Raw genomic sequence first — 55,841 nt, 5'->3', positions numbered from 1 at the left:
CAGGGATCGAAGAGTTCTATCCCAAAGCCTTCGAAATCCCTGGTATTGCGTGTTGCCAAGGTGAGCTGCTGCGCGATCGCCGTGGCCGCGATCAGCCCGTCCATCGACGACAGGCCGCGACCGCTGCGCTTCGCAAGGCCCATCAGATCGCCCCAGGCCAAGGCAACCGGTTCGTCCACCGGCAAAACCCTCTGATCGAAGCGCTGTGGCAGGTCCCGAGCGAGCCATTCGGCGAGTGCCTCGCGCTTCCGACCTTCGTCCATGAGCGCGACGCCGCGCCGGATTTCGGCGATCGACACGACACTGATGAATGAGCGGTCCTCGTCAAGTCCCTCCAGCCAGTCCAGAACGCGTGCGTCCGGCGCAGGCCTGGTCACCTCGGACAGGACATTGGTATCGAGCAGTAGTCTCACAGGGGCAAGTCACGCGGTTCGTCGCGCTGACGCTCCAGGTCGAGGTCGGCGCCGCGCAGCGGCGACTCCAGCAGGAACTGCGCAAGCGTACCCTTGCGCATGGTCTTTCGCTGCCATTCCTCGGCCGAGACCACAACCACGCTTGGTTTGCCGTTTTTAGTGATTGTCTGCGGCGAAGACTGTGCGCGCTCGATAACTTCCGAGAGCCGTGCCTTTGCCCCAGCAACCGTCCAATCGGTATCCACTTTAGGTGCGGCCATCATCTCGCCCCATGACCAGTCTGACTATCTTGACTATATGGGAATGGCGATGCTGCCGCAACAGGGCTATGCAGAACTGTTTCCGAGGCTGCCGATTGAGACTATTCCGGTGACGACCCCGCAACACTCTGGTCGTAGTCGACCAGCGATCCGGTCATGACGCCCGATTGCGGGCTGACCATGTAGCTGATCAGCCGCGCGAGCTGGTCCGGCTTGACCAGCTGGCCCATCGGCTGCGCGGCCTCGGCTTTTGCAAGCCAGTCGTCCGGGGCGTCGTGCCATTTCTTCTGCACGATGTCCTCGCCCTCGGTGTCCATCCATCCCGGCAGCACGGCGTTGCAGCGGATGCGGTTGAAGCGATACGCATTGGCGACGTTCTTGGTCAGCGTCATCAGCGCGCCCTTGCTGGTCGAATAGGGCGTCAGGAAAGATTGGCCGGCATGGGCCGACATCGACAGCACGTTGACGATCGAGCCGGGGGCCTTCTTCTCCAGAAGATGCGCCACCACGCCCTGCATCAGGAAAAACGGGCCGCGCACATTGGTGTCGAAGATGGTGTCGAACAGCTCTTCCGACGTCTCGACCAGTGAACCGCGTGCCGAGGTGGCGGCGGCGTTGACCAGCGCATTGATGCTGCCGAAATGCGAGAGCGCGGTGGCGACGGCGCGCTTGCAGTCGGGCACCTTCGAGACGTCGGCGCTGATGAAGATGGCGTCGACGCCGGCCCTCTTGAAGTGGGCGACCGCCTTGTCGCCCTTCTCCTGTGAGCGGCCGATGAGCGCCAGCGCCCTGCAACCCTCGTCGGCCAGCGCCTCGGCGACGGCAAAGCCGATGCCTTGCGCGCCACCGGTGACGATGGCGCGCGTTTTCGAATTGCGATCGGCGGATGTGCTCATCGCCCTGCTCCTGTCGTTGGGACCCGAATTCCGGTTCTTACTTGTCGAGACGGACGGTCTTGCCGGTCGTTGCCGACTTCAGCGCCGCATCCGCCAGCTTCAGCGCCACAAGGCCGTCTTCACCGCTCGGCGCCGCCTTTTTGCCGGATGTCGCGGCGGCGATGAACGAGGCGATCTCGATGGCATAGGCGTCGAGATAGCGGGTCATGAAGAAGTCGTGCAGCGGCGGGCGCGTATAGCCCTTCTCATTGGCCAGTTCGATCGACACCGGCCGCTGGTTCTCGGCCGCGATCATGCCTTTCGAGCCATGCACTTCGATGCGCTGGTCGTAACCATAGGTGGCGCGCCGCGAATTGGAGATAACGGCCTGCTTGCCGGAAGCCGTCTCGAGGATGACGCTGACGCTATCGAAATCGCCGGCCTCGCCAATCTTCTTGTCGACCAGCACCGAAGCGTGCGCGGAGACCGCCACCGGCTCCTCGCCGAGCAGGAAGCGAGCCATGTCGAAATCATGGATGGTCATGTCGCGGAAAATGCCGCCCGAGCGCTTGATGTAGTCGATCGGCGGCGCGCCGGGATCGCGCGAGGTGATGGTGACCATCTCGACCGTGCCGATGGCGCCGTCGTCGATCGCCTTGCGCACGGCGGCGAAGTGGGGATCGAAACGCCTGTTGAAACCGACCATCAGCGTCGCCTTGGCCTTCTCGACCACGGCCAGGCACTTCTCCACCCGCTTGACGTTCAGATCGATTGGCTTCTCGCAGAAGATCGCCTTGCCGGCCTTGGCGAAACGCTCGATCAGATCGGCATGGGTATCGGTCGGCGTGCAGATGACGACGGCGTCGAGATCTCCGGCCTTTTCGATGGCGTCGATGGTGCGCACTTCGGCGCCATAGGCGCCCGCCAGCTCTTTTGCCGCCTTCTCGAAGGCATCGGCCACCGCCACCAGTTTTGCATCGGGGTTGGAGCCGACGGCGCGGGCGTGGACCTTGCCGATGCGGCCGGCACCGAGGAGGGCGAAACGAACAGTCATGGATATTTCCTCTGAGGGATGGGTTCGAGAGATTTGTGTCCGCACCTTCCTGTCAGGGAAAGGTGGCTGGGATATTTTCTGGGCGCGGCAGATCGTCCCGGAATGGACGACCACCCCGCCTCAAGCGGCCAGTTCCGCCTCTCCGGTCTTGGCGCCGGTGATGTAGGAGACGATGTCCTGGCCGTCGGTGTTCTCCTTGCGCAGATTGGCGACGATGCGGCCGCGCCGGAACACCACGATGCGGTCGCACAGGTCGAACACCTGACGCATATTGTGGCTGATCAGGATCAGCGGCTCGCCATTGTCCTTCAGCGTGCGGATGATGTTTTCGACCTGCGCCGTCTCCTGCACGCCGAGCGCAGCGGTCGGCTCGTCCATGATGATCAGCTTGGAGGCGAAGGTCGCCGTCCTGGCGATCGCCACGCACTGGCGCTGGCCGCCCGACATGTGGCGGATGGTGTTGGAGAGATTGGGGATTTTCACCGCCGTGCGCACCAGCGCGGCCTCGGTCGCCTTGCGCATGTATTTGCGGTCGAGGATCGAGAAGGGTCCCAGATTGAACAGCACCTTTTCGCGGCCGAGGAACAGGTTCGACGGCACGTCGAGATCGTCGGCCAGCGCCAGGTTCTGAAACACCGTCTCGATGCCCGCGGTGCGGGCCTCGATCGGCCCGGCAAAATTCACTTCCTTGCCGTCGAACCAGATCTGGCCGCTGGTGCGCTGTTCGACAGCGGTGATCTGGCGCACGAAGGTCGACTTGCCGGCGCCATTGTCGCCCATGATGGCGACGTGCTCACCCTTGCGCAGTTCGAAATTGGCGCCCTCCAGCGCATGCACGCCGCCATAGCGCTTGGTCAGGTTTTCGGTCTTCAGGACGATGTCTGACATGGTCAAGCCCTCAATGCCCGCAGGCGTTGACGCCACTGGTCGAGAACGACCGCGCCGACGATGATCACGCCCTTGACCATCTCCTGGTAGTAGGCGTCGAGGCGCAGGAAAGTGAAGCCGGAGATGATGACGCCGAAGATCAGCGAACCGATCACCGTGCCGATGATCGAACCGCGGCCGCCCGACAGCGAAACGCCGCCGATGACCGCCATGGCGATGGCGTCGAGTTCATACATCACCCCCATGCCGGCCTGGGCGGTGAGGTTCTTGGAGGACAGCACCACGGCGGCGAGCGAGGCGAGAATGCCGGCGATGACATAGACCAGGATCTTGTGGTTGGCGATCTTGATGCCGGACATGCGCGCGGCGTCCTCATTGGAGCCGATCGCGTAACAATGCTTACCGTAACGTGTGTAGGTCATGATGAGCTGGAACAGCACCGCCAACGACAGGAAGATGATGACGGGCATCAGGCCCTTGCCGATCGCGGCGAAACTGTCGGTCGGGAACGAGATCGGCTGGCCCTTCGACCACCATTTGGCGATGCCGCGCGCCGTCACCATCATGCCGAGCGTGGCGATGAAGGGCGGGATGCGCGTGTAGGCGATCAGGGAGCCATTGACCAGGCCGGCGAGCAGCCCGCAGCCGATCGCCACCAGCAGCGGCACGATGACGGGCAGGTCGGTCCAGCCTTGCGCCAGGAACATCGCCTTCGGGTTCGGGTTGCCGTTGACGGTCGCCACCTGGGCGAAACTCATTGCGACCATCGCGGTCGCGCCGACGATCGAACCGGAAGACAGGTCGATGCCGCCGCAAATGATCACCTGCGTCACGCCGATGGCGATGATGCCGACGATCGACACCTGCAGGATGATGATCTGCAGGCGGGCCTCGTTGAAGATCCCCGAGACGTCGCTGCGGGTGTTGAACAGGAAACTGTCGCCGAGAAAGATGCGGCCGATCGCTTCGAAGATGACGACGAGAATGACGAGTGCCAGGAAGACGTTGAATTCGGCCGGCCATGCGCGCTTCTTCGCATCGTAAGTCAGCCCTCCGACGCCATGAGATGTCTGTGCCAATCTTCTATCCTCCGTCAGCCGCGGTCGTCCCTCGATCGCCTTCAGGCGCCGAGGGAAAGGGGAGCGGCGCCGCCTTTTGCGCGACAGCGCCGCTCCCTATGTCCGTGGCTCAGTTCTTCTTCAGGAACTTGTCGATGTTTGCCGGCGTGACCAGCTGGAACGGCACGTAGACCTTGTGCTCGACCTTCTCGCCCTTGGACAGTTTCAGCGCTGCGTCCAGCGCGCCCGCGCCCTGGCCGGCCGCGTCCTGGAACACGGTTGCGTCGAGGTCGCCGGCCTGCATGGCGGCAAGCGCGTCCTGCGTGGCGTCGACGCCGCCGACGACAACCGACTTCATGTCGATATTGGCGGCCTTCATCGCCTGGATGGCGCCGATGGCGCTTTCGTCGTTGTTGGCGATGACGCCGTCGAACTTCTTGCCGGTCGACAGCCAGTTGGTCATCAGGTTCTGCGCCTCGTCGCGGTTCCAGTTCGAGGTCTGCTTGTCGATGATCTTGATGAAGCTGCAGTCCGGCGTGGCGATCACCTCTTCAATGTCCTTGGTGCGCTGCACGGCGGCCTGGTTGGAAAGCTCGCCCATGATCACATAGACATTGGCTTCCTTCTTGCCGGCTTCCTTGAACAGGCGGCAGACTTCCTTGGTCTCGAGCGTGCCGGAATCGGCCTCGTTCGAGGCGACGAAGGCCTGGTTGTCGGGTAGCGAGTTCACATTGACCGGCTCGCGGTTGACATAGACCAGCGGAATCTTGGCGGCGGCCGCGGCGTCCGACATGGCCTGCGTGGCCGAGGTGTCGACCGGGTTGACGATGATGGCGTCGACGCCCGAGGCGGCGAAGTTCTTGATCTGGTCGAGTTGCTTGGCGACGTCGTTCTGTGCGTCTTCGACCTGCAGCTCGACGCCGCTCATGCCCTTGGCCTGCTCGATCATGCCGTTGCGCAGCACGGTAAGGAAGTTGTCGTCGAACTTGGCCATCGACACGCCGATCTTGGCGGCGAAAGCCGATGAACTCATCAGCGCCGCGAAGGCGACGCCCAAAAGCAGTTTCTTCATTGTATCGCTCCTCCACTTTTGGTGTCCGGTTGCACCGATTTATCCGGAATCCCCGATCTCCCCGGGGAATCTCTCCCTGATATCGCTTCGCTCCGTGTGGCATTCCCTTTTTGGGTTGGAATGCCGAACCCTCTGTTTGAAACAGATGTTCCGGAACGAAAGAACCAAAATGTACAGTTGGTGAAATATTTATTCCATTTCAGCGGAACGTCAAGGGCGATTCCGCGGCCTGCCGCCGGATTTTCGGACCGCTCTGATGGATTCTATCATTCCCGGCGGCTGCTCTCGTCCGGGAGCGTTAGATATTCTCCGGCAGGTAGATGTCGAAGGGCAGGAAGGTCTGGCCAGGCGCGTTGGCCGCGCCGGCTTCGATGGCATGCACCATCCGATCGACCAGTTCGCGGCAGAGCGCGGCCAGCGGCGTCGATATCACCATGGTGAGGATGTTGTCGGCGAGTGCCGCGCGCGACTCGGCGTTGATCTCGTTGCAGACGACCACGGGCATATTTACGGGCTTTGCCGCCCGCAGCGCCGAGACCGCGCCTTCCATGCCGCCGCCCGCGACGTAGCAGCCGGCAAGGTCCGGATAGCGCGCCAGAAGATCGATCATCGCGTCATGGGTCACCTGGTTTGCCTCCAGATTGACCAGCGTTTCCAGCACGCTGAAGTCGGGTGCGTGCTCGCGAAAGAAGGAGCGGAAGCCGATCTCGCGCAGCTCGTGGCCATGGAAGCGGTGGCTGCCGACGAAGAGGGCGACCTTGCCGGGCTGCCGCGCCGCCGTCGCGATCATCCAGGCCGCGGTACGGCCGACCTTGCGGTTGTCGAGACCGACATAGCCCTCGCGGATACCGGCGGCGAAGTCGGACAACAGCGAGAAGACCGGTTGCCCCTTCGCCTTCAGCGCCTCGACCGTCGCCGTCAGGGTCGGATGGTCCGGGCCGACAACGGCGATGGCCCGCGATTTCGCCGCCAGCCTGCGCATCTGGGCGGCGATCTCGTCGGGGACAAGCGAACTGGCGAAATCGATGGTTGCGGCGCCACGAAACCGCTGCGATTGCGAGACCGCCAGTTCGAGCTCCGCTGCGAAATCGCCGTAGAAGACATCGTTGCCTCGCAAAAGCAGGAAGCCGAGCCGGTACTCCGGCAGTTCATGGCGCATCCGCTGCTTGATCAGGCCGGCCGCGTGATAGCCGATCTCGGTCGCGGTCTCATAGACGCGCCGCGCGGTGTCCTCACGCACCGGCAGGCGATTGTTGAGCACGCGGTCCACCGTCGCAACGCTGACGCCGGAGATGCGCGCCAGATCGGATATGGTCGGTCGTTTCGCCATGATCGCCCTCGTTCGATTGTTGAACACAGGATACATCATTATGATAGGAAATGATAGAAACTATCTTTGTGATGTTGAGTCTATCATGAGCAAGCGGTACTTTCAGGCTGGGGTAACCGGCAGTCGCCTGGGCGAGTGCCTTGCCGAGGAGGCAATCATGACCGCTGCGCCGTCCCGGCGTGACTACAGCCTGATCGGCCGCGACGCCAAACTCGCCGTGGAAAACGGCCTGTCGGCGGCCGAGTGGTATCACACCGACATTCCCCGCAAGCAGATGAAGGAGCTGATGCAGCGCTCCGATGGGCCGGCGATCCGCGACACCGCGATTTGGCTCGCCGCCTTGGTTGTCAGCGGCGCCGGCGGCGCCTGGTTCTGGGGCAGCTGGTGGTGCCTGCCGTTCTTCTTCGTCTACGGCGTCCTCTACGGTTCATCGACGGATTCACGCTGGCACGAATGCGGCCACGGCACGGCCTTCCGGACGCAATGGATGAATGATGCGGTATATCAGATCGCCTGCTTCATGATCATGCGCAATCCGGTGACCTGGCGCTGGAGCCACACGCGACATCACACCGACACCATCATCGTCGGCCGCGACCCGGAAATCTCGGTCATGCGGCCGCCGGATCTGGTGCGCGCGCTGCTTGGCTTTGTCGGCATACTCGATGCCTGGCACGCGATGTCGGACATGCTGCGCAACGCCGCCGGCAACATCAGCGCGGCTGAAAAGACCTTCATTCCCGAGCAGGAGCAGGGCAAGGCGATCCGCATCGCCCGCATCTGGACCGCGATCTATGCCGTAACCGTCGCACTGGCGCTGTATTCCGGCTCGTTCCTGCCCTTGATGCTGGTCGGCCTGCCTAGGCTCTACGGCGCCTGGCATCACGTCATGGTCGGCCTGCTGCAGCATGGCGGCTTGGCCGACAATGTCATCGACCATCGGCTGAACAGTCGCACCGTCTACATGAACCCGGTCAGCCGCTTCATCTACTGGAACATGAATTACCACGTCGAGCATCACATGTTCCCGATGGTGCCCTACCATGCGCTGCCCAGGCTGCATGCGCTGATCAAGCATGATCTGCCGGCGCCGACGCCGTCGATCCTGGCCGGCTATCGCGAGATGATCCCGGTCTTCCTGCGCCAGCTGCGAAACGAGGACTATTTCCTCAAGCGCGAACTGCCGCCGACCGCCCGGCCGTACCGCGAAGAGTTCCACAACGATGCCGTCGCAGCCGCGGCGGAATGATCGCGGCGAAAACCGCTACGCACTTTTCCTGAAATTGCTTTGGGGAGGACCGAATGAGCGACTGGGTCGAGGCCTGTGCTGCCGACGATATCGATGAAGAGGACGTGATGCGCTTCGATCATGGCGGGCGCACCTTCGCCATCTATCGCAGCCCCGACGACGAATATTTCGCCACCGACGGGCTTTGCACGCATGAGAAAGTGCATCTCGCCGATGGCCTGGTGATGGACGACATCATCGAATGCCCCAAGCACAATGGCCGCTTCAACTACAAGACCGGCGCGGCCAGGGGCGCCCCCGTCTGCGTCAACCTCAGGACATATCCGGTCAAGGTCGACGCCGGCAAAGTCCTCATACGGATCGGATGACGGACATGGCGGGCGGAATGGTCATCATCGGCGCCGGCGAATGCGGCGGGCGGGCAGCGCTCACGCTGCGCGATCTCGGCTATGACGGGCCGGTGACGCTGGTCGGCGACGAGCCGCATCCGCCCTACGAACGGCCGCCGCTGTCCAAGGAGGCGATGGCCAGCGACACGCCGGAAATCAAGGCGATCGCCAGCGACGAAATGCTGGCCGAGAAGTCGATCCGGCATATCCATTCTGTCCAGGCCGTGGCGATCGATCGTGCGGCACATGTGGTGCGCCTGGCGGACGGTTCGGCGCTGCCTTACGACAAGCTCCTGCTGGCGACCGGATCAATCCCGCGCAAGCTGCCGATGCCTGGCCTAGGCGCGCGCTGCGTGTATCTCAGAACCTTTGCCGATGCGCTGGCCATTCGCGCCCATCTCAGCGCCGGCAACCGCATCGCCATCATCGGTGGCGGCTTCATCGGTCTCGAACTCGCGGCTGCTTCCCGCAAGCGCGGCGTCTCTGTCACCGTCATCGAGGCGCAGCCGCGCATCCTGATGCGCGGCGTGCCGGCCGAAATCGCCGAAATCATCCATCAGGCGCACATCGCCGAAGGGGTCGACATCCTCTGTGGCGACAGCATCGCGTCCATCGCCGACGACGGCAAGGAGGTGCGCGTCACGCTCGCCGGTGGGCGCGAAATCACAGCCGATCTCGCCCTCATCGGCATCGGCGCGGTGCCGGTGACCGGGCTCGCGGCTGAAGCCGGCCTGGCGATCGACAATGGCATCGCCGTCGATACCGAGCTACGCAGCAGCGATCCCGATATCTTTGCCGCCGGCGACTGCTGTTCGTTTCCGCTTGCCGTCTATGGCGGCCGCCGCGTGCGGCTGGAGGCCTGGCGCAATGCGCAGGAACAGGGCGCGCTTGCCGCGAAAAACATGCTCGGTGCCGGCGAGGCGCATGCCGCGGTGCCGTGGTTCTGGTCGGATCAGTATGGGCTGACCCTGCAGATCGCGGGGCTTTCGGACGAAGGCAAAAGCACGGTTCGCCGCGATCTCGGTGACGGCGCCTTCATCCTCTTCCATCTGGCTGGGGATGGCACGCTGGTTGCGGCCAGCGGCATCGGCCCCGGCAACGCCGTCGCCCGCGACATCCGGCTGGCCGAAATGCTGATCGGCAAGCGGGCCAGGCCGGCGCCGGAAGCGCTGGGATCGCAGGCCGTCAAGCTGAAGTCGTTGCTGGCGGCGTGAAACGATCTAGAACAGCGCCTTCAGCTCGGGCAGCTTGTCGTTGACCAGCCAGCCGTAATAATTCTCCTCCGGCAGTTTTTCCGGCTCGCCGGCGGCGCTGCGCTTGTCGTTTTCCGCCTTCAGCGCATAGGCACGCTGCTCCGGATTGCCGACATTGTAGAGCGTGGCGGTCAGCCCCGGATTGCCCGAAATGTCGAAGCCGGCAATGCTCTTATAGGCATCGATCGATTTCCTGATCGTCGCCGCGACATAGGGCAGCGTCAGGTCCGGATCCATGATGGTCTTGTAAACCGAATTGGGGTCGTCGACATCAAGCTTCGGCAGGCCCGACACCTTGTGCACGAGATCGCTCATCTGCAGCGCGGTCAAAGGGTTGAGCTGGCCGAGCCCGAAAGTCTGGCCGGCATAGTAGGGCTGGAAGAAGGTGGCGCCGAACCGGTCGTCGGGAAAGCTTGTCCCGCCGACGGTCTTGCCGCGAAACGAGTGGTTCCACACCTGCTCGCGGCATTCCCAAAGGTCGTAGCTGTCCGACATCCCGGCGCATTTCTTGAATTCCGGCCGCTGCACGAAATCGGTGATGTCCTCGCCCTCATAGGCGAAGGACAGCTTGCTGGAGAGGTAGGAGATCGCCTTGACGTAGTAGGTCTGCAGCCGGTCATAGGCGTCGACATTGTAGGTGTGCTCGCCGACAATGGCGCCGACAATATGCATCGGATCGATGCCATAGGCGCTTGCTGCCTTTTTGATCTTGCCGCGCAGATCGGGGTCGTTCTGCAGCAAGGCATAGACCTTGCGGTACTTCGCCTGGAAGGTGGTGTTGGTCGCCTGTGTGCGCCGGCTCGAGGCGCCGGGAATGTCGGGCTGCTCGGCATTGCGGTTTCCCGGCGGCACCAATGTCGCCGCATCGGCGGCGAACAGCGTCACCGCCAGGGTCAAGCCGAGAATGACCGGCCTGAGAAGGATTGGGATGAGTTTTTTCATACGCCCGCCGCCTGCAATCTTGCGGGCAAACTAGGGTAGTGCTCTGGGTCGAGTCGAGAGCGCCCCTTCAGCCGGCAAGACGAAAGGTGGCCAGATGGTACCATCTGGCCACACATGGTTCTGTTCGCCGGAATATTGCCTAAGCCGGCGCCGGAATGACCCGCTACCGTCGTTTAAAGGATGAAACGCGACAAATCTGTGTTTCGCGAGAGGTCGCCGACATGCTTTTCCACATAGGCGGCGTCGATGGTGACCGACGTGCCGTTGCGGTCGGGCGCGTCATACGAAATCTCGTCCAGCACCCGCTCCATCACTGTCTGCAGCCGCCTGGCGCCGATATTCTCGACGCTGGCGTTGAGGTCGACCGCGATGCCGGCGAGCGAATCGATGGCGTCGTCTGTGAAGGTCAGGTCGACACCCTCGGTCTTCATCAGCGCGATATACTGCTTGATCAGGCTCGCTTCCGTCTCGGTCAGGATGCGGACGAAATCGTCCTTCTCCAGCGCGCGCAGTTCGACGCGTATCGGCAGGCGGCCCTGCAATTCCGGCAACAGGTCGGACGGCTTCGACACGTGGAACGCGCCGGACGCGATGAACAGGATGTGATCCGTCTTCAGCGGCCCGTATTTGGTCGCCACGGTGGTGCCTTCGACCAGCGGCAGCAGGTCGCGCTGCACGCCTTCGCGCGAAGGACCGCCGGAAATGTCGGATCTGGCGGCGATCTTGTCGATCTCGTCGAGGAAGACGATGCCGTCATTTTCCGCGGCGTCCAGCGCCCGGCGAACCACCTCGTCCTGGTCGAGCAGCTTGTCGGACTCATCGGCGACCAGCAGATCGTAGGATTCCTTCACCGTCGTCTTGCGCTGCTTGGTCTTCTTGCCGCCCATCGCCTTCGACAGCATGTCGTTGATGTTGAGCACGCCGATATTGGCGCCCGGCATGCCGGGAATCTCGAAGCCGGGCATGCCGCCATTGCCGGTGTCGGCCACCTCGATCTCGATCTCCTTGTCGTCGAGCTCGCCGTCGCGCAGCTTCTTGCGGAAACTGTCACGCGTCGCCGGGCTCGCGGTCTTGCCGACCAGCGCTTCCAGAACGCGTTCCTCGGCATTGACGTGCGCGCGCGCCTTCACATCCTCACGCATCTTTTCGCGCACCAGCCCGATGGCGATCTCGACCAGGTCGCGGATGATCTGTTCGACGTCACGGCCGACATAGCCGACTTCGGTGAATTTGGTGGCTTCGACCTTGACGAAAGGCGCGCCGGCCAGCCGCGCCAGGCGGCGCGAGATCTCGGTCTTGCCGACGCCGGTCGGCCCGATCATCAGGATGTTCTTCGGCATCACCTCTTCGCGCATCTGGCCTTCCAGCTGCTGGCGGCGCCAGCGGTTGCGCAAGGCGATGGCCACGGCGCGCTTGGCGTCCTTCTGGCCAATGATGAAGCGGTCGAGTTCGGAAACGATTTCGCGGGGAGAAAATGTCGTCATAGCTAAATTCCACTTTGCCACTGCTTGATGGCCTCGAACGGATGCAGCAGCATGATCACGTTGAGTGTCAGATTGTCCCGGATGAGATAGCCAGTGCCGAGTTCGAAAAGGATGGCGAGGCTGACGATCACCCATATAGGTAGCCTTCGCGCCATCACAAATCCCAGCACCATGGCCAGTGTGTCGGACACCGAATTGATGATGCTGTCGCCGTAATAATCGAGCGAGATGGTGCCGGCCCGGTAACGCTCGATGATGAACGGGCTGTTCTCCAGCAATTCCCAGCCACCCTCGATGAGGACGGCGAAGGCCAGCCGCAAACCGACCGGCGAACGCGGGAACAGGAACTTCGCCAAGGCATAGAACAGGAAGCCGTGGATGATGTGCGAGAAGGTGTACCAGTCGGTGATGTGCTGGGAGTTCTCCGAACTGTTCACCACGCCATGCCAGAGTTTCACATAGCCACAGGTGCAGATCGGCGTCCGGCCCATGCCATAGAGAGCCCCGGCCTGGAAGATGAGCAGGCCAAGGACGAGCAGAAGACCCATGCGCCAACTGTCTTCATAGGCCGAGTAGCCATCGTCCGCGCCTGTCTTGCTCATCCGGTTATTCCCCCTCATCATCGTCGGCGTCGATCGCCATCAGCACGACGTCGCCATAGACAGATTGCCTGCGGTCTATGGCCCGGAATCCGGCCTTTTCATAGGCGCGGATGGCCCTGAGATTGGCAGGATTGGGGTCGATGATGACGCGGGGCACACCTTCCTCGAACAGATCCTCGACGAACTGGCGCACGATCGCCGAGCCATGGCCGATGCCGACCAGCTCCGGCGGCCCGATCGACACATCGATGCCGAGCGTGCCGAACGGCTGGTCGGCATAGGGATGGTCGTCTTCCAGATGCGGGTCGTAGCTCTGCAGATAGGCGATCGGCTTGCCGTCGAGTTCGACGATCAGCGGCTCGACCGAGATCGAGCCGATATGATCGCGAATCTCGGCGATTTCCGTCTCCGGATCGTTCCACCACTCGGCCAGATGCGGCTCGGCGAGCCAGCCGGCGATCATCGGCAGGTCCTTTTCTGTGACCGGCCGAAAATCATAGAGCGCCACCTTCTCAGGCGGCATCGAGCGTTTCGACGACAAAATTGTTGTTGGTGTAGACGCAGATATCGGAGGCGATCTGCATCGCCTTGCGGGCGATCTCCTCGGCATCCTTGTCGGTGTCCATCAGCGCCCGCGCCGCGGCCAGCGCGTAATTGCCACCCGAACCGATAGCCATGACGCCAAATTCGGGCTCGAGCACGTCGCCGGTGCCGGTCAGCGCCAGCGAGACCGACTTGTCGGCAACCAGCATCATCGCCTCCAGCCGGCGCAGATAGCGGTCGGTGCGCCAGTCCTTGGCGAGCTCGACGCAGGCGCGCGTCAGCTGGTCGGGATATTGTTCGAGCTTGGCCTCCAGCCGCTCCAGCAGCGTGAAGGCGTCGGCGGTGGCGCCGGCGAACCCGGCGATCACATTGCCGCCCTTGCCGATGCGGCGCACCTTGCGGGCATTGCCCTTCATGATGGTCTGGCCAAGGCTGACCTGGCCGTCGCCGGCGATCACCACCTTGTTGCCCTTGCGCACCGTCACGATGGTCGTGGCGTGCATGGTCAGTTCATTTGACATTCCTGGCTCCGATTCGCGCGATCCCAAGGAGGCGATTGGCGCGGTACGAGTAACTTCGATCGGCCATATGTATGCACGGGACCAATGATTGCAAACCGCTCGATAGCGGCCGGGATGGCAACTGGCAATCGCCGGATCATGCTGCTAGAAGGCTTTCGTTTTCAAGCCGGTGAATGCTCGAAGCTCGTCTCTGGAGCTTTGAAACCCTGAGACAAGGACAAGGTCATGGCGCCCCGTTCCGCCGAAGCCAGCCGCAAGACCAAGGAAACCGACATCTCGGTGTCGGTCCATGTCGACGGCTCGGGCAAATCCGATATCGCCACGGGCGTCGGCTTCTTCGACCATATGCTGGACCAGCTGTCGCGCCATTCGCTGATCGACATGACGGTGAGCGCCAAGGGCGACCTGCACATAGACGACCACCACACGGTCGAGGACACCGGCATCGCGCTCGGCCAGGCCTTGACCAAGGCGCTCGGCGAGCGGCGCGGCATCATGCGCTATGCCTCGATCGATCTTGCCATGGACGAGACGCTGACGCGCGCGGCGATCGACGTGTCCGGCCGGCCGTTCCTGGTCTGGAACGTGTCTTTCTCGTCGCCCAAGATCGGCACTTTCGACACMGAACTGGTGCGGGAATTCTTCCAGGCATTGGCGCAGAATGCCGGCATCACACTGCATGTCACCAACCACTATGGCGCCAACAACCACCATATCGCCGAGACCTGCTTCAAGGCGGTGGCGCGCGCGCTGCGCGCCGCGCTCGAGCCCGACCCGCGCCAGCCGGACGCGGTTCCCTCCACCAAGGGATCGTTGAAGGGATAGGCCATGGCCACCTATGTCGTGATGGAACCGCCCGGCCGCCGCGAGAAGGTCGACACGTCCGTCTTTATCCGCGACGGCTTCGCCTGGCTCGGCCTTCTGGTGCCGCCGCTATGGCTGGCCTGGCACCGGCTGTGGATCGAAGCCGGGCTTGCCTTCGTCGTCATGAGCCTGCTTTCGATGGCTGGGGAAAGTCTTGGCCTTGGGCTGGCAAGTTCGCTGCTGTCGCTGCTGGTCTCGTTCTATGTCGGCCTGGAAGGGCAGGGCTTGCGCATCGCGGCCCTGCGTCGGCGCGGCTGGCATGAATGGGGCGTGGTTCAGGCCGGCCGGCTCGACGATGCCGACACCCGCTACGCGCTGGAGGTCGAGGAGCAGGCCGAGGAAGCCGTGCCCGCGCCGCGCATCGTTCCGGATGCCGCCCTGGCGCGCCCGGCGCAGCCGGGCATGGCGCTGGGCCTGACCCACATACCGGGACGGCGCTGACATGCGGGTAGCCATCATCGACTACGGCTCGGGCAATCTGCGCTCGGCCACCAAGGCCTTCGAGCGCGCCGCGCGCGAAGCCGGCATATCGGCTGAAATCGACCTGACGGCCGATGCCGACCGGGTGCGCAGCGCCGACCGCATCGTCCTGCCCGGCGTCGGCGCCTATGCCGACTGTGCGGCCGGCCTGCGCGCCGTCGACGGCATGTGGGAGGCGGTCGAGGACGTGGCTATCGCCAAGGCTCGCCCTTTCCTCGGCATCTGCGTCGGCATGCAGCTGATGTCGCAACGTGGCCTGGAAAAGACCGTCACCCATGGCTTTGGCTGGATATCGGGCGACGTCAAGGAGATCACGCCCACCGATCCCGCATTGAAGATCCCGCAGATCGGCTGGAACACGATCGAGCTTCGGCGCCAGCATCCGCTGTTTGCCGGCATCCCGACCGGTGCAGCGGGGCTGCACGCCTATTTCGTCCATTCCTACCATCTCGATGCGACGAAGCCGGACGAGGTTTTGGCTGAGGCCGACTATGGCGGCCCGGTGACGGCGACCGTCGCCCGCGACAATCTCGTCGGTACGCAGTTCCATCCGGAGAAGAGTCAGGCGCTGGGCCTGGCGCTGATCACCAATTTCCTCCGCTGGAGGCCCTAAAACATGAGCAAGAAGGGCGCCTGAATCGTGATCCTGTTTCCTGCCATCGACCTCAAGGACGGCCAATGCGTGCGCCTGAAGCACGGCGACATGGCGACCGCCACCATCTACAATGATGATCCCGCGGCGCAGGCGAAAGCCTTCGAGGACCAGGGCTTCGAATGGCTGCACGTTGTCGATCTCAACGGTGCCTTCAAAGGCCAGAGCGTCAACAGCGCCGCGGTCGGCGCCATCCTCAAGGCGACCAAGAATCCGGTGCAGCTTGGCGGCGGCATCCGCACGCTGGAACAGATCGAGGACTGGCTCGACCGGGGGCTGGCCCGCGTCATCCTCGGCACGGTGGCGGTGCGCGATCCCGACCTGGTCAGGCAGGCCTGCAAGGCTTTCCCGGGCAAGGTGGCCGTCGGCATCGACGCCAAGGGCGGTAAGGTGGCAGTCGAGGGCTGGGCCGAGGCGTCGAGCCTCGGCGTCGTCGAACTGGCGAAGAAATTCGAGGGCGCCGGCGTCGCGGCCATCATCTACACCGACATCGACCGCGACGGCGTGCTGACCGGCATCAATTGGGACGCCACAATCGACCTCGCCGAGGCCGTATCGATCCCGGTCATCGCTTCGGGCGGTCTGGCCTCGATCGCCGACATCGTGCGCATGACCATGCCCGACGCACGAAAGCTCGAAGGCGCCATCTCGGGCCGCGCGCTCTATGACGGCCGCATCGATCCGGCCGAGGCGCTGGCGATCCTGCAGGGTCGGCCGGTGGCGGAGGCGAAAACGTGAAGATCGCCATCATCCTGGCCTCCTATGACAGCGGCCACTATCACGGCGGCATGGGCCAAGGCCCGGATGCGCTGATTGCTGGCGGTCTGGTCGATGCCCTGACCATCGCCGGTCACGACGTGGCCGTCGAGGATATCGGCAGGGTCGGCGCCGAACAGGAGCGCGAGATCGCCACCGGGTTCGCCGTCTGCAACGCCGTCTCGGGCGAGGTCCGCATTGCCATCGACAGGGGGCGTTTTCCCATCGTGCTCGCCGGAAACTGCCTGACCTCAGCCGGCGCGGTCGCCGGCGAGGGTGCCGATGCGATCATCTGGGCCGACCAGCATGGCGATCTCAACACGCCCGAAACCTCCATCTACGGCTTTCTCGACGGCATGGCGCTGGCGACCGTGCTTGGTCTGTGCTGGCGCCCGATGGCATCGGCCATTCCCGGCTTCAAACCGATCGATCCGTCGCGCTGCGTGCTCGTCAACGCTCGCGATCTCGATCCGGCCGAGAAAGAACTCCTCGAGACCTTGCCGGTGATCCGCACGGAATGTCCAGGTGTTGGGCAAGCGACGCAAAAGCTGCACGCCGCCGGCGCCAAGAGCGTGCACATGCATCTCGATCTCGACGTGCACGACCCCAAGGCGCTCCAGGCCAACCGCTACACCACGTCAGGCGGGCCAAGTCCCGAACAGTTGCGCGACGCCGCCTGCGCCATGGCGCTTGCGGTGCCGGTCGTCGGCATCACCGTTTCCGCCTACGATCCGGCTTTCGACGCGCGGGCCGATGTTCCGCCGCTGGTCGGCCAGCTGCTCAACGATCTCATCGCCACGATAGAGGGCCGCTGATGCTGAAAGCCCGCGTCATCCCCTGCCTCGACGTCAAGGACGGCCGTGTCGTCAAAGGCGTCAACTTCGTCGATCTCATCGACGCCGGCGACCCGGTCGAGGCGGCCAAGGCCTATGACGCCGCCGGTGCCGACGAGCTTTGCTTTCTCGACATCACCGCTTCGTCCGACAACCGTGAAACCATCTTCGATGTCATCGCCCGCACCGCCGAACAGTGCTTCATGCCGCTGACCGTCGGCGGCGGCGTGCGCCAGGTCGCCGACATCAGGAAATTGCTGTTGGCCGGCGCCGACAAGGTGTCGATCAACACGGCGGCGGTGAAGAACCCGGATTTCGTCGCCGAAGCGGCCGACAAGTTCGGCAACCAGTGCATCGTCGTCGCCATCGACGCCAAGAAGGTCTCCGGCGCCAGCGAGGCCGACCGCTGGGAGATCTTCACCCATGGCGGGCGCGAGAAGACCGGCATCGATGCGGTCGAGTTCGCCCGCAAAATGGTCGATCGCGGCGCCGGCGAGATCCTGCTGACCTCGATGGACCGCGACGGCACCAAGGCCGGCTACGACATCGCGCTGACCCGCGCGATCGCGGACGCGGTGCGCGCCCCGGTCATTGCTTCGGGCGGCGTCGGCACGCTGGATCACCTGGTCGAAGGCATTCGCGACGGCCATGCCGGCGCGGTGCTGGCGGCCTCGATCTTCCATTTCGGCACCTACACGATCGCACAGGCCAAGGCGCATATGGCCGCCGCGGGGTTGCCGATGCGGCTGGACTCCTCGGTCGATCGGCCCTAGAGCCTTTCCGGCTAAGAAAAGGGCCCTAGCGCCATGGCTGAATTTTCGTTCTCCGACCTGGAGACAATCATCAGGGACCGCGCCCATTCCGGGGATCCGGAGTCCTGGACAGCGAAACTGTTCGCGCGCGGCATCGACAAGGCGGCCCAAAAACTCGGCGAGGAGGCGGTCGAGACGGTGATTGCCGCCGTCAAGGGCGACAGACAGGGCATCGTTTCCGAAAGCGCCGATCTTATATATCATTGGCTCGTCGTTCTCGGCCTCTCGGGTGTTCCGTTGAGCGACGTGCTCAAGGAGCTCGAAAGCCGCACCGGGCGTTCGGGCATCGCCGAGAAGGCGTCACGGCCCAAGGGCTGACCGCGAGGGAGGGCAGGTATCTCGATGGATCAGCTCGCGCCAACCGAGAAATATTCCCCCTTTCGTTTCTTTTCGGCCGAGCAATGGTCGCAATTCCGCGCCGACACGCCGCTGACGCTGAGCGAAGACGAGTTCCGCCGCCTGCGTTCGCTCAACGATCCGGTCGACCTCGAGGAGGTCAAGCGCATCTATCTGTCGCTGTCGCGGCTGCTGTCCGCCCATGTCGAGGCGAGCCAGCTTCTGTTCCGGCAGCGCCAGGCCTTCTTCAACGCCGTCGATATCGTCAAGACGCCGTTCATCATCGGCATCGCCGGCTCCGTCGCGGTCGGCAAATCGACCACCGCGCGCGTGCTGAAGGAGCTTCTGGCGCGCTGGCCGTCGAGCCCCAAGGTCGATCTCATCACCACCGACGGCTTCCTGCTGCCCAACGAGGTGCTGCGCCGCGAAAACCTGATGGAACGCAAGGGTTTTCCCGACAGTTATGATGTCGGCGCGCTGCTGCGCTTCCTCTCGGGCATCAAGTCGGCGCTGCCCGATGTCCGCGCGCCGGTCTATTCGCACCTCACCTATGACGTCATTCCCGGCGAGTTCGTCACCATCGACCGGCCGGACATCCTGATCTTCGAAGGCATCAATGTCCTGCAGCCGGGCAAGCTGCCGCAGGACGGCAAGATCGTGCCGTTCCTGTCCGACTTTTTCGACTTCGCCATCTATATCGATGCCGACGAGAAGCTGATCCACGAGTGGTACATTTCCCGCTTCATGCGGCTGCGCGAGACCGCCTTCCGCAATCCAGACTCCTTCTTCCACCGCTATTCGCAGCTCTCCGAGGATTCGGCGCGCGCCATCGCCGAAGGCCTGTGGACCAACATCAATCTGAAGAATCTGCGCGAGAACATCCTGCCGACGCGTGCCCGCGCCGACCTTATCCTGCGCAAGGGCGCCGACCACCTGATCGAGGAAGTGGCGCTGCGCAAACTGTAGCTGCATACGGATATGGCGGGCCGCCAAGCCCGCCATATCCGGCATTTCATCTCATCGGCATCGCATATCAGCCATTGGCGAACGGCACGGCGACATAGAGTTGGCCGCCGTCGCGTTCGACCAGCAGCAGCACCGACTTGCGGCCCGATCTGCTGGCCTGCGCGATCGCTTGCGTGACCTGCCGGGCGTTCTTCACCGGCGCCTGGTTGACGGCGACGATGATATCGCCCGGCTGGATGCCGGCAGCGGCCGCCGCCTTGTCGGGATTGACGCGCGCGACCACCGCGCCATGCTCGTTGCCGGCGAGGTTCATTTCCTGGCGAATGTCTGGTGTGATGTCCATCAGGCCGATGCCGATCGCCGGCGCGCGGGAGCCCTGCTCGACGCTCGGCGCACCGGAATCGTCCGCCGATGCCGTCTTCACATCGTCGCTGTTTTGCCCGACATCGACGGAAATCTGCATGGCCTTGCCCTTGCGCCAGACATCCAGCGTTTCCTTGGCGCCGGGGGCGACATCGGCGACGGCGCGCGACAGGTCCTTGGGGTCTTTCACGTCCTGTCCGGCGAAGCCGGTGATGACGTCGCCGGCTTCGACGCCGGCGCTGGCGGCGGGTGAGCTGTCGTTGACCTTGGACACCAGCGCGCCGCCGGCATGGTCGAGCCCGATGGCGCTCGCCACATCAGGCGTCACCGGCTGGATCTCGACGCCGAGATAGCCGTACTGGATGGAACCGTCCTTCATCAGCTTGGCGACGACCTTTTGCGCCTGGTCGGACGGGATGGCGAAGCCGACGCCGACGCTGCCGCCATTGGGCGAATAGATCGCCGTGTTGATGCCGACGACATTGCCGTTCACGTCCACCAGCGGGCCGCCGGAATTGCCATGGTTTATCGGCGCGTCGATCTGGATGAAGTCGTCGAACGGCCCGCTGTGCAGGTCGCGGCCGCGTGCCGAAACGATGCCGGCCGTGACCGTGGTGCCGATGCCGAACGGATTGCCGATCGCCAGCACCTGGTCGCCGGTCATCAGCCTGTCGGAATCGCCCCATTTGACCGTCGGCAAGGGCTTGTCGGATTTGATCTTGAGCACGGCAAGGTCGTTCTTGGCGTCGCGGCCGACAAGCTTGGCGGGAAGCTCGGTGCCGTCATCGAGCGTCACCTTGATCGAAGTGGCGCCGTCGACGACGTGATTGTTGGTGACGATGGTGCCGTCGGCACTGACGATGAAGCCCGAACCAAGCGCTTCGGCGCGTTGCGCCTGCTGCGGCTGCGTCTGCGGAGCCGGCATGCCCTGGTCGCCGAAGAACTGGCGGAAGTACTGGTCGAACGGCGAGTTGCCGAGAGGCATGCCGCCGTCGTCATTTGCGGGCTGCGCTTTCATGACGGTTGTGACCGTCACCACCGCGGGCTTGTCGGCCGCCACGATCGGCGCGAAGGAGCCGTTGGGGGCGGTGATGCCGGCGACAGGGGTCTGGGTCGTCGCGACGACGTTGCTCAGGCCGGAAGTGCCGGCACTTTGAGCGAATGAGACGACGAAGGGGGAGATGATGAGGGCGGCGCCCAGCAATGCGGCGACGCGATGTCTGCGAAGAATGTTGAGGGATGACATGGTCGTTGTCCGTGCGAGACATTGGGTTCGGCGCCGTGGCCCGTCTTGGGAGAGGGCGGCCCATTCGGCGCACCGGCCATCGCGGCCGCCTGTCTCGCTTCATGCGGCGGCCGTTCAGGTCGATGAAACCGGAATCTAGGACTCGGATGCGGGCGAATTAGGTTTTTTCGATTATATTACAAAGATTTAATTCTTTTTGACCGGATGAGTGTCCCACGTTCGCGTGACCGCTCCCGGCAGTGCGAAGGCTTGGCGACGTTCAGATTTCGCCGGTCTGCTGGATGTAAGTCTTTGCAATCTCACGCATACGCTTGCCGTCGAAGCTTGGTCCGTGGCCGCCATGGCCGACGCGGATCGGCAGGTCGAGCAGGCGTCGCATGGTGCTGGCATAGGCGGCCCGATCGGAATCCGGCAGGCTGTCGATCAGCGTGTCGTCGTAGATGGCGTCGCCGCTGAAGAACAGCCCGTCGGCCTCGTCGAGCAGCGCGATCGAATCCGGCGAATGCCCGGGCAGGTGCAGGACGCGGAACTGCCTGTCGCCGAGATCGATCACGTCGCCCTCGTCAAGCGTCCGCGTCAGCGGTGCTGGGGGGATCTTGTAGTCGGCGGCCCTCCAGCCCGGCGCCGGCAATTCCGACACGGCGCCTTCGAGATCGTGGAACATCCAGGCGTAGGTCGCCGCCTCATCCATGCTCTCGAACTGCGCGGCACTCATCCGCGGCCCCGCCCGCCACGCAAATTCATGCAGCGAGCCGACATGATCGAGATGGATGTGCGTGGCGACGACCAGCAGCGGCTTGTCCCGTGGCGTATCGATCTGCGGCGCCAGCGGACAGATGCCCATGCCGGTGTCGACCAGGAGGTCGGCGTCGCGGCCGCGCAGATGCCAGATGTTGGCGCGCACATAGTCATGCACGAACGGCTCGGTCAGCATCGTCGTTTGTTCGTCGACGGTGCTCTTGCTGAACCACTCCATTAGACGAAAGGCTTCCCGACCTTGTACTTTTCCGGCACCAGCCGCTTCAGATAGGCCATGCCGGCCTCGGACAGCTGGTTGACGTCGGGCTTCATGAAATCATCCGGCATGTGGCGGGTCTTGCCGGCAACGTTCTTCAGCGGCACCTTCTTCAGCACGGTCTTGCTGCCATCATATTGCAAAGCCACCGAGCCGCCGCCCTGTTCGGCGACGGAGACGGCGAAGGCGCCGGCATCGAAGGCCTCCTGCGCGTCGACGGCGCTGATGGCGCCGACATAGCCGCGCGGCATGTAACCGAGCGCGTCGACGCGAGCCCGCTTGCCCGGCAGGCCTTTGGCCAGTGCGCGTTCGAGCGCCGCCGGCAGGTCGCTGCCCGACAGCTTGACGTTGCCATGCGCGTCGCGCTCGAGCTTTTCCGGCGGCACCAGGCTTTCGACCAGCGCCTTGCCGTCGGCGGTGCTCACCCCTTCCGACACGGCGACGATGCAGCGCTTGTGGCGGTCGAGCGTGGCGCGCACGTCGTCGATGAAGCCGGCGGCCGAGAACGGCCGCTCCGGCACGTAGACCAGATGCGGGCCGCTGTCGGGATCGAGCTGCCAGGCCGCCGCCGCCGCGGTCAGGAAACCGGCATGCCGGCCCATGACGATGCCGACATAGATGCCGGGAAGCGCACGGAAATCGAGGTCGACGGAGAGGAAAGCGCCGGCGACGAACTCGGCCGCCGAGATGAAGCCCGGCGTGTGGTCGTTTTCCTCAAGATCATTGTCGATGGTTTTCGGCGCATGGACGAAGGCGATCGAGCCGCCGGCGGCATCGGTCAGGATCTGCTGCGTGCCCGACGTGTCGTTGCCGCCAATGTAGATGAAGGCGTCGGCGCCGGCTTTCTTCAGGCCGTTGAGGATGACATCGCAATAGGCAGCATCTGGCTTGTCGCGCGTCGAGCCGAGTGCCGCGCTCGGCGTTCCCGCGATCAGCCGCAGGCGGTCTTCCGGGATGGCGGACAGGTCGACATAGTTGCCGTCACGGATACCGCGCACGCCATGGATGGAGCCCAGCACCTTGGCGCCGGGATGCCGCTTGCGGATCTCCAGCGTGGCGCCGACCACCGTCTGGTTGATGACGGCGGTTGGGCCGCCGCCTTGCGCGATGACAAAAGTTCCGGCCATTCCTGACGTCTCCCGAGCGATGGTGTTCAAGGCACCTTGGCCTGTCTTTCGCTATCGCGCAACGGGAGAGTCTGGCGGCCGCGAACAGCGGCCGCGATCAGATGACGACGACCGGGTTTTTCTTCGAAACGCGGCTGTAGAGGTCGATAATGTCCTGGTTGATCAGGCGCACGCAGCCCGACGACATCGCCTGGCCGATGCTCCACCATTCGGGCGAGCCGTGGATGCGGTAGCCGGTGTCCTTGCCGTCCTGGTAGATGTAGAGCGCGCGCGCACCGAGCGGGTTGGTCAGGCCGCCGGGCTGGCCGCCCTGCCACTTCACCAGTTCGGGCTTGCGCTGGATCATCTCCGGCGGCGGCGTCCAGGTCGGCCATTCCCTGCCGTACTGGATGTTGGCGCGGCCGGACCAGCGGAAGCCGTCCTTGCCGATGCCGACGCCGTAGCGGATGGCGTCGCCGCCCGGCTGCACGAGATAGAGCATGCGCTCCTTGAGATGAACGACGATGGTGCCGGGCGCCTCGCCGGTCGTGTCGAGGACGATCTGGCGGCGGAATTCCGGCTTGACCTTGAGATACGGCACCTCGGGCACGTTGAAACCATTGTCCGTCAAGGCAGCATACATCACATCGGCGCTGGTGACGTTCTTGTCGACGCTGATCGCCGGCCGCATCGGCGGCACGGAACCGGTGACCGTATTGTCGAGCTGGAGCATCGGCATACCACCGTCGCCCGAGGTCGAGCAGCCGGCGGCGCTGAGCAGCGCCAGCGCGCCTGCCCCGGACAGGACGGCGCGGCGGGAAAGATGATGATCGGTATCGATTGCGTCGCCGTTTCGTGGCGGCGTTAGACCTTGCGGCAACTCACGCATGTACCCAAACCCTACGCTGTCGGCGGGAAGCACGGTCCGGCCGGATAGCGGGCATTTTCATCATTCATGGTTGATAAAGCGTGAATGCCTTGCGTCGCCTGGATTTGCGCCTTGCCTGGCGGCATCGGTCCGGCCCGAATGACGCGCCAACGGGACGCTCCTGCACAAAAAGACCTAGGTCGGGTCATAATCCCGGCACCGGCCTTTCCTACGCATCGGGCGATCAGCGAGGGGCCTCCATGTGCAAGACGTTAAAAACCGACATCACGCTTTTTGCCGCTGCCATTGTCGCGGCCGCATTGGTTCTCGGTGCCGATGTCAGCCTGGCCGATATCGTGAGCACGCTGGGCGGCGCGAACTGATGCCGACCTGCCTTTGGCGCAATTGATATCGTGGCAATTCCGGCACGGCGGTTGCCATCCGGAATTGCGCAAAAAACAGAAAACAGGCCTCTTTACATTCCCCCTGGGCTGAGGATTTATCCTTTTCCTTAACCCAAGGGAGACAGACATGTCCTTCGAGAACTGGGCCGCTTTCGCCGCCGCGTCGACCATCCTCCTCGTCATACCGGGACCAACCATCCTGCTGGTCGTGTCCTATGCGCTCGGCCAGGGCTGGCGCACCGCCTTGCCGATGGCGGTTGGCGTGGCGCTTGGCGACTTCACCGCCATGACCTTGTCGATGCTGGGCATCGGCGCGCTGCTCGCCGCGTCGGCAACCGTCTTCACCATCCTGAAGCTCATCGGCGCCGGCTATCTGATCTATCTCGGCGTAAAGCTGTTTCGCGCCGGCGGCGCGTTGAAGGCCGAACCGCGCACCGATGCGGTGTCCTCGGCCAAGATGATGGCGCATGCCTGGCTGGTCACCGCGCTCAACCCGAAAAGCATCACCTTCTTCGTCGCCTTCCTGCCGCAGTTCCTCGACCGGCATGCCGATTTCTGGACGCAGATGCTGATCTTCGAGACGACCTTCCTGGCACTCGCCTTCGCCAATGCGTTCGGCTACGCGCTGATCGCGGCGCGCGCCCGCAATGTCGTGCGCAATCCCAAGGCGATCCGCATCTTCAACCGCACCGGCGGCACGCTGCTGGTCGGCGCCGGCATCGCCACCGTGGCGATGCGTTCGGGCAATTGATGTCCTGACGCTTGGTGAGGCCCGGAGGGTCTCACCATTTGACGCTGATTCCCACATTGCCCTCAAGGATGCGGCGCTTGTCGCCGCCGAGATTGGTCGTGTAATCGCCGGTGGCAAAGAGGCTGACCTTGTCGGTCACCTCAGCGACCACGCCGCCACCGATCTCGAAGGAGGTCGACCGGCCCTCGGTCGAGATGTCGGTGGTGTCGAAATTGACATGGCTGGTGCCGCCGAAATCGTGCCAGATATTGGCCTTGAGGTAGGGCTGCAGCGCGATACCATTGATCGTGGTCTCGCCCTGCAGCCGCGCGCCCAGCCGGCCGCTGACGCTCTCGTCGGTGTCGAAGGAAACCGACGAGAAGCGGTCGTTGGTGTCGTCGAGCGACAGGTGCTGCCAGACCAGTTGCGCCTGCGGCTCAAGCGTCCAGCCCTGCGCCAGCGCGATGGGATAGCCGCCTTCCAGCGAAGCGGTGACGCCTGTTCCGCCGACATCGATGCCGATGTCGCGCGACGAGGTCGCGTCGCCGCCGAAGAAGGTGGCCATGAGGACACCGTCAAGGTACCAGCCGCTTTGGCCGATGCGGGTCCAGTAGCCGCCGACGCTGGTGCCGCTGACGTCCAGGCTGCCGACGGACAGATCGTTCCATCCCAGTGCCTGGCCGCTCACATCGCCCTTCATGCGGGCATAGGCGACGAACAGGCCGGCGCGATCGATTCCACCTGAGGCGGTGTCGCGGCCGAACACGTCGAAGCCCGCCTGGAGGCCGAACAGGTTGCCGTCGAAGGAGGGCGAAACCGTTCCCGACCAGCCCATCTCGGCGTCCTGGCCAAAAATGCGGCCCCAGACCGGCGACAGCTCCGGATTCGACAACAGACTTTGCTCACCCCGCCTTTCGTGGAACGTGCCGAGCGTCGTCATCGCCAGATGCCCGGCTACCGGCGGTAAGGCCGAATAGACCGGCACCTCGATGCGGTAGAGCACGATTTCCTGGCCCGCCGCCGGTACCGGCAGGGCGGGCACGGCAGTCGGCACCACCGGTGGCGGCGGGGGCGGATCCGCCGGCGGCGCCGGTGGTGGTGGTGGCGGTGGTTCGGGTTGAGGGTCGCTGGCCTGCACGGGCGGTGTCGGGTCGACCGGCGGATTGTTGATATCGCCCTCGCTCGGCGGTGGCGTCGGCGGCAGTTCGGAGGGCGGCGGGGGTGGCGGCTCGGCCGCGGGCGGCACCGGTTCAACGGGCGGGGAGGGCTCGAGCGCCGGTGGCGCCGCGGCCGGCGTCGTCGGCGTTACCAGCGTCGAGCGCAGGTACCAGTTCTCCTCGCTGCCGGCGCTGACGCCGCCCTTGAAAAGATAGTATTCGAAGGCGCCGGCGGCGACCGGGCCATCGAGCGCGAAGGTCGAGGCGCCTGAGGTGGCGCCGTTGACCGCCTGGACGAGCATGATGCCGTCCTGTGTGGTAGCGGCACCCGCGCCGCCGACATTGACCACGGAAATGCCGGTCGAGCCGGAAGCCGTCCCGCCCGAAAGCACCAGCCTGTCGGACGCGGATGAATCGTCGCCGAGTTCGGTCTGGACGAGCAACACGCCGCCAGCCCCGATATAATTGCCCGAAATCGTCAGCCGATCGGTCGCGCCGGTGGTGCCGTTGGTCAGGTCGATGCGCCCGGCATTGGTGACTTGAGCCAGCTGGCCTGATGTGAAGGCCTGGATCGTCGAGTTGAAGCCGCCGCCATAGAGCGTGCTCGAAGCATCGACGCTGAGCGAGCCTGTGCCGGTGCCGCTGTCGCCGAGCACGAGATTGCCGTCGAGCGTCAGCTGCGTGTCGTTGGTGGCGCTGATGCTTTCCCAGTTCTGGACCCGGCCGATCCCGTCCAGCTTGACGTTGTCGAAGGTCAGCGTATCGGTGCCGAGGCCGCCATTCACGGCATCCGTGCCGCCGAGATTGGCGTTGGTGAGGCTGCTGAGCTTGGCGGTATCGTTGTCGGCGCCGAGATCGACGGCGCCATAGATGATGCCGCCGCCGTTCCAGACGAAATTGTCGGAGCCAAAGCTCATCAGCACATCGCCTCCGACAGTGCCGCCGGTAATTGTCACACTGTCATTGCCGCCGCTGACGCTGATGTTGCCGCCGATCGTTCCGCCCGAGAGGATGATGGTGTCCTGGTCGAAGCCGGTGACGAGATTGCGGTCGATGGTGCCGCCGGACATGTTGAAATAGTTCTTGTCGAGCTTCATGTTGACCCGGCCGATGCGGCCGCCGGTCATCACCGCGTTGTCGCCATCGTCGAAGAAATCGACGATGCGCCCGCCCTTCATCGTGAACGTGTCCAGTCCGTCGCCCTGGTTGAGCGATCCGATCTGGCCGCCGCTCATGTTGAAATCGTCGATGCCGGCGCCTTGCTGGACATTGCCGGCGACGGTGCCGCCGCCGATGGTGAAGAAATCCGTTCCGTCGCCCTGGTCGACCGTGCCGGTGATGGTGCCGGACTGCATGTTGATGCGGTCCGTGCCGGCGCCGAAGGTGACATTGCCGCTCACCTGCCCGGTGCCGCCGGCGGGAAAGGTCAGCGTGTTGTTGCCGCTGGTATCGGTAAGGCTGCCACCCGAATCGCCGCTATCGCAGGTGAAGGTGGTGTTCCCCGCCGACGGAACCAGCACGCAAGCCGCCAGGGCCGCGGAATTCGGCAGCAACACAAGCGTCGTACTTGCAAGTAAGCTAATAAACCATGGATGGATTTGCCGAGGCTTCCGCCGCAACAAAGAAATCGACTCATCAACGTTTTCCAAACAGCTGTTCGGACGCTGTATTTCAAGATGCCGCATCGCGTCCCCTCTCAGATCGCGATTACAAGCCCTTCGCCGCGCCGCAATGAAGCCACAATTCGCTCGAGTTTACAAAGCCTAATCTGCATTCCGTGGTTGATGAACTGCAAAGGCTTCTGGGATAGACCTTGTGCAGTGCATGATTGGCATGTCCGTGGCCCATGCTTTAAGATCGCCTTGGCCCGAAGGCTCCGGGGCTTGTCCTGGGTCGATCAGAGGACATTGCATGGCAATCAGGGACGAATTCGGCCTGACATTTTCGGGCGCCACCGAAGCCGGGTTCACGCCCTACAGCCAAGCCGTGCGTGAACTGCTGTGCTTCATCGGCGATCCCGTCGCCTCCGTCGACCGTGCCATCACGCAGGACCCCAGTTTTGTCATGGCGCACGTCTTCAAGGGCTATCTGTTCGGCCTCGCCACCGAGCGCGACGCGACGGCGGTGGCCAGGGCCTGCCACGAGGCGGCGCTGCCGCTTGCCGCGACGGTGCGCGAAGAGGCGCACGTTCTGGCCCTTGGCCACCTCGCCAACGGGCGCTGGCATGACGCCGCCAGGATTCTCGAGGATATCGCCATCGAGACCCCGCTCGACGGGCTGGCGCTGCAGGTCGGGCACCAGATCGACTTCTTCACCGGCAATGCCCGCATGCTGCGTGACCGCATCGCCCGCGCCTTGCCGTCCTGGCAGAGCGGCATGCCTGGCTACCACGCCATCCTCGGGATGCAGGCCTTCGGGCTGGAGGAAATGGGCGACTATGCCAGGGCCGAAAAGCTTGGTCGCGCGGCGGTCGAGATCGAGCCGCGCGACGGTTGGGCGCAGCATGCGGTCGCGCATGTCATGGAAATGCAAAGCCGGCAAAGGGATGGCATCGCCTGGATGCGCGCCAATCCTGACGCCTGGACAAAGGAGAGCTTCCTGCAGGTGCACAATTGGTGGCACCTGGCGCTGTTCCACTACGATCTCGGCGAGACCGACCAGGTGCTGGCGCTCTATGACGGACCGATCTACGGCACACCATCGGCGATGGCGCTGAACATGGTCGATGCGTCGGCACTCCTGTGGCGGCTCTATCTTGGCGGCATCGATGTCGGCGACCGCTGGATCGCGCTCGCTGCCAATTGGCCCAAGGCCGGCCTCGGCGACTACGCCTTCAACGATGCGCACGCGATGATGGCCTTCGTCGGTGCCGGCCTCGACGGACCCGCCCTTGCCTTGCTGGAGACGCAGCGCGAGGCGATGCGTGGCAGCGGCGACAACGTCGCTTTCACCCGGGATGTCGGCCATCCGCTGACGCGGGCAATCAAGGCGTTCGGCGAGGGCAATTACACCGAGACCGTGCAGCTGATCCGGCCGATCCGGGCGATCGCCAACCGCTTCGGCGGCAGCCACGCACAGCGCGATGTCATCGACCTGACGCTGATCGAAGCGGCCTTGCGGGCCGGCGACCGCGCGTTCGCCGGGGCGCTCACGGCGGAGCGTTCGATGGCGCGGCCGGACAGTCCGCTGTCGGCGCTGCTTGCACGACGCGCGGCCGATTTGTCAGAGAATTGACCGCAAGCGGATCTTGCCTTAAAAACTGGCTCAGCCAGATTTTTTCGAGATCCGAAAAAAATAATGGCATGGGAGGATGACATGTATCTCGGCCTCGACCTGGGCACGTCGGGCGTCAAGGCGCTGCTGATCGACGCCGGACAGACCGTCGTCGGTTCCGGCCATGGCTCGCTTGACGTTTCGCGGCCCCATCCCGGCTGGTCCGAACAGGACCCGTCCCACTGGATACGCGCCTGCGAAGACGCGATCGCCGAACTCAAGGCCTCCCATCCCAGGCAGTTCGCGGCGGTGAAAGGCATCGGCCTGTCCGGACAGATGCATGGCGCCACCTTGCTCGATGCGGCTGATCATGTGCTGCGCCCCTGCATCCTGTGGAACGACACGCGCAGCCATGTCGAGGCGGCCGCGCTCGACGCCGATCCGCGCTTCCGCGCGCTCACCGGCAACATCGTTTTCCCCGGCTTCACCGCGCCCAAGCTCGCCTGGGTGAAGAACAACGAACCCGCCGTCTTCGCCAAGGTGGCGAAGGTGCTGCTGCCGAAGGATTTCCTGCGGCTTTGGCTGACCGGCGAGCACATTTCCGAAATGTCCGACTCGGCTGGCACATCCTGGCTTGATGTCGGCAAGCGCCGCTGGTCGCCCGAATTGCTGGCGGCAACGTCGCTCGACGAGAAGCAGATGCCGTCTTTGGTCGAGGGCACTGAGAAGGCCGGCGGCTTGCGCAGCGAATTGGCGTCGAAATGGGGCGTCGAGGCGGGCATCCCGGTTGCCGGCGGCGCTGGCGACAATGCGGCTTCGGCCTGCGGCATGGGCACGGTCGGCGCCGGCCATGCCTTTGTCTCATTAGGCACGTCGGGCGTGCTGTTTGCCGCCAACGCGTCCTATCTGCCCAACCCGGCAAGTGCTGTCCACACTTTCTGCCATGCGCTGCCCGATACCTGGCACCAGATGGGCGTCATCCTGTCGGCGACCGATTCGCTCAACTGGCTGTCGGAAATATCAGGCAGGGGCGCCGGCGAACTGACCGCTGAACTCGGTGACGCGCTGAAGGCGCCGACCGGCGTGTCCTTCCTGCCCTATCTCTCGGGCGAGCGCACGCCGCACAATGATTCCGCCATCCGCGGTTCCTTCACCGGGCTGGCGCATGAATCGAGCCGCGCCGTGCTGACGCAGGCGGTGCTCGAAGGCGTTGCCTTTGCCTTCCGCGACAGTCTCGAAGCCTTGAAAACTGCGGGCACCACATTGACGCGGGTAACAGCGATCGGCGGCGGCTCACGCTCGCGCTACTGGCTGAAATCGATCGCCACCGCGCTGCAAGTGCCGGTGGATATTCCAGCCGACGGCGATTTCGGCGCGGCGTTTGGTGCGGCGCGGCTTGGGTTGATCGCGGCGACCGGCGCTGATCCGCTGGCCGTCTGCTCCGCCCCCAGGACGGATGCTACCATTGAGCCGGATGCTGCGCTCGGCGGAGCGTATGCGGACGCTTATCAGCGCTACCGGGCGCTGTATCCGGCGATCAGGGCTGTAACCGCGTGAGCATGTGCGAGGCGCCCCCCTCTGCCCTGCCGGGCATCTCCCCCACAAGGGGGGAGATTGGCAGTGTTGGCGCCCCGCTCATTTTTGCAACGCTGGAGATTGGCGAAAGCCGACGCGACATCCGATCTCCCCCCTTAAGGGGGAGATGGCCGGCAGGCCAGAGAGGGGGGCCTCACGCTGCCTCTACGAAATTAGCCTCACTGCGCCGGCACCTTATCAAGAAACCCGGTGATGCTCTTCAGGCGGCCGTTCTCGATGATTCCGATGTCGGTGCCTTCGATGACCGAAGGAACGCCTTCAGGTCCGAGATTCCAGGAAAAGCGGATCTTGTCGGCAAACCCGTCCGGCGTGCCCTTCAGCGAAAAACGGAAGCCAGCAAAGCGTTGCTGCACGCCGTCGATCAGCGCCGCGACGCCGTCATGGCCGTCGCCCTGCATCAGCGGATCGCGATAGCTGACGTCTTCGGTGAAGGTCGCCTTCAGCAAATCGGCGCGGCGGCTGGCATCGCTTTCGTTCCAGGCGGTGATGTAGCCCTCGGCGATTTTGTTGAGGTCGGTCATGGTCTGTCTCCTTTGTTTGTTGACATCAGCCTTTTCGACCAGCGCAGGACCGAAACCAATTACGCCTGAGGTAATCAGGGCGAACTATTCGAGAGAGGACAGAAATCATGAGCAGCGGATTTTTCGGCGACATCCAGAAGATCAAATATGAGGGGCCGGATTCGACCAATCCGCTGGCCTACCGCTTCTACAATCCCGACGAGGTGGTTGCCGGCAAGCGGCTGGAAGACCATCTGCGCTTCGCCGTCGCCTACTGGCACTCCTTCGCCTGGCCGGGTGGTGACCCCTTCGGCGGCCAGACCTTCGACCGTCCCTGGTTCCCCAAGGCCGGTGGCATCGACACGATGGAACTGGCGAAACTCAAGGCCGATGTCGCCTTCGAGATGTTCTCGCTGCTCGGCGCGCCCTATTTCTGCTTCCACGACGCCGATGTCCGCCCCGAGGGCAAGGACTTTTCCGAAAGTGCCGCCCGCCTCGATGAGATCGCCGACTATTTTTCGGCCAAGATGAAGCAGACCGGGGTCAAGTTGCTCTGGGGCACGGCCAATCTCTTCTCGCACCGCCGCTTCATGTCGGGTGCCGCCACCAATCCCGATCCGGATGTCTTTGCCTATGCGGCGGCGACGGTGAAAAGCTGCATCGACGTCACCAAGCGGCTGAAGGGCGAGAATTACGTGCTGTGGGGCGGCCGCGAGGGCTATGAGACGCTGCTCAACACCGACCTTGCCCGCGAGCAGGAACAGGCCGGCCGCTTCCTCAGCCTCGTCGTCGACTACAAGCACAAGATCGGCTTCAAGGGCACCATCCTGATCGAGCCGAAGCCGCAGGAGCCGACCAAGCATCAGTACGATTACGATGTCGCCACGGTCTATGGCTTCCTCAAGCGCTTCGGCCTGGAGAAGGAAGTAAAACTCAACATCGAGCAGGGTCACGCCATTCTCGCCGGTCATTCCTTCGAGCACGAGCTGGCGCTGGCCAATGCGCTCGGCGTCTTCGGCTCCATCGACATGAACCGCAACGACTACCAGTCGGGCTGGGACACCGACCAGTTCCCCAACAACGTGCCGGAAATGGCGCTGGCCTACTACCAGGTCCTTCAGGCCGGTGGCTTCAAGACCGGCGGCACCAATTTCGACGCCAAGCTGCGCCGCCAGTCGCTCGATCCGCAGGACCTGCTGATCGGCCATATCGGCGGCATGGACGCCTGCGCACGTGGCCTCAAGGCCGCGGCCCGCATGGTCGAGGACAAGGCGCTGTCCGCGCCGCTGGCCGAACGCTATGCCGGTTGGAACACGGCGGAAGGCAAGGCGATGCTGTCGGGCAAGCGCACGCTGGAGGACATCGCGGAGCGCGTGGTCAAGAAGAAGATCGAGCCACAGCCGCGCTCCGGCCGCCAGGAATTGCTGGAAAACATCGTCAACCGCTACGTCTGAAGCCCGGCTTCTGGACCGACATCTGCCTGACGTGGCTGAAAGCCGCCGTGATCGCCTTTTGCAAGTCCGCTCTCCCGAAGGGAGATGACAATGGCAAACGGGCGGATCACGGTGCGCAAGGCGCAGGCGGGCGACGTCGCGGCCTTGAAGCAAGTGCTGCGGGAAACCTTCGAAGGCACCTGGCTGCCCCACATCACCCAGGCATCGGCGCAGCGCTATGTCGAAACCGATCTTGGCGGGCGTTATGTCGAGGAAAGTTGGCCGGAGTTCACCATTGCCGAGATCAACAATGAGATCGCCGGCCTGATCCATTGGCGCGGCGATTTCATCGAAGCCGTGCATGTAAGGGCCAGCCATCAGGGCCAGGGCGTCGGCGGCAAGCTGCTGTCGCACGCCGAGCAGGCGATTCGCGCCGCCGGATACCGCCAGGTGCGGCTCGAGACCGACACGTTCAACGAACGCGCCCAGAATGTCTACAAGGCGCTCGGCTATGTCGAAAAAGACCGCTATCCCGATGACGAATGGGACAGCGGCTTCACCACCGTGCTGTTCGAGAAACGGCTGGGCTGACCTCCCTCTGATTCGGACTTTCGCGCGCGGAACGGCTTTGCGCCAAGGCGCCCATCTGGCGACAAGGTTTTGCCCTTGGCCGCCCCTCAATGACCTCGCTCCTGCCTTCAAACTGCCGTCACGTATCTCGTATAAGAGGGGCCTGTGGCGGGTGAAAAGGAAGGAGGCGAACCGATATGCAGCACGAACGCGAAATCGACGCCCTGCTCTCATCCGGGGAGACCGGATCGATCATTGACCGGCTGATGGCGCTGCCGCGGCCGACCGACGACGTGAAGAACGAATGGGATCGCGCCGTCAGCAACCGTTTTGAAGTCCGGCTGGTGAGACAGATGCGCTCGCAGATCGACGCCGGCAGCGACAGGCAGAACGCCGCTTAATCCCTGACCTAACCCCGGCGCAACCTGACCGGGGCTTCGCCGAACGCTCTTGAAAATGCTCTGGAAAATGCCGCGGCGGACGAGAATCCTGTCCGCCCGGCAATATCCGCCATGGCCACCCGCGTGTCGACCACCAGCCGGCGCGCGGCCCCCAGGCGCAGCCTGAGATAATAGGCCCCCGGCGTCTCGCCGATCGACTTGCGAAAGATGCTTTCCAGCGTACGCGCCGTCACGCCGGCGCGCTTGGCTATGGCTTCAATGGTCAGCGGCTGGTCGACATGCGCTTCCATCAGCCGGATGGCTTGCGCCAGGCGTGGATCATAGCCGTCGAGCCGGCCAAGCGAGACCAGCGGCTGCGCATCGGTCGCCACGCGCGCCTGGTCGTAGATGAACGCGCTTGCCACATCGAGCGCCACCGCCATGCCGAGCCGGGTGCGAATCAGGTGCAGCATCAGGTCGAGCGTCGGCGACGCGCCGCCCGTGGTGAACACCGGTCCGTCGATGATGTAGCGATCGGGGCGCACGTCGACGCCGGGAAAGGCCGAAGAAAAATCCTCCATGTCCTCCCAATGGGTGGTGGCGCTGCGCCCTTCCAGCAGGCCGGCGCGCGCCACCAGCCATGTGCCCGCCTCGACGCCGCCGCAGGCGCGGGCCGACCGCGCAGCGCGGCGCAGGCCGGCGAGCAAGGCCGACGTGGCATAATTCTGCGTGCCGAAGCCCGCGACGACGATCAGGACATCGGTTGTATCAGTAGCATCGAACCGGCCGCTCACCGCTATGGGCAGGCCGCATGTCGTGACCGGCGCCTCCCCGGTCACCGAAACCAGTTTGAAGTCGAACAGGGTCTCGCCGGCGATGCGGTTGGCGGCCCGCAACGGATCGACGGTGCATGCCACGCACATGATGGATGCCCCGGAAAACACCAGCAGCGTCACCTTGAGCGGTGACTGCTCGGGGCGAAAGATATCAGATTTTTCGCTTTTTATCATGTCGTCTTCGTAAAGCGCAAAGCAGCCGCCTGCAAGTCGAGCAATGTTATGCGCGTCCCTGTGCATGTCGTTGTCCCAAAACCGGTTCCCACTTTTGGGCGACATGCATGGCAGTTCGAATTGGGAGGAGAATTCCATGCCGCTTGCGATGAACCGTGAGGTTTTCATTACCTGTGCCGTGACCGGGTCCGGCGGTTCGCAGGATCGCTCTCCGCATGTGCCGCGTTCGCCCAAGCAGATCGCCGATTCGGCCATCGACGCGGCCAAGGCCGGCGCGGCGATCGTCCACTGCCATGTCCGCGACCCCGAGACCGGCAAACCGCGCCGCGATGTGCATCTCTACCGCGAAGTCACAGAGCGTATCCGTGACGCCAACGTCGACGTCGTGCTGAACCTCACGGCCGGCATGGGCGGCGACATGGTGTTCGGCTCGCCGGAAGCGCCGCTGCCGCTCAACGAAAAGGGCACCGATATGGGCGGCGCCACCAACCGCATGGAACATGTGCGCCAGTGCCTGCCCGAAATCTGCACGCTCGACTGCGGCACCATGAACTTCGCCGAAGCCGATTATGTCATGACCAACACGCCCGGCATGCTGCGCGCGATGGGCGGCATGATGACGGCGCTCGGTGTCAAGCCGGAGATCGAGGCTTTCGACACCGGCCATCTCTGGTTCGCCAAGCAGCTGGTCGAGGAGAAGGTGCTCAACCCCGACGCGCTGGTGCAGCTCTGCATGGGCGTGCCGTGGGGCGCGCCTGACGATCTCAACACCTTCATGGCCATGGTCAACAACGTGCCCTCGACCTGGAACTGGTCGGCTTTCGCCATCGGCCGCAACCAGATGGCCTATGCCGCGGCCGCCGTGCTCGCCGGCGGCAATGTCCGCGTCGGTCTGGAAGACAATCTTTGGCTCGACAAGGGCGTGCTGGCCACCAACGCGCAGCTCGTCGAGCGCGCCGCCAGCATCGTGACCAATCTCGGCGCCCGGATCCTCGGGCCGGAGGAAGTGCGCAAGAAGCTTAATTTGACCAAGCGGGCGCCGATCGCAGCCGCGGCATAAAGCGGAGGTTTGAGATGGCCACCGTCAAATTCACCGCGATGAAGGATGGCGACAAGGACGATTACGAGTTCCTGACCGCCCATGAAATCGACTATGCCGCCAGGACCGGCGAGCGGCTGCTCGACGCGCTGGTCCAGCTCGACGAGGGCCTGTCCGGCTACAAGATCACCCGGCTCGGCCATTCGCTGCAGGCGGCGACCCGCGCCTGGCGCGACGGCGCCGACACCGACTGGATCGCCTGCGCGCTGCTGCACGACATCGGCGACATCTACGCGCCCTACAATCACGACGAATACGCCGCTTCGATCCTGAAACCCTTCGTGCGCGAGCAATGCACCTGGGTGGTGGAAAAGCACGGCGACTTCCAGCGGCTCTATTACGCCCATCATCTCGGCGGCGACTGCCATGCGCGCGACCGCTTCGCCGGCCACGCCTATTTCGATGATTGCGACCAGTTCTGCGAGCGCTGGGACCAGTCGAGCTTCGACCCCGATTACGAGACGCTGCCGATCGAATTCTTCCGGCCCTTCGTGCTCGAAGTCTTCGCCCGCAAGGCCTACGACGCAGCCGTGATCCGCGCCGGCGAGCGTGTGCCTCTCATTGATCCCGAAACAGCCAGGACAAGAACCGGAGCTTCCGCATGAGCATCATCAACAAGGCGGCCGCCATTGGCGGCGGTGTCATCGGCGCGGGGTGGGTGGCGCGGCTGCTGCTCAACGGCATCGACGTGTCCATCTTCGATCCGGATCCGGAAGCCTCGCGCAAGGTCTCGGAAGTGATGAAGGGCGCGCGCCGCGCCTACAAGCAGATGGTACCCGGCGGCCTGCCGAAAGAGGGCAAGCTGACCTTCGCCAAGACCATCGCCGAGGCGGTGGCCGATGCCGATTTCATCCAGGAAAGCGTGCCGGAACGGCTCGACCTCAAGCACAAGGTGCTGGCCGAGATCGATGCCCATGCCCCGGCCAACGCCATTGTCGGCTCCTCGACCTCCGGCATCAAGCCGACAGACATGCAGGTGGCGATGAAGAAGCATCCGGAGCGGCTGGTCGTCGGCCACCCGTTCAACCCGGTCTACCTCCTGCCGCTGGTCGAAATCGTCGGCGGCGACCAGACTTTTCCGGAGGCCATCGAGGTCGCCAAGGAGATCTATGCCTCGATCGGCATGAAGCCTGTGGTCATCCGCAAGGAGATCGAGGCCTTCGTCGGCGACCGCCTGCTGGAAGCGGCATGGCGCGAGGCGCTGTGGCTGATCAAGGACGGCATCTGCACCGTCGAGGAACTCGACGACATCATGCGCTATGGCTTCGGCCTGCGCTGGGCGCAGATGGGCATGTTCCAGGTCTATCGCGTCGCCGGTGGCGAGGCCGGCATGCGCCACTTCATGGCGCAGTTCGGACCTTGCCTGAAATGGCCGTGGACCAAGCTGATGGACGTGCCGGAATTCAACGACGAACTGGTCGACCTGATCGCCACCCAGTCGGACGACCAGGCGCATGGCCTGTCGATCCGTGAGCTGGAAAAGATCCGCGACGACAATCTGGTCGCGATCATGGACGCGCTTTCGAAGCAGAACAAGGGCAAGGGCTGGGGTGCCGGCGCGCTGCACAAGGATTACACCAAGCAGCTCGCCAAGCTGGCGGCGAAGAAGCCGGCGGCTTCCAAGGCCGCCGAGAAGGCCAAGGCCGCCAAGCCGGTAAAGAAGGCGGAAAAGCCGAAGAAAAAGAAGAAGGTCTGAGACGATGGATTTCGGTCTTTCGGACGAACAGAAACTCATCGTTGAGACGACGCGCGCCTTCGTCGAGAATGAGCTCTACCCGCATGAGCGCGAGGTCGAGCGCACCGGCGTGCTGCGCCGCGAACTGATCGAGGAGATCAAGGCCAAGGCGATCGAGGCCGGTCTCTACGCCGCTAACATGCCTGCGGATGTCGGTGGCGCAGGCCTCGATACCGTGACCTGGCTGCTCTACGAAAAGGAACTCGGCCGCGCCAATTACGCGCTGCACTGGACCTGCGTCGCGCGTCCCTCCAACATCCTGCTGGCCGGCACGCCCGAGCAGCGCGAAAAATACCTGTTCCCTTGCATCCGTGGCGAGAAATGGGACTGCCTGGCGATGACCGAGCCGGGCGCCGGCTCCGACCTGCGTGGTATGAAGGCGACCGCGGTGCAGGACGGCGACGACTGGGTGCTGAACGGCACCAAGCATTTTATCTCCCACGCCGATCTCGCTGATTTCGCCATCGTCTTCATGGCGTCCGGCGAAGAGGATTCGCCGCGCGGCAAGCGCAAGAAGATCACCGCCTTCTTTGTCGACAAGGGCACAAAGGGGTTCACGGTGCGCGACGGCTACCGCAACGTCTCGCATCGCGGCTACACCAACGCCATCCTCGAATTCGACGATTGCCGCCTGCCGGCGAGCCAGGTTCTGGGCGAAGTGCACAAGGGCTTCGACGTCGCCAATTCCTGGCTTGGCGCCACCCGCCTGCAGGTCGGCGCCACCTGTCTCGGCCGCGCCGAGCGCGCGCTCGGCCACGCCGTCGAATACGCCGCGCAGCGCCAGCAATTCGGCCAGCAGATTGGCAAGTTCCAGGGCGTGTCTTTCAAGCTCGCCGATATGGCGACGGAATTGAAGGCCGCCGACCTGATGGTGTTCGAAGCTGGCTGGAAGTACGATCAGGGGACTGTCACCGACCAGGACATGGCCATGGCCAAACTTAAAGCCACCGAAATGCTGGCTTACGTTGCCGACGAGGCGATCCAGATCCATGGCGGCATGGGGCTGATGGACGACCTGCCGCTGGAGCGCATCTGGCGCGACGCCCGCGTCGAGCGCATCTGGGAAGGCACGTCGGAGATTCAGCGACACATTATTTCGCGGGCGCTGCTGCGTCCGTTCGGAGCTTAGAGCATGATGCGCCCAGGCCGGGATCCGGCTTTGTCGGACAAACGAGATCGTTTGTCCTGAGATCGCGCTCAAACGAAAAGATGACCATGCATAAACTCGAACGTCTCTTGCGCCCGAAATCGATCGCCGTCTTCGGCGGCGTGCAGGCCGCCGCCGTCGTCGCGCAATCCATCAAGATGGGCTTTGCCGGCGAAATCTGGCCGGTGCACCCGACCAAGGACGAAGTCGCCGGCCGCAAGGCCTATCGGTCGGTCGCCGATCTGCCCGGCGCGCCGGATGCCGCCTTTGTCGGCGTCAACCGCCATCTGACCATCGAGGTCATCAAGGCGCTGGCCGAGCGCGGCGCCGGCGGCGCCGTCTGCTTTGCCGCCGGCTTCCTCGAGACCGAGGCCTATGACGACGATGGCGAGCGGCTGCAGGCCGAACTGGTTGCCGCCGCCGGCGAGATGCCAATCATTGGGCCGAACTGCTACGGCCTGATCAACTATGCCGACGGCGCGCTTTTGTGGCCCGACCAGCATGGCGGCATCAGGCTGGAGGAGGGCGGCAAGGGTGTGGCCATCATCACCCAGTCCTCCAACATCGCCATCAACATGACGATGCAGAAGCGCGGCCTGCCGATCGCCTTCCTGATGACAGCCGGCAACCAGGCGCAGACCGGCCTCTCCGAAATGGCGCTTGGCCTGATCGAGGATGAGCGGGTGACATCGCTCGGCCTGCACATCGAGGCTTTTGACTCCGTAGCCGGCTTCGAACGGTTGGCCGCCAGGGCGCGCGAGCTGAAAAAACCGATCATTGCCATGAAGGTCGGCCGCTCCGAACAGGCGCGGCAGGCGACGGTTTCGCATACCGCCTCGCTCGCCGGCTCGGATGCGGCCTCGGGCGCCTTCCTGAGGCGGCTCGGCATTGCGCGTGTCGATTCCATCCCCGCCTTCATCGAGGCGCTGAAGCTGCTGCACGTCACCGGTCCGCTGCCCGGCTATCGCCTCTCGTCGATGAGCTGTTCGGGCGGCGAAGCCTCCGTCATGGCCGACAGCGCCGAAGGCCGCTGGGTCAATTTCCCGGTGCTGACGGAAACGCACCGAGCCCATGTCAAGTCGACGCTTGGGCCGCTGGTCGCGGTCGCCAATCCGTTGGACTATCACACCTTCATCTGGAACAACGAGCCGGCGATGACCGCCACCTTCACCGCCATGGTGTCGGGCGCCTTCGACCTCAACATGCTGGTGCTCGACTTTCCGCGCCCGGACCGCTGCTCGGTCACCGACTGGTGGGCGACGCTGCGCGCCTTCGAATCTGCGCTGAAGACCAACAAGGCGCATGGCGCCATCGTCTCCTCGCTGCCGGAAAACCTGCCCGAGGAATACACCGCCGAACTGATGGCGCGCGGCATGGTGCCGCTGTTCGGCATTTCCGAGGCGATGGATGCCGCGGGCGCGGCAGCCTTCATCGGCTGGGCTTGGGCTGAGCCGCAGGCGCAGCCGGTCGACACCTCTGCTTCCGGCGCTGCCGGAGGCGAGCATGTCACCCCCGACGAGGCTGAAGCCAAGGCGCGGCTGATCAAGGCCGGGCTTCCCGTGCCGAAGGGCGAGCGCGCCGGCAATGCGGTCGAGGCGGTGATCTCCTCGATGGCGCTCGGCTTTCCCGTCGCGCTGAAGGCGCTGGGCGTCACCCACAAATCCGAGGTCGGCGCCGTCAGGCTCAACCTCAAGGACGCCGAATCCGTCAGCACGGCAGCGCATGACCTGCTGCCCCTCGGCACCGGCCTCTATGTCGAGCGCATGGTGCGCGACGGCGTCGCCGAACTGATCGTCGGCTTCACCAGGGATCCGATGTTCGGCGCTGTCATGACGCTCGGCACCGGCGGCGTTCTGGTTGAGCTGCTGCGCGACAGCGTCACGCTGATGCTGCCGGCGACCCGTGACGACATCGAGGCGGCCCTGCGCGGCCTGAAGCTTTTCCCGCTGCTTGAAGGCTATCGCGGCCGGCCGAAGGCCGACGTCGCGGCCGCCATCGACGCCATCGCGGGCATTGCCGGTTTCGTGCAGAAGAATGCCGGCGAGATCGAGGAACTCGACATCAACCCGCTGATCGTCTGCGTCGAAGGCAAGGGCGCCTGGATCGCCGATGCGCTGCTGGTGCTGGGAGAAAACAAGAATGTCTGACGTCATTTCGACCCGTCGCGAAGGCTCGATCCTCGAGGTCACGCTCGACCGGCCCAAGGCCAACGCCATCGACCTCAAGACCTCGCGGCTGATGGGCGAGACCTTCAAGGCGTTCCGCGACGACCCGGAACTTCGCGTTGCCATCGTCAAGACAGCCGGCGACAAGTTCTTCTGCGCCGGCTGGGACCTCAAGGCAGCCGCCGGCGGCGACGCGGTCGACGGCGACTATGGCGTCGGCGGCTTTGCCGGCCTGCAGGAATTGCGCGACCTGAACAAGCCGGTCATCGCTTGCGTCAACGGCATGGCGGTGGGCGGCGGCTTCGAGCTGGCGCTGTCCTGCGACCTCATTTACGCCTCCGATCATTCCTCCTTCGCGCTCCCCGAAATCCGCGCCGGCACGCTGGCCGACGCGGCAACGATCAAACTGCCGAAGCGCATTCCCTATCATGTCGCCATGGACCTCTTGCTCACCGGCCGCTGGATGGATGTCGCCGAAGCGCATCGCTGGGGCCTGGTCAACGAGGTGCTGCCCAAGGAAAAGCTTGAGGACCGTGTCTGGGAGATCGCCCGCCTGCTCGCCAGCGGCCCGCCGCTGGTCTTCGCCGCGATCAAGGAAACGGCGCGGGTGGCCGAGGCGCTGACCTTCCAGGACGCCATGAACAAGGTAACGCGCCGGCAACTGGCGACGGTCGATGCGCTGTACGGTTCGGAAGACAATATGGAAGGGTTCCGCGCCTTCGCCGAAAAGCGCGATCCGGTGTGGAAGGGCAAGTGACTTTACCCTCCCCTTGATGGGGAGGGTCGGACCGAAGGTTCCGGGGTGGGGTGAAGCGCCGCCACCCCCACCCACCGCTCGGCGGCGACCTCCCCCATCAAGGGGGAGGTAAAGGAGTTCCATGACCGATTACACGAAACTCATCGACGCCGAGACCTGGGCCTTCATCGAGCGGACCAATTCATACTATCCGCCCGATACGATCGACTACACGATCACCCAGCAGCGCGAGATCTATGACCGTATGTGCCGGGAATTCTTTGCCGGCTACCCCCAGGGCGTGACGGTCGAAACCTCCGCGATTGCAACGCCCACGCACGACATCCCGATCCGCACCTACCGAAGCGCCCCGCAGCCGGCGGCGACCGTGCTCTACATCCATGGCGGCGGCTTCATCCTTGGCGGGCTGGACAGCCATGACGATGTCTGCGCCGAACTCTGCGGCCGCACCGGCTACGAGGTTGTCTCGGTCGACTACCGCCTGGCGCCGGAGCATCTGCATCCGGCAGCCTTCGATGATGCGATGAGCGCCTTCGCATGGGCTGCGTCCAGCCGCGACCGCCCCATCCTGCTCTGCGGCGACAGCGCCGGCGGCAATCTCTGCGCCGCAGTTGCGCACGCCACGCGCGGCCATGCGAAGCCGCCGGTGGGCCAGGTCCTGATCTATCCCGGCCTCGGCGGCGACCGTTCGAAGGGTTCCTATGTGACCCATGCCGAGGCGCCGATGCTGACCATGCGCGATCTCGAATTCTACAAGCACATCCGCACCGGCGGGCAGGATCGCAGCCGCGATGCCACACTCGCCCCGCTGGCCGATACCGACTTCGCCAGGCTGCCGCCGACAGTCCTGATCACCGCGCAGTGCGACCCGCTGTCTTCGGATGGCGAAACCTATCGCGACCGCATCATCGCGGGCGGCGGGCGGGCCACATGGTTCGAGGAACCGGGCCTGGTGCATGGCTATCTCAGGGCCCGGCACACGGTCGGTCGCGCCCGCGAAAGTTTCACCCGGATTGTCGATGCGGCGGCCGCGCTGGGGAAGGGCAGCTGGCTCTGGTGAGCGCAGCGCAACTCAGAGATCGGCCCCGCGCCTACAACGCGGCTTTCACCTGACCCCGCCGCAGCGGAATCACATTGCCAGGCTTGCTGTTCACGGCCGTCCGCAGCGCGATGCTGAAACAGGCGCCGCCGCCTGGCGCATCGGCCACTGAGACATGGCCGCCGTGCCGGCTGACGATTTCCCGCACCAGATTGGTGGCGCTGGGCGTCATGCAGAATCCCCGTTCGCACAAGACGTAATGCAGGCGCAATCCCGAGCAGGCAGACCCATCGCGTAGGTGGCCAACAGCAAGGAAACGACCGCAATCATGACCAGGTTCGCAACCGCGTTGGCGCTCCTCCTTTGTGCCGCGACGCTGAGTGCATGCGTCGACACGGACGATTACCGCGACCGCCCTTGGCGTGATCACCACTGGCGCGACCGTGACCACAGGCCCGACAGGCCGTGGCGCCCTGACAGGCCGTGGCGCCCCGATAGACCTGACAGGCCATGGCGCCCCGACAGGCCGGATAGGCCGGATCGCCCCGACTGGCCGGATCGGCCGGACCGGCCTGACAGACCAGAATGGCCGGGCAGACCAGATCGTCCGGATCGGCCAGACCGACCCGACAGGCCGGACCGTCCAGAACGCCCCGATTGCGGTGGACCAGCAATCGATTGTGCGCCAGCGCCGGACATACAGCCCGACGGCCCGGACTGCGCTGGCGGCCTGGCGGCGACGCCGTCGCCCGATTGCATGGAGCCGCGCCGACCGCGCCGGAATCCGTGATGGCGGGTGGCGCACATGCGGCCTTTATAGCTCAGGCCAAAACCTCCTCTCTGATTCCTATCCAGCCAGCGACTATCTGGTCTAGCTGACAGCAATAGCCTCGTTTCACGCCACCGAGGCCGCCGCCGCCCGGCCGGCGCCGCGGCCGGAGAAGATGCAGCCACCAAGGAACGTGCCTTCCAGCGCCGCGTAGCCATGCACACCGCCGCCGCCGAAGCCGGCGGCTTCGCCCACGGCATAGAGCCCCGGTACCGGCTGGCCGTCGGCGCCCAGCACGCGGCTGTCGAGATCGGTCTGCAGGCCGCCCAGCGTCTTGCGCGTCAGGATGTTGAGGCGCACCGCGATCAGCGGGCCGTTTGCGGGGTCGAGCATCTTGTGCGGCTTGGCCGTACGGATGAGCTTGTCGCCGAGATAGGCCCGCGCGCCACGCAGCGCGGTGATCTGCATGTCCTTGGAGAACGGATTGTCGAGCTGCCTGTCGCGGGCGCGGATTTCGCGCTCGACCTCGGCGACATCGAGCAGCGGCTCGCCACCCGCCAACGCATTCATGCGGGCAACCAGTTTCGAGAGATCGGCCTCGACGATGAAATCCTCGCCCTTCTCCATGAAGGCTTTCACCGGACCCGGGATGCCCGATGTCGCGCGGCCGAGCACCTGGCGCCAGCTTTTTCCTGTCAGGTCCGGGTTCTGCTCCGAGCCCGACAGCGCGAACTCCTTCTGGATGATTTTCCTGGTCAGGATGAACCAGGAATAGTCGAAGCCGGTGCTCATGATGTGGCTGAGCGTGCCCAGCGTATCGAAACCGGGATAGAGCGGCACCGGCAGTCGCTTGCCCCTGGCGTCGAGCCAGAGTGAGGACGGGCCGGGCAGGATGCGGATCGCATGCTCGGTCCAGATCGGCGCCCAGTTCCTGATGCCTTCGACATAGTGCCACATGCGGTCGCGGTTGATGATCGAACCACCAGCCTGTTCCGTGATGGCGAGCATGCGGCCGTCGACATGGTCCGGCACGCCGGTGATCATGCGTTTGGGCGCGGCGCCCAGCCGCTTCGGCCAGTTTTCCCGCACCAACTGATGGTTGGCGCCGATGCCGCCGGAGGCGACGATCACCGCTTGCGCATGCAGCTCGAAATCGCCTGATACCTCCCGCGAGCTCTTGCGGCCGCGCTCGACGGTGCTTGGCTGAAGGATGTCGCCGCGCACACCAGTCACCACCGCGCCTGTCAGCGTCAGTTCATTGACGCGGTGGCGGAACTTGAAGCTGACCAATCCACGCTTCTGCGCCTCGCGCACGCGCTGGACAAAGGGCTCGAGAACGCCCGGCCCGGTGCCCCAGGTGATGTGGAAGCGCGGCACCGAATTGCCGTGGCCGATGGCGTTGCCGCCGCCGCGCTCGGCCCAGCCGACGACGGGAAAGAATTTCAGGCCCCGCTGCAGCAGCCAGGAGCGCTTCTCGCCGGCGGCAAATCCGACATAGGCCTCCGCCCATTTGCGCGGCCAGAAATCCTCCGGCCGGTCGAAGGCGGCGGTGCCCATCCAGTCCTCGAGCGCCAGATCGTGCGAATCACGGATGCGCATGCGCCGCTGCTCGGGCGAATCGACGAGGAAAAGCCCGCCGAACGACCAGAATGCCTGGCCGCCCAGCGACTGCTCCGGCTCCTGGTCGACGATGATGATCTTCTTGCCGGCCTCTGCCAGTTCGGCGGCGGCAACCAGCCCGGCAAGGCCGGCGCCGACAATGATCACGTCCGCGTCGTCAGCCATATTTCCTCCCAGAATTAGCCGGCTAACGCAATTCCAGGAAAAGTGTGAAGCGGTTTTCCGCCCGGAATTGCGTCAAAATAAGAGTTAGACGGCCTCCCAGCCGTCCTTGCCGCCGGCGCGGAAAATGGCGTCGATGACCTTCTGGTTGAGCACGGATTCCTCCAGCGTGAAGACACGCTCCTTGCCGCCCTGCGCGGCGCGCGCGAAGGTTTCGACCTCCAGCCGGTACTGTTGCGTGCCGGGGAAACGGAACACCTGCGCCTCGGTGTGGTTCTGGTTGTGCAGTTCGACGCGATGATGGTCGTAGAGCCCGGCATTGAACGGCGAAAAGACCTCGATGAAACCCTTCTCGCCGTGGAACACCATCACCTGGCGCGCCGCCATCTGCGTCGACAAATAGAAGGACAGTTCGAAATCGCCGAAATCGGCGCGGATCGAGGAGTAGATGTCGGTGCCGAATTTTTTGTCACGCTCGATCGTCGCCTGGACGCGGCTGGGCTCCTTGCCGGTCGAAAACCGCGTCGACACGGTCGGATAGACGCCGATGTCAGGCAATGCGCCACCGCCGAGATCGAGCTGGTTGCGCATATTGTTGGGGTCGACATTGTAGTAGGAGAACGCGCCCTGCACATGGCGCAGCCGGCCGATGGCGCCGCTGGCGATGAGATCGCGCACCTTGATCCATTGCGGATGGTAGATGACCATGAAGGCTTCGCAGACCAGCACCTTCTTGGCGTCGCGCAGCTTGATCAGGGGGAGAATGTCCTTCGCGTCGAGCGCCAGAGGCTTCTCGACCAGCACATGTTTTCCCGCCTCGATCGCCTTAGCCGTCCATTCGACATGCTGCGAGGTCGGCAGCGGAATATAGACGCCGTCGATGTCCTTGGAGGCCAGCAATTCCTCATAGGAGCCGAAGGCATGGCGGGCGCCAAAGCGCTCGCCCAGGGCCTTGGCCTTCGACAGGTCGCGGCTGGCGATCGCCGACAACACGCCGTTCTCCGCCTCGACGATTGCCGGCAACAACTGCTCGCGGCCGATCTTGGCCGTCGACAACACACCCCATCGGAACATCACGCTTCTCCATGTCGGTTATTTCAGACGAGGTTTGCCCGAAATCGACGGAAAAGCCAATGACCGAAGGCCGTCCCAGATCAGCCCCTCTTCCCAGTCAGCGTCATGTCGAAGTCGACGACGTTGGAGTAGAGCGGCGTGCCGACATCCATGCCGTAGCGTGAGCGCAGCACCTTGCCGGTGACATGGAACTTGATCGTTCCGCCCTTCAACCCATCGAGTTCGGCGGTGAATTTTTCCGCAAACGTCTTGCCGCGCGCCGTCAACCTGCCGGTGACGAGGGCCGATGTGTCGCCGGTGCGGGTCACGCTGGTCGAGCGGAACTGGATCTCCGGGCTGTTGGCCGCATCGAAAACCGCGTCGGAGCGCAGGAACGCATCGATGCGGCTCTGGCCGGTGCCGACGCTCTCCGGATAGATGGTGAGGTCGACCTTCGAGCGGCCGACATCGCCATTGTCGATGCGGATCGTGCCCTTGAAGCGGGCGAAGGCGCCGTCAAAGCCGCCGCCGCCGGCCTTGCCTATGGTGAAACGGATGCTGGAGGCCGCCGGGCTGATCGTGTAGCTGCCGGCGGCGTCGCTCAATGCCACCGCCGCGGCTGCGGGCACGGCAAGGCATGCGGCAAACGCCGCGAATCCAAGGATGCGCGCATGCATGGGATTGTTCCTTTCCTCGAGGCAACGCTGGTTCGCGTCCTCACCCCCACAAACGCGCCGGCTGCCCGCTCTATTCCCCACCTGACGAAGGTGTGATCATGCGCGTGAGCACGCTGTCGCGCAGCAGGAGATGGTGGCGGAGCGCGGCGGCAACATGCAGTGCGACGAGCGCGATGCCGGCATAGGCGAGATACCAGTGCGCGGCCGCCCAGAAGCTTTCGGCGGCATCGGATTCGGTGAGCGGCAAATTGGGCATCACGAACAAGTTGAACGGCATGGTCGGGATTTCCAGCGTCGACACCGAAACCAGTGCCCAGCCGGACAAGGGCAGGGCGACCTGGAAGGCGTAAAGCGCCAGATGCGCGAGCGGCGCCGTTCGCCGCTCCAGCGTGCCGACCGAAGTGGGCAAAGGCGGGGTCGCGTTGCCAAGCCGCCAGGCGATGCGCAGGATGATGAGGCCAAGCAGCAGAAAACCTAGCGATTTATGCAACTGGATCAGCTCGAAGGCGGAGCGCTGGCTGGTCAGCCGAACTATGATGAAGCCAAGGGCGAACTGGCCGATGAAGATGATGCCGATCAGCCAGTGGAGGAGGATCGTTGCCCAGCCGTAGCGGGTTGGCGTGTTGGTGATTGAGGTTTGCATGCGAGACAAACGTCGCTGAGTCGCGCTTTCTTCCACCCTCCCCCTTGTGGGGAGGGTCGATCCGCGAAGCGGATCGGGGTGGGGGTCTTCGTAGGGCGCTGACCCCCACCCCGTCTCGCAATCTCCGCTGCGCTGCGACTGCGAGCCGACCCTCCCCACAAGGGGGAGGGTGGTCGCGCCTATCCACTCACCCTGAAGAAATCCACGAACGCCCTGAGCGCCGGGCGCATCTGGCGGCGGCTCGGATAATAAACGAAGAACCCCTCGAAAAACGGGCACCAGTCCTCCAGCACGCGGATCAGCCTGCCGTCGGCGAGCGGGGCCTGGACATACGGCTCGAAGACGAAGGCGAGCCCGGCGCCGTCGACCACCGCTTGCGCGATCAAATGGTCCTCGTCGAGGATCAGCGGCCCTTGCGCTGATATCTCTATCTCCTCACCATCCTTTTCGAATTCCCAGCGGTAGAGGATGCCGCTGGAGAAGCGGAAGCGGATGCAGCGATGATCGGCAAGGTCGCACGGATGATGCGGCCTCGGCATGGTCTCGAAATAGGATGGCGCGCCGACAACCGCGCCGCGAAGGTCCGGCCCGATGCGCACCGCGATCATGTCGCGCTGCAGGCTCTCGCCGAGCCGCACGCCGGCATCGAAACCGCCCTCGACGACATCGGTGAAGCGGTCCTCGATGACGATCTCCAGCACAATGTCGGGATAGGCCCTGGCAAAGGCGCCGAGACGCGGCGTCAGCACCAGATGCGCCGCCGTGCGCGGCACGCTGAGCCTGAGATTCCCGGCCGGTCGCTCACGCGACTCGACCGCCGCCTCCAGCGCCAAGTCGATCTCGGAAAGGGCGGGCCGCAGCCGCTCCAAGAGTTGCGCGCCTTCTTCCGTCGGCGCGACGCTGCGCGTACTGCGCGCCAAGAGCCGTACGCCGAGCCGCGCCTCCAGGCTGGACACCGCATGACTGACCGCCGATGGCGCTATGGCCAATTCCCTGGCCGCGCCGCGAAAACTGCCGCATTGGGCAACGGTTGCCAGCACGGCAAGCTGGGAAAGATGCGCTCGGTTCATTGGTCTATTTCTTGGAACGGCCCGTACGAAGAAGAGCCGATTATCGAACAGACTGCAAGGCGCTATCTCTGCTGCATCGCAACCGCAACAAGGAGACGCGTGATGCAAACCCGCAAGCTAGGAACTGAACTGAACGTCTACCCCGTCGGCCTCGGCTGCATGGGCATGAGCTTCGCCTATGGCGGCCAGCCGGAGGCAGAGGCGATCGCCACGCTGCACCGCGCCGTCGAGATCGGCGTCAACTTCTTCGACACGGCGGAAGTCTATGGCCCCTACGACAACGAGATCCTGCTCGGCAAGGCGCTGAAGTCGGTGCGAAACAAAGTGACGATCGCCACCAAATTCGGCTTCAAGATTCTGGAGGAAGGCACCGGCCTCGATCGCATGGCCGGCGTCGACAGCCGCCCCGAGCACGTCAAGGCGGTGGCCGAAGCCTCGCTGAAGCGGCTGGGCACCGATGTCATCGACCTCTATTACCAGCACCGTGTCGACCCCTGCGTGCCGATCGAGGACACGGTCGGCGCCATGGCCGAGCTGGTGCGCGAGGGCAAGGTGCGCGCATTGGGTCTGTCGGAAGCCAGTGCCGCGACCATCCGCCGGGCGCATGCCGTGCATCCCATCGCTGCCGTGCAGAGCGAATATTCGCTGTGGAGCCGTGATCCGGAAGAGGAGGTGCTTGCCGTCTGCCGCGAACTCGGCATCGGCTTCGTGCCCTACAGCCCGCTCGGCCGTGGCCTTTTGACGGGGGCGATTGCCAGGCCCGAAACGCTTGACGATGGCGACTGGCGCCGCACCTTGCCGCGCTTCCAGGCCGAGGCCATGGAAGCCAATGCCAAGGTTATCGCCACGCTGGAAAGACTGGCGACGGAAAAGGGCGTGACCTCGGCGCAGCTGGCGCTGGCCTGGGTACTGCATCAGGGCGATTTCATCGTGCCGATCCCCGGCGCGCGCAAAATCCGCCATCTGGAGCAGAACACGGCGGCGGCGAGTATCGAGCTGAGTGCGGCCGAGGTCGCGGCGATTGGTGATGCGCTGTCGCCGGATAAGGTGATGGGCAAGCGCTATACGGAGGAGTTGCTGGCGCTGGTGAATGGCTAGGCAATGGGGCGCTTCGGCGCCCCATATTGTTGAGACGCCAACGCGAGGCGCCCCCCTCTGTCCTGCCGGACATCTCCCCCACAAGGGGGGAGATTGAGTGTCATCGCGGCTTTCGCCAATCACCAGCGCTTGAAGGAAGGGCGGCACGGCCAAGCCGCCAATCTCCCCCCAAGTGGGGGAGATGGCCGGCAGGCCAGAGGGGGGCGCCTCGCACCTATCTCTCCTACCACGGCACCACACTAATCTCCGGCCAGCACGCCTTTGCCCGCTTGCCCTTCGCCTCATGGGTCCGCTGGTTGTCCGTCACCCGGTTCGGCGTGATGCGGAACGAAAAGATATCATCGAGCCCGAACGGCGCCACCAATTCGAGCGCGCCGTTGCCATCGTAGCGAACCCCGACCGCATGCGTCCTGGAGGCAAAATGGCCGATGGGTTCGCTGGAACTCGTATAGCGCGGGCAGGGCTGCCCGAATTTCTGCGGATACCACAGATGCACACGCGCCTGGTTGCGCACCTCGACCGGCAGGGTCAGCCCCTCGAAATGCCGCGCTGCCCTGCGGATGACGGCGTCCTCGGCCTCATAGGACAGGTCACTGTCATCGAAATAGAAGAGATCAACGTCCTTGATGCCGTAACCCGGCGGCTTGCCGGTCAAATGGTTCCAGACGCTGTTGTAAAGCGCGCCGGAGACGACCAGCCAGTCCGGCAGCGCCAGCGCGCGAGCTCGCGCCAGCGCGTCGCCGACCAGCGGGTCGCCCGACACGATGTCGAGGAATGCCGCGCGCTGTGCTTCGCATGGCAGCCCGGAATAGCGCAGATGGTCCATCGCCCTTTGGAGGACGATTCGCCATCCGCCCGCAAGTCGTTGGTTTCTGCGCAATTCCTGTGGGAAAACCGCCAAGCACTTTTCCTGGAATTGCGTCAGCCGCGCAGCACGCCGCCCGTCTGCTTGCCGACATTCTCGACGACACGCTTGGCCAGCGCCTCGAAATCCTCGTCGGTCAGCGTCTTCTCGACCGGCTGGATCGACACTTCGATGGCGATCGACTTTTTGTCGGCGCCGAGCGCTGCGCCCTCGAAGATGTCGAAGACCGAGACGGCTGTGATCAGCTTCTTGTCGGCGGCCAATGCTGCGCGCACCAGCGTGCCGGCCTCGACCGCTTTGTCGACGACGAAGGCGAAGTCGCGCTTCACCGCCTGGAAGGCGGAGAGCTCCAGCTTCGGCTTGGTCTTAGTAGGCTTGGCCTTCGGCTCGGGCACGGCATCGACGAACACTTCGAAGCCGCACAGCGGGCCGGAAACATCAAGGCCTTCCATCGTCTTGGGATGGAATTCGCCGAACGTGCCGAGCACGGTCTTCGGCCCGAGCTTGATCGTGCCGGAACGGCCGGGGTGGTACCAGGCCGGACCGCCCGCCTCGATCTGCAGCCGGTCGACCGGCGCGCCGCAGGCTTCCAGCGCCGCGATCGCATCGGCCTTGGCGTCGAACACGCCCACAGGACCGGAATTGCCGGCCCAGCTACGGCCGGAGCCGTCGAGCTTGGCCGTGCCGCGGCGCACGCCGGCGGCCACGCGCCGCTGCTGGTCGGCGCCGTCGCCCTCATAGGTGCCGGACACCTCGAACAACGCCACGTCGCCAATGCCCCTGTCGGCGTTGCGCTGCGCGGCGGCGATCAGCCCCGGCAGCAGCGACGGCCGCATGTCGGACATGTCGGCGGCGATCGGGTTGGCGAGCTTCAGCGCCGTCTGGCCGCCGCCGAACAGTTCGGCGTGCTTGGCCGGGATGAACGACCAGGTGACGGCCTCCATCATGCCGCGCACGGCAAGCGCCCGCTTGGCCGTGCGGGTGCGGACCTGCAGCGTGGTCAGGATCTTCGAATTGACCGCGTCATGCGCGCCGAGCGGCTGCGGCGCGATGTTGTCGACGCCGTGAATGCGCATCACCTCTTCGACCAGGTCCGCCTTGCCGTCGACATCGGGACGCCAGGACGGCACCGCGACGTCCACGACATCGCCCGAGCCCTGCGGCTTGAAGCCGAGGCGAGACAGGATGTCGAGGCTTTCCGCCTTAGCCACCTCGATGCCGGTAAGCCGCTTCACCTCCGACACCGGGAAGGCAACGATCTTTGGCTTGTGGCCGGCGTAGCCGACGATCTCGGTCTCGGCCGGCTCACCGCCGCAGAGATCGAGCACCAATTTCGTTGCCAGCTCGACGCCGGGAACCATGAATTCAGGGTCGACGCCGCGCTCGAAACGGTAGCGCGCATCGGTGATGATGCCGAGCGTGCGGCCGGTGCGGGCGGTGGTGATCGGATCCCAAAGCGCCGATTCGATCAGCACGTCTGAAGTGTTCTCGTCGCAGCCGGAATGCTCGCCGCCCATCACGCCGGCGATCGATTCGACGCCATTGTCATCAGCAATGGCGCACATGTCTGATGTCAGCGTGTATTCGCGGCCATCGAGCGCCATCACTTTCTCGCCGTCGCGCGCGCGGCGCACGACGAGGTTGCCGGCGACCTTCTTCGCATCGAACACATGCAACGGCCGGCCGCGATCGAAGGTGACGTAGTTTGTGATGTCAACCAGCGCGCTGATTGGCCTCAGACCAATGGCGATCAGCCTCTGCTGCAGCCATTTCGGCGACGGGCCGTTCTTGACGCCGCGCACCAGCCGCAAGGCGAAGCCTGGGCAAAGCTCCGGCGCTTCGATCACCACCTTGACCGGTGTCTCGCCCTTGCCGGAGATCTTTTCGACCGCGGCGCTTTTCAGCGTGCCGAGCCCGCTTGCCGCCAGATCCCTGGCAATGCCGTAGACRCTGGTGGCGTCCGGCCGGTTCGGCGTCAGATTGATCTCGATGACCGGATCGTCGAGATGCGCATAGGTGGCGAAGCTGGTGCCGACCGGCGCGTCGGCCGGCAGGTCGATGATGCCGTTGTGCTCGTCGGACAGTTCCAGCTCGCGCTCGGAACACATCATGCCATGGCTCTCGACGCCACGGATCTTGCCGACTGTTAGCGTCACGTCGATGCCGGGCACGTAGGTGCCGGGCGCTGCGAAAGCGCCGATCAGGCCTGCGCGGGCATTCGGCGCGCCGCAGACGACCTGGACAGGCGGCTTGCCGTCGCCGGTGTCGACGGTCAGCACGCGCAACCGGTCGGCATCTGGGTGCTGCACCGCCGTCAGCACTTTGGCGATGACGAAGGGTTTCAGGCTCGACTTGTCGTCGACATGCTCGACTTCGAGGCCGATCGAGGTCAGCCGTTCGACGATCTCGTTGAGCGTGGCGTCGGTCTCGAGATGATCCTTGAGCCAGGAGAGGGTGAATTTCATGGGACTGTTCCGTCTGGTCTTTTGACGCTTGATTTCAGATGTCTAGGCAAGTCGTCGGACATATGCAGGAAGGGAAGCTGCTCACTGACATAGGCATGCAGCGTCGGCTTGAAATCGGCCGGCGCGTCCATGGCGCCGAGCATGAAGTAGATGTCGTCTTCCAGCCGCTCGTCGACATAGGCGATGGGCGAGCCGCAGACGCCGCAAAACGAGCGCGTTACCGGGCCGTTCTCATACATCTTCAGCGCCTTGCCGGTGAACGCTACCTTGCCGGCCAGGAAGCCGACAAAGGCCGATACCGGCGCGCCGCTCGCCCGCCGGCAATCGCCGCAATGGCAATAGCTGACGTGATGCGGCTCGGCCGAGGCCTCGAACCGCACGGCGCCGCAGCGGCAACCGCCAATGTGGGGCGCTGTCATGCGTTCAGACCGCCGAACAGCGTCGGCATGTCGAGCGGCCGGAAGCGGTAATGCGACAGCTTGTTCATCGTCTCATACTTTCGCGTCTTCTCGACTGAACACTTCGACCAGACGGAAGCGTTCGCAAACCAGTTTCATCTCAGGCGAAAAGCCGCCATTGCGCTCGAAATAGGCGCGATGGGCCTCGCGCCAGTATTCAAAGCTCAAATCGCCTTCGCCCTCGTCTCGGGCAAAGTCGGCGTCGACCTCGTCAAAGCGCCGCACAATCGCCTCGACCGTCTCGATCACCGCGGCGCGGCGGCCGCTGCCATCGAGCACGACATCGCGACGACCTACCTCCGGCATCGGCTCGGCGCGGCCATAGTCGCGCAGGGCACCGCAGGTCGCGGTCTTGCGCCCCGACAGCACCAGCGCCAGCAACTCGTCGGCGAGTTCCGGACTGTCGCCAAAGCGGAAGGTCACCGCGTCCGTATAGGGATCGGCAGCGACGCTCACGCGCTCAAACCTCCGAACAGCGTCGGCATGTCGAGCGGCCGGAAACCGTAATGCGACAGCCACCGCACATCGGCGTCGAAGAAGGCGCGCAGGTCCGGCATGCCGTATTTCAGCATGGCGATGCGGTCGATGCCCATGCCCCAGGCAAAGCCCTGATACTCGTCGGGATCGAGCCCGCCGGCGCGCAGCACGTTGGGATGCACCATGCCGCAGCCGAGGATCTCCATCCAGTCGGAGCCTTCGCCGAAGCGCACTTCGCCGGGCCGCGAGCGGTCGCACTGGATGTCGACCTCGAGGCTTGGCTCGGTGAACGGGAAGAAGGACGGGCGGAACCGCATCTTGACCGATGGCACTTCGAAGAACGCCTTGCAGAATTCTTCCAGCACCCACTTCATGTTGGCGACGTTGGCCGTCTTGTCGATCACCAGACCCTCGACCTGATGGAACATCGGCGAGTGGGTGGCGTCCGAATCCTGGCGGTAGGTCTTGCCCGGAATGACGATGCGGATCGGCGGCTTCTGCTTCTCCATGGTGCGGATCTGCACGGGCGAGGTATGCGTGCGCAACAGCTTGCGCTCGCCCTTCTCGTCCGGCTGGAAGAAGAACGTGTCGTGCATCTCGCGCGCCGGATGGCCCTCGGGGAAATTCAGCGCGGTGAAATTGTAATAGTCGGTCTCGATATCGGGACCTTCGGCGATGGCGAAGCCGAGATCGCCGAAGATCGCCGCGATCTCGTCGATCACCTGGCTGATCGGATGGATGCGGCCGCGCTCGGCCGGCGACTGCCGCACCGGCAGCGTCACGTCGACTTTTTCCGCGGCCAGACGTGCTGCGATCGCCACGTCCTTCAACTCGGCCTTGCGGGCCGTCAGCGCCTCGGTGACGCGGTTCTTGAGGCCGTTGATGACCGGGCCCTTGAGCTGGCGCTCCTCGGCGGTCATGCCGCCAAGCGTCTTCAGCATCTCGGACACAGTGCCCTTCTTGCCGAAGGCAGCGATGCGCACGGCCTCGATGGCCGGCTCGTCGGCGGCCGATGCGATGTCGGCCAGCAGGGAATTTTCGAGCGTATCCAGGCCGGTGGTTGCGTCGTTCACGGTCAAACTCGCTACGTTGGAAATCTGCGCTAACGTGAAAGTCACGTTCAAGTTGATATCAGGCATAAGAAAAACCCGCGCCAGCCGTGCCAGCGCGGGTTCCCCATAATCAGAATTGCGAATGCTTGGGAAGCGCTGGTCTTAGGCGACAGCGCTTTCAAAAGCGTTCGGCGTGGTGTTCTTCAGATATTCGAGCGCGACCTTGGCCTTGGCCACGAGCGCGGCGAAAGCCTGCGGCTCATGGAT

58 protein-coding genes (2 of these 58 only partly in view) are annotated in these 55,841 nt (G+C 64.3%); 26 read left to right on the top strand and 32 right to left on the bottom strand.

What is annotated here, in order from left to right:
- The 8 genes from AC1DPX_RS02840 to AC1DPX_RS02805 form a co-directional block, all read right to left on the bottom strand.
- Window positions 1–413 carry the 5' portion of a PIN domain-containing protein gene (locus tag AC1DPX_RS02840; protein WP_477234434.1) on the bottom strand. It extends 10 nt beyond the left edge of the window, so only the first 413 of its 423 coding nucleotides appear in the window; it begins with the start codon at window positions 411–413; its stop codon lies beyond the left edge, outside the window.
- Window positions 410–676 (bottom strand): type II toxin-antitoxin system Phd/YefM family antitoxin, encoded by a 267-nt coding sequence (locus AC1DPX_RS02835; RefSeq protein WP_202356728.1) that lies wholly within the window; start codon window positions 674–676, stop codon window positions 410–412. The genes AC1DPX_RS02840 and AC1DPX_RS02835 overlap by 4 nt, the downstream gene beginning before the upstream one ends.
- A gap of 98 nt (window positions 677–774) precedes the next feature.
- Entirely contained in the window at window positions 775–1,569 is a 795-nt protein-coding gene (locus AC1DPX_RS02830) for an SDR family oxidoreductase (RefSeq protein WP_477234432.1), read from the bottom strand.
- Window positions 1,570–1,606: 37 nt separating this feature from the next.
- A complete protein-coding gene (gene iolG, locus AC1DPX_RS02825) occupies window positions 1,607–2,602 on the bottom strand; it encodes an inositol 2-dehydrogenase (protein WP_477234430.1) in 996 nt (331 codons plus the stop codon).
- 120 nt (window positions 2,603–2,722) lie between these two features.
- Entirely contained in the window at window positions 2,723–3,490 is a 768-nt protein-coding gene (locus AC1DPX_RS02820) for an ATP-binding cassette domain-containing protein (protein WP_010912863.1), read from the bottom strand.
- A gap of 2 nt (window positions 3,491–3,492) precedes the next feature.
- Window positions 3,493–4,569: an ABC transporter permease gene (locus AC1DPX_RS02815; RefSeq protein ID WP_477234428.1), complete on the bottom strand. Its 1,077-nt coding sequence runs from the start codon at window positions 4,567–4,569 to the stop codon at window positions 3,493–3,495.
- Between the two features lie 109 nt (window positions 4,570–4,678).
- Window positions 4,679–5,620 carry a sugar ABC transporter substrate-binding protein gene (locus tag AC1DPX_RS02810; protein ID WP_202356724.1) on the bottom strand — a complete coding sequence of 314 codons (942 nt, stop codon included), beginning with the start codon at window positions 5,618–5,620 and terminating at the stop codon, window positions 4,679–4,681.
- Between the two features lie 298 nt (window positions 5,621–5,918).
- Window positions 5,919–6,950, bottom strand: coding sequence for a LacI family DNA-binding transcriptional regulator (locus AC1DPX_RS02805; protein ID WP_477234426.1), 1,032 nt, complete (start codon window positions 6,948–6,950; stop codon window positions 5,919–5,921).
- A gap of 157 nt (window positions 6,951–7,107) precedes the next feature.
- Between AC1DPX_RS02805 and AC1DPX_RS02800 the strand changes: the two genes are divergently transcribed.
- From AC1DPX_RS02800 to AC1DPX_RS02790, 3 genes are read left to right on the top strand one after another with little or no spacing between them, the layout of a single operon-like run.
- Window positions 7,108–8,199: a fatty acid desaturase family protein gene (locus AC1DPX_RS02800; RefSeq protein ID WP_477234424.1), complete on the top strand. Its 1,092-nt coding sequence runs from the start codon at window positions 7,108–7,110 to the stop codon at window positions 8,197–8,199.
- A 53-nt stretch (window positions 8,200–8,252) separates the two neighbouring features.
- Window positions 8,253–8,567, top strand: coding sequence for a Rieske (2Fe-2S) protein (locus AC1DPX_RS02795; RefSeq protein ID WP_477234422.1), 315 nt, complete (start codon window positions 8,253–8,255; stop codon window positions 8,565–8,567).
- Window positions 8,564–9,802: an NAD(P)/FAD-dependent oxidoreductase gene (locus AC1DPX_RS02790; protein ID WP_477234420.1), complete on the top strand. Its 1,239-nt coding sequence runs from the start codon at window positions 8,564–8,566 to the stop codon at window positions 9,800–9,802. Before AC1DPX_RS02795 ends, AC1DPX_RS02790 begins: the two co-directional genes overlap by 4 nt.
- Window positions 9,803–9,808: 6 nt before the next feature.
- Here the strand turns inward: AC1DPX_RS02790 and AC1DPX_RS02785 are convergent, their stop codons facing one another.
- From AC1DPX_RS02785 to hslV, 5 genes are all read right to left on the bottom strand, one after another.
- Complete coding sequence (locus AC1DPX_RS02785; RefSeq protein ID WP_202356719.1) at window positions 9,809–10,783, bottom strand: DUF1402 family protein; 975 nt, start codon at window positions 10,781–10,783, stop codon at window positions 9,809–9,811.
- A gap of 173 nt (window positions 10,784–10,956) precedes the next feature.
- A complete protein-coding gene (gene hslU / locus AC1DPX_RS02780; protein ID WP_477234418.1) occupies window positions 10,957–12,267 on the bottom strand; it encodes an ATP-dependent protease ATPase subunit HslU in 1,311 nt (436 codons plus the stop codon).
- A 2-nt stretch (window positions 12,268–12,269) separates the two neighbouring features.
- A complete protein-coding gene (locus tag AC1DPX_RS02775; protein WP_477234416.1) occupies window positions 12,270–12,869 on the bottom strand; it encodes a DUF2585 domain-containing protein in 600 nt (199 codons plus the stop codon).
- Between the two features lie 4 nt (window positions 12,870–12,873).
- On the bottom strand, window positions 12,874–13,392 hold the full coding sequence (locus AC1DPX_RS02770) for a GNAT family N-acetyltransferase (protein ID WP_477234414.1): 519 nt from the start codon (window positions 13,390–13,392) through the stop codon (window positions 12,874–12,876).
- A complete protein-coding gene (gene hslV, locus AC1DPX_RS02765; RefSeq protein WP_202356715.1) occupies window positions 13,382–13,933 on the bottom strand; it encodes an ATP-dependent protease subunit HslV in 552 nt (183 codons plus the stop codon). The genes AC1DPX_RS02770 and hslV overlap by 11 nt, the downstream gene beginning before the upstream one ends.
- A 225-nt stretch (window positions 13,934–14,158) precedes the next feature.
- Between hslV and hisB the strand changes: the two genes are divergently transcribed.
- The 8 genes from hisB to coaA are packed head-to-tail and all read left to right on the top strand — an operon-like array spanning window position 14,159 to window position 19,632.
- Window positions 14,159–14,758 (top strand): imidazoleglycerol-phosphate dehydratase HisB, encoded by a 600-nt coding sequence (gene hisB / locus AC1DPX_RS02760; RefSeq protein ID WP_202356714.1) that lies wholly within the window; start codon window positions 14,159–14,161, stop codon window positions 14,756–14,758.
- A 3-nt stretch (window positions 14,759–14,761) separates the two neighbouring features.
- Window positions 14,762–15,238, top strand: coding sequence for a DUF2628 domain-containing protein (locus AC1DPX_RS02755; RefSeq protein WP_477234412.1), 477 nt, complete (start codon window positions 14,762–14,764; stop codon window positions 15,236–15,238).
- Between the two features lies 1 nt (window position 15,239).
- Complete coding sequence (gene hisH / locus AC1DPX_RS02750; protein WP_477234410.1) at window positions 15,240–15,890, top strand: imidazole glycerol phosphate synthase subunit HisH; 651 nt, start codon at window positions 15,240–15,242, stop codon at window positions 15,888–15,890.
- Between the two features lie 27 nt (window positions 15,891–15,917).
- Window positions 15,918–16,667 carry a 1-(5-phosphoribosyl)-5-[(5-phosphoribosylamino)methylideneamino]imidazole-4-carboxamide isomerase gene (gene hisA / locus AC1DPX_RS02745; RefSeq protein WP_477234408.1) on the top strand — a complete coding sequence of 250 codons (750 nt, stop codon included), beginning with the start codon at window positions 15,918–15,920 and terminating at the stop codon, window positions 16,665–16,667.
- Window positions 16,664–17,500 carry an arginase family protein gene (locus tag AC1DPX_RS02740; protein ID WP_477234406.1) on the top strand — a complete coding sequence of 279 codons (837 nt, stop codon included), beginning with the start codon at window positions 16,664–16,666 and terminating at the stop codon, window positions 17,498–17,500. Before hisA ends, AC1DPX_RS02740 begins: the two co-directional genes overlap by 4 nt.
- Window positions 17,497–18,291, top strand: a complete 795-nt coding sequence (gene hisF, locus AC1DPX_RS02735; protein WP_477235731.1) for an imidazole glycerol phosphate synthase subunit HisF — start codon at window positions 17,497–17,499, stop codon at window positions 18,289–18,291. Before AC1DPX_RS02740 ends, hisF begins: the two co-directional genes overlap by 4 nt.
- A gap of 33 nt (window positions 18,292–18,324) precedes the next feature.
- Complete coding sequence (locus AC1DPX_RS02730; protein ID WP_477234404.1) at window positions 18,325–18,648, top strand: phosphoribosyl-ATP diphosphatase; 324 nt, start codon at window positions 18,325–18,327, stop codon at window positions 18,646–18,648.
- A 24-nt stretch (window positions 18,649–18,672) separates the two neighbouring features.
- A complete protein-coding gene (gene coaA / locus AC1DPX_RS02725; protein ID WP_202356708.1) occupies window positions 18,673–19,632 on the top strand; it encodes a type I pantothenate kinase in 960 nt (319 codons plus the stop codon).
- Between the two features lie 67 nt (window positions 19,633–19,699).
- Here coaA and AC1DPX_RS02720 read toward each other — a convergent pair whose 3' ends face one another.
- The 4 genes from AC1DPX_RS02720 to AC1DPX_RS02705 form a co-directional block, all read right to left on the bottom strand.
- Entirely contained in the window at window positions 19,700–21,241 is a 1,542-nt protein-coding gene (locus AC1DPX_RS02720; RefSeq protein ID WP_477234402.1) for a DegQ family serine endoprotease, read from the bottom strand.
- Window positions 21,242–21,500: 259 nt separating this feature from the next.
- Entirely contained in the window at window positions 21,501–22,217 is a 717-nt protein-coding gene (locus AC1DPX_RS02715; RefSeq protein ID WP_477234400.1) for an MBL fold metallo-hydrolase, read from the bottom strand.
- A complete protein-coding gene (locus tag AC1DPX_RS02710) occupies window positions 22,217–23,383 on the bottom strand; it encodes a diphosphate--fructose-6-phosphate 1-phosphotransferase (RefSeq protein ID WP_477234398.1) in 1,167 nt (388 codons plus the stop codon). Before AC1DPX_RS02710 ends, AC1DPX_RS02715 begins: the two co-directional genes overlap by 1 nt.
- A 97-nt stretch (window positions 23,384–23,480) precedes the next feature.
- Complete coding sequence (locus AC1DPX_RS02705; protein ID WP_477234396.1) at window positions 23,481–24,251, bottom strand: L,D-transpeptidase; 771 nt, start codon at window positions 24,249–24,251, stop codon at window positions 23,481–23,483.
- An 80-nt stretch (window positions 24,252–24,331) separates the two neighbouring features.
- Here AC1DPX_RS02705 and AC1DPX_RS02700 point away from each other — a divergent pair, with 80 nt between their 5' ends.
- On the top strand, window positions 24,332–24,613 hold the full coding sequence (locus AC1DPX_RS02700) for a hypothetical protein (protein ID WP_477234394.1): 282 nt from the start codon (window positions 24,332–24,334) through the stop codon (window positions 24,611–24,613).
- 148 nt (window positions 24,614–24,761) lie between these two features.
- Window positions 24,762–25,385 (top strand): LysE family translocator, encoded by a 624-nt coding sequence (locus AC1DPX_RS02695; RefSeq protein WP_202356704.1) that lies wholly within the window; start codon window positions 24,762–24,764, stop codon window positions 25,383–25,385.
- A 31-nt stretch (window positions 25,386–25,416) separates the two neighbouring features.
- On the opposite strand, the gene AC1DPX_RS02690 is transcribed toward AC1DPX_RS02695, so the two are convergent.
- Window positions 25,417–28,206, bottom strand: coding sequence for an autotransporter family protein (locus tag AC1DPX_RS02690; RefSeq protein ID WP_477234392.1), 2,790 nt, complete (start codon window positions 28,204–28,206; stop codon window positions 25,417–25,419).
- A 226-nt stretch (window positions 28,207–28,432) separates the two neighbouring features.
- Here AC1DPX_RS02690 and AC1DPX_RS02685 point away from each other — a divergent pair, with 226 nt between their 5' ends.
- Complete coding sequence (locus AC1DPX_RS02685) at window positions 28,433–29,755, top strand: tetratricopeptide repeat protein (protein WP_477234390.1); 1,323 nt, start codon at window positions 28,433–28,435, stop codon at window positions 29,753–29,755.
- An 81-nt stretch (window positions 29,756–29,836) separates the two neighbouring features.
- Window positions 29,837–31,291: a xylulokinase gene (xylB, locus tag AC1DPX_RS02680; protein WP_477235729.1), complete on the top strand. Its 1,455-nt coding sequence runs from the start codon at window positions 29,837–29,839 to the stop codon at window positions 31,289–31,291.
- A 197-nt stretch (window positions 31,292–31,488) separates the two neighbouring features.
- Here xylB and AC1DPX_RS02675 read toward each other — a convergent pair whose 3' ends face one another.
- The gene (locus AC1DPX_RS02675) at window positions 31,489–31,851 is read right to left on the bottom strand and encodes a nuclear transport factor 2 family protein (protein ID WP_202356701.1); all 363 of its coding nucleotides are present in this window, start codon (window positions 31,849–31,851) and stop codon (window positions 31,489–31,491) included.
- A 107-nt stretch (window positions 31,852–31,958) separates the two neighbouring features.
- Between AC1DPX_RS02675 and xylA the strand changes: the two genes are divergently transcribed.
- The 3 genes from xylA to AC1DPX_RS02660 all read left to right on the top strand — a co-directional run bounded on the left by xylA (window position 31,959) and on the right by AC1DPX_RS02660 (window position 34,234).
- Window positions 31,959–33,284, top strand: a complete 1,326-nt coding sequence (xylA, locus tag AC1DPX_RS02670; protein WP_202356700.1) for a xylose isomerase — start codon at window positions 31,959–31,961, stop codon at window positions 33,282–33,284.
- A gap of 90 nt (window positions 33,285–33,374) precedes the next feature.
- Complete coding sequence (locus tag AC1DPX_RS02665) at window positions 33,375–33,854, top strand: N-acetyltransferase family protein (protein WP_477234388.1); 480 nt, start codon at window positions 33,375–33,377, stop codon at window positions 33,852–33,854.
- 176 nt (window positions 33,855–34,030) lie between these two features.
- A complete protein-coding gene (locus AC1DPX_RS02660; RefSeq protein WP_095203128.1) occupies window positions 34,031–34,234 on the top strand; it encodes a hypothetical protein in 204 nt (67 codons plus the stop codon).
- Between the two features lie 8 nt (window positions 34,235–34,242).
- Here AC1DPX_RS02660 and AC1DPX_RS02655 read toward each other — a convergent pair whose 3' ends face one another.
- Window positions 34,243–35,223 (bottom strand): GlxA family transcriptional regulator, encoded by a 981-nt coding sequence (locus AC1DPX_RS02655; protein WP_477234386.1) that lies wholly within the window; start codon window positions 35,221–35,223, stop codon window positions 34,243–34,245.
- Between the two features lie 136 nt (window positions 35,224–35,359).
- Between AC1DPX_RS02655 and bcoG the strand changes: the two genes are divergently transcribed.
- From bcoG to AC1DPX_RS02620, 7 genes are all read left to right on the top strand, one after another.
- A complete protein-coding gene (gene bcoG, locus AC1DPX_RS02650; RefSeq protein WP_032933947.1) occupies window positions 35,360–36,283 on the top strand; it encodes a 3-dehydrocarnitine:acetyl-CoA trimethylamine transferase BcoG in 924 nt (307 codons plus the stop codon).
- 14 nt (window positions 36,284–36,297) lie between these two features.
- Window positions 36,298–36,927, top strand: a complete 630-nt coding sequence (locus AC1DPX_RS02645) for an HD domain-containing protein (RefSeq protein WP_477234384.1) — start codon at window positions 36,298–36,300, stop codon at window positions 36,925–36,927.
- Window positions 36,924–38,018 (top strand): carnitine 3-dehydrogenase, encoded by a 1,095-nt coding sequence (locus tag AC1DPX_RS02640; protein WP_202356696.1) that lies wholly within the window; start codon window positions 36,924–36,926, stop codon window positions 38,016–38,018. The genes AC1DPX_RS02645 and AC1DPX_RS02640 overlap by 4 nt, the downstream gene beginning before the upstream one ends.
- Window positions 38,019–38,022: 4 nt before the next feature.
- Window positions 38,023–39,186, top strand: a complete 1,164-nt coding sequence (locus AC1DPX_RS02635) for an acyl-CoA dehydrogenase family protein (RefSeq protein WP_202356695.1) — start codon at window positions 38,023–38,025, stop codon at window positions 39,184–39,186.
- A gap of 86 nt (window positions 39,187–39,272) precedes the next feature.
- A complete protein-coding gene (locus AC1DPX_RS02630) occupies window positions 39,273–41,351 on the top strand; it encodes an acetate--CoA ligase family protein (RefSeq protein WP_477234382.1) in 2,079 nt (692 codons plus the stop codon).
- A complete protein-coding gene (locus AC1DPX_RS02625) occupies window positions 41,344–42,126 on the top strand; it encodes a carnitinyl-CoA dehydratase (RefSeq protein ID WP_202356693.1) in 783 nt (260 codons plus the stop codon). Before AC1DPX_RS02630 ends, AC1DPX_RS02625 begins: the two co-directional genes overlap by 8 nt.
- 121 nt (window positions 42,127–42,247) lie before the next feature.
- Complete coding sequence (locus AC1DPX_RS02620; RefSeq protein WP_477234381.1) at window positions 42,248–43,186, top strand: alpha/beta hydrolase; 939 nt, start codon at window positions 42,248–42,250, stop codon at window positions 43,184–43,186.
- Between the two features lie 31 nt (window positions 43,187–43,217).
- On the opposite strand, the gene AC1DPX_RS02615 is transcribed toward AC1DPX_RS02620, so the two are convergent.
- The 6 genes from AC1DPX_RS02615 to AC1DPX_RS02590 all read right to left on the bottom strand — a co-directional run bounded on the left by AC1DPX_RS02615 (window position 43,218) and on the right by AC1DPX_RS02590 (window position 49,159).
- Complete coding sequence (locus AC1DPX_RS02615) at window positions 43,218–43,397, bottom strand: hypothetical protein (protein ID WP_477234380.1); 180 nt, start codon at window positions 43,395–43,397, stop codon at window positions 43,218–43,220.
- 663 nt (window positions 43,398–44,060) lie between these two features.
- Window positions 44,061–45,719: an FAD-binding dehydrogenase gene (locus AC1DPX_RS02610; RefSeq protein WP_477234378.1), complete on the bottom strand. Its 1,659-nt coding sequence runs from the start codon at window positions 45,717–45,719 to the stop codon at window positions 44,061–44,063.
- A gap of 84 nt (window positions 45,720–45,803) precedes the next feature.
- Window positions 45,804–46,790: a Gfo/Idh/MocA family protein gene (locus AC1DPX_RS02605; RefSeq protein ID WP_477234376.1), complete on the bottom strand. Its 987-nt coding sequence runs from the start codon at window positions 46,788–46,790 to the stop codon at window positions 45,804–45,806.
- Window positions 46,791–46,870: 80 nt separating this feature from the next.
- Window positions 46,871–47,446, bottom strand: a complete 576-nt coding sequence (locus AC1DPX_RS02600) for a YceI family protein (RefSeq protein WP_477234374.1) — start codon at window positions 47,444–47,446, stop codon at window positions 46,871–46,873.
- Window positions 47,447–47,516: 70 nt separating this feature from the next.
- Window positions 47,517–48,089, bottom strand: a complete 573-nt coding sequence (locus tag AC1DPX_RS02595; RefSeq protein WP_477234372.1) for a cytochrome b — start codon at window positions 48,087–48,089, stop codon at window positions 47,517–47,519.
- Window positions 48,090–48,268: 179 nt separating this feature from the next.
- Window positions 48,269–49,159: a LysR family transcriptional regulator gene (locus tag AC1DPX_RS02590; protein WP_477234370.1), complete on the bottom strand. Its 891-nt coding sequence runs from the start codon at window positions 49,157–49,159 to the stop codon at window positions 48,269–48,271.
- A 102-nt stretch (window positions 49,160–49,261) separates the two neighbouring features.
- Here AC1DPX_RS02590 and AC1DPX_RS02585 point away from each other — a divergent pair, with 102 nt between their 5' ends.
- Complete coding sequence (locus tag AC1DPX_RS02585; protein WP_477234368.1) at window positions 49,262–50,257, top strand: aldo/keto reductase; 996 nt, start codon at window positions 49,262–49,264, stop codon at window positions 50,255–50,257.
- Between the two features lie 223 nt (window positions 50,258–50,480).
- Here AC1DPX_RS02585 and AC1DPX_RS02580 read toward each other — a convergent pair whose 3' ends face one another.
- From AC1DPX_RS02580 to rplT, 6 genes are all read right to left on the bottom strand, one after another.
- The gene (locus AC1DPX_RS02580; protein WP_477234366.1) at window positions 50,481–51,083 is read right to left on the bottom strand and encodes a nucleotidyltransferase family protein; all 603 of its coding nucleotides are present in this window, start codon (window positions 51,081–51,083) and stop codon (window positions 50,481–50,483) included.
- A gap of 95 nt (window positions 51,084–51,178) precedes the next feature.
- Window positions 51,179–53,587 (bottom strand): phenylalanine--tRNA ligase subunit beta, encoded by a 2,409-nt coding sequence (gene pheT, locus AC1DPX_RS02575; protein ID WP_477234364.1) that lies wholly within the window; start codon window positions 53,585–53,587, stop codon window positions 51,179–51,181.
- On the bottom strand, window positions 53,584–54,006 hold the full coding sequence (locus AC1DPX_RS02570; protein WP_202356683.1) for a GFA family protein: 423 nt from the start codon (window positions 54,004–54,006) through the stop codon (window positions 53,584–53,586). The genes pheT and AC1DPX_RS02570 overlap by 4 nt, the downstream gene beginning before the upstream one ends.
- Before the next feature lie 72 nt (window positions 54,007–54,078).
- Window positions 54,079–54,501 carry an ASCH domain-containing protein gene (locus tag AC1DPX_RS02565; protein WP_477234362.1) on the bottom strand — a complete coding sequence of 141 codons (423 nt, stop codon included), beginning with the start codon at window positions 54,499–54,501 and terminating at the stop codon, window positions 54,079–54,081.
- Complete coding sequence (gene pheS / locus AC1DPX_RS02560; RefSeq protein WP_202356681.1) at window positions 54,498–55,595, bottom strand: phenylalanine--tRNA ligase subunit alpha; 1,098 nt, start codon at window positions 55,593–55,595, stop codon at window positions 54,498–54,500. The genes AC1DPX_RS02565 and pheS overlap by 4 nt, the downstream gene beginning before the upstream one ends.
- 141 nt (window positions 55,596–55,736) lie before the next feature.
- On the bottom strand, window positions 55,737–55,841 hold the 3' end of the coding sequence (gene rplT, locus AC1DPX_RS02555; protein ID WP_006201247.1) for a 50S ribosomal protein L20. It continues 297 nt past the right edge of the window; the window shows 105 of its 402 coding nt (coding positions 298–402); its start codon lies beyond the right edge, outside the window — the gene reads right to left on this strand; it ends in the stop codon at window positions 55,737–55,739.

The organism is Mesorhizobium sp. 01N446 (assembly GCF_056399285.1).
The sequence above is the reverse complement of the archived record's forward strand: the minus strand, read 5'-3'. Positions and strand labels throughout refer to the sequence as shown.

Coding starts and splice junctions, on each gene's coding strand:
- AC1DPX_RS02795 (WP_477234422.1), top strand. CDS start 8,253: ATGAGCGACTGGGTCGAGGCCTGTGCTGCCGACGATATCGATGAAGAG.
- AC1DPX_RS02570 (WP_202356683.1), bottom strand. CDS start 54,006: ATGACAGCGCCCCACATTGGCGGTTGCCGCTGCGGCGCCGTGCGGTTC.
- AC1DPX_RS02605 (WP_477234376.1), bottom strand. CDS start 46,790: ATGTTCCGATGGGGTGTGTTGTCGACGGCCAAGATCGGCCGCGAGCAG.
- AC1DPX_RS02585 (WP_477234368.1), top strand. CDS start 49,262: ATGCAAACCCGCAAGCTAGGAACTGAACTGAACGTCTACCCCGTCGGC.
- AC1DPX_RS02785 (WP_202356719.1), bottom strand. CDS start 10,783: ATGAAAAAACTCATCCCAATCCTTCTCAGGCCGGTCATTCTCGGCTTG.
- AC1DPX_RS02820 (WP_010912863.1), bottom strand. CDS start 3,490: ATGTCAGACATCGTCCTGAAGACCGAAAACCTGACCAAGCGCTATGGC.
- AC1DPX_RS02810 (WP_202356724.1), bottom strand. CDS start 5,620: ATGAAGAAACTGCTTTTGGGCGTCGCCTTCGCGGCGCTGATGAGTTCA.
- AC1DPX_RS02695 (WP_202356704.1), top strand. CDS start 24,762: ATGTCCTTCGAGAACTGGGCCGCTTTCGCCGCCGCGTCGACCATCCTC.
- AC1DPX_RS02705 (WP_477234396.1), bottom strand. CDS start 24,251: ATGCGTGAGTTGCCGCAAGGTCTAACGCCGCCACGAAACGGCGACGCA.
- AC1DPX_RS02800 (WP_477234424.1), top strand. CDS start 7,108: ATGACCGCTGCGCCGTCCCGGCGTGACTACAGCCTGATCGGCCGCGAC.
- AC1DPX_RS02645 (WP_477234384.1), top strand. CDS start 36,298: ATGGCCACCGTCAAATTCACCGCGATGAAGGATGGCGACAAGGACGAT.
- AC1DPX_RS02730 (WP_477234404.1), top strand. CDS start 18,325: ATGGCTGAATTTTCGTTCTCCGACCTGGAGACAATCATCAGGGACCGC.
- AC1DPX_RS02640 (WP_202356696.1), top strand. CDS start 36,924: ATGAGCATCATCAACAAGGCGGCCGCCATTGGCGGCGGTGTCATCGGC.
- AC1DPX_RS02595 (WP_477234372.1), bottom strand. CDS start 48,089: ATGCAAACCTCAATCACCAACACGCCAACCCGCTACGGCTGGGCAACG.
- AC1DPX_RS02620 (WP_477234381.1), top strand. CDS start 42,248: ATGACCGATTACACGAAACTCATCGACGCCGAGACCTGGGCCTTCATC.
- AC1DPX_RS02720 (WP_477234402.1), bottom strand. CDS start 21,241: ATGTCATCCCTCAACATTCTTCGCAGACATCGCGTCGCCGCATTGCTG.
- AC1DPX_RS02625 (WP_202356693.1), top strand. CDS start 41,344: ATGTCTGACGTCATTTCGACCCGTCGCGAAGGCTCGATCCTCGAGGTC.
- AC1DPX_RS02755 (WP_477234412.1), top strand. CDS start 14,762: ATGGCCACCTATGTCGTGATGGAACCGCCCGGCCGCCGCGAGAAGGTC.
- xylA (WP_202356700.1), top strand. CDS start 31,959: ATGAGCAGCGGATTTTTCGGCGACATCCAGAAGATCAAATATGAGGGG.
- bcoG (WP_032933947.1), top strand. CDS start 35,360: ATGCCGCTTGCGATGAACCGTGAGGTTTTCATTACCTGTGCCGTGACC.
- AC1DPX_RS02665 (WP_477234388.1), top strand. CDS start 33,375: ATGGCAAACGGGCGGATCACGGTGCGCAAGGCGCAGGCGGGCGACGTC.
- AC1DPX_RS02630 (WP_477234382.1), top strand. CDS start 39,273: ATGCATAAACTCGAACGTCTCTTGCGCCCGAAATCGATCGCCGTCTTC.
- AC1DPX_RS02615 (WP_477234380.1), bottom strand. CDS start 43,397: ATGACGCCCAGCGCCACCAATCTGGTGCGGGAAATCGTCAGCCGGCAC.
- AC1DPX_RS02690 (WP_477234392.1), bottom strand. CDS start 28,206: ATGCGGCATCTTGAAATACAGCGTCCGAACAGCTGTTTGGAAAACGTT.
- AC1DPX_RS02590 (WP_477234370.1), bottom strand. CDS start 49,159: ATGAACCGAGCGCATCTTTCCCAGCTTGCCGTGCTGGCAACCGTTGCC.
- hslV (WP_202356715.1), bottom strand. CDS start 13,933: ATGTCAAATGAACTGACCATGCACGCCACGACCATCGTGACGGTGCGC.
- coaA (WP_202356708.1), top strand. CDS start 18,673: ATGGATCAGCTCGCGCCAACCGAGAAATATTCCCCCTTTCGTTTCTTT.
- AC1DPX_RS02635 (WP_202356695.1), top strand. CDS start 38,023: ATGGATTTCGGTCTTTCGGACGAACAGAAACTCATCGTTGAGACGACG.
- AC1DPX_RS02600 (WP_477234374.1), bottom strand. CDS start 47,446: ATGCATGCGCGCATCCTTGGATTCGCGGCGTTTGCCGCATGCCTTGCC.
- AC1DPX_RS02830 (WP_477234432.1), bottom strand. CDS start 1,569: ATGAGCACATCCGCCGATCGCAATTCGAAAACGCGCGCCATCGTCACC.
- hisH (WP_477234410.1), top strand. CDS start 15,240: ATGCGGGTAGCCATCATCGACTACGGCTCGGGCAATCTGCGCTCGGCC.
- AC1DPX_RS02775 (WP_477234416.1), bottom strand. CDS start 12,869: ATGAGCAAGACAGGCGCGGACGATGGCTACTCGGCCTATGAAGACAGT.
- xylB (WP_477235729.1), top strand. CDS start 29,837: ATGTATCTCGGCCTCGACCTGGGCACGTCGGGCGTCAAGGCGCTGCTG.
- iolG (WP_477234430.1), bottom strand. CDS start 2,602: ATGACTGTTCGTTTCGCCCTCCTCGGTGCCGGCCGCATCGGCAAGGTC.
- AC1DPX_RS02715 (WP_477234400.1), bottom strand. CDS start 22,217: ATGGAGTGGTTCAGCAAGAGCACCGTCGACGAACAAACGACGATGCTG.
- AC1DPX_RS02790 (WP_477234420.1), top strand. CDS start 8,564: ATGACGGACATGGCGGGCGGAATGGTCATCATCGGCGCCGGCGAATGC.
- AC1DPX_RS02835 (WP_202356728.1), bottom strand. CDS start 676: ATGATGGCCGCACCTAAAGTGGATACCGATTGGACGGTTGCTGGGGCA.
- AC1DPX_RS02805 (WP_477234426.1), bottom strand. CDS start 6,950: ATGGCGAAACGACCGACCATATCCGATCTGGCGCGCATCTCCGGCGTC.
- hslU (WP_477234418.1), bottom strand. CDS start 12,267: ATGACGACATTTTCTCCCCGCGAAATCGTTTCCGAACTCGACCGCTTC.
- AC1DPX_RS02685 (WP_477234390.1), top strand. CDS start 28,433: ATGGCAATCAGGGACGAATTCGGCCTGACATTTTCGGGCGCCACCGAA.
- AC1DPX_RS02710 (WP_477234398.1), bottom strand. CDS start 23,383: ATGGCCGGAACTTTTGTCATCGCGCAAGGCGGCGGCCCAACCGCCGTC.
- AC1DPX_RS02770 (WP_477234414.1), bottom strand. CDS start 13,392: ATGCCGCCTGAGAAGGTGGCGCTCTATGATTTTCGGCCGGTCACAGAA.
- AC1DPX_RS02655 (WP_477234386.1), bottom strand. CDS start 35,223: ATGATAAAAAGCGAAAAATCTGATATCTTTCGCCCCGAGCAGTCACCG.
- AC1DPX_RS02675 (WP_202356701.1), bottom strand. CDS start 31,851: ATGACCGACCTCAACAAAATCGCCGAGGGCTACATCACCGCCTGGAAC.
- AC1DPX_RS02580 (WP_477234366.1), bottom strand. CDS start 51,083: ATGGACCATCTGCGCTATTCCGGGCTGCCATGCGAAGCACAGCGCGCG.
- AC1DPX_RS02610 (WP_477234378.1), bottom strand. CDS start 45,719: ATGGCTGACGACGCGGACGTGATCATTGTCGGCGCCGGCCTTGCCGGG.
- AC1DPX_RS02660 (WP_095203128.1), top strand. CDS start 34,031: ATGCAGCACGAACGCGAAATCGACGCCCTGCTCTCATCCGGGGAGACC.